General features: G+C 36.2%; 62 protein-coding genes, 1 tRNA gene, 2 pseudogenes and 2 other annotated features (2 of these 67 running past the window's edge). Of the genes and pseudogenes, 11 read left to right on the forward strand and 54 right to left on the reverse strand.

Going from position 1 to position 57,671, the window contains the following annotated elements; all coding sequences use genetic code 11:
* The 4 genes in view from IGI43_RS06640 to sfsA are tightly spaced (at most 38 nt apart) and all read right to left on the reverse strand, a layout consistent with a single transcriptional unit that may run on beyond the window.
* Positions 1–1,094, reverse strand: partial view of a sigma 54-interacting transcriptional regulator gene (locus tag IGI43_RS06640; RefSeq protein WP_438757035.1) — the beginning only. The gene continues 1,621 nt to the left of window position 1, outside the view; the window shows 1,094 of its 2,715 coding nt (coding positions 1–1,094); the start codon lies at positions 1,092–1,094; the stop codon falls past the left edge of the window.
* A gap of 38 nt (positions 1,095–1,132) precedes the next feature.
* On the reverse strand, positions 1,133–2,413 hold the full coding sequence (locus IGI43_RS06645; protein WP_438757036.1) for a DEAD/DEAH box helicase: 1,281 nt from the start codon (positions 2,411–2,413) through the stop codon (positions 1,133–1,135).
* Between the two features lie 16 nt (positions 2,414–2,429).
* Positions 2,430–3,440, reverse strand: a complete 1,011-nt coding sequence (locus IGI43_RS06650; protein WP_438757037.1) for a Gfo/Idh/MocA family protein — start codon at positions 3,438–3,440, stop codon at positions 2,430–2,432.
* 8 nt (positions 3,441–3,448) lie between these two features.
* Positions 3,449–4,186, reverse strand: a complete 738-nt coding sequence (gene sfsA, locus IGI43_RS06655; protein ID WP_438758824.1) for a DNA/RNA nuclease SfsA — start codon at positions 4,184–4,186, stop codon at positions 3,449–3,451.
* Between the two features lie 220 nt (positions 4,187–4,406).
* Between sfsA and IGI43_RS06660 the strand changes: the two genes are divergently transcribed.
* Positions 4,407–4,805, forward strand: a complete 399-nt coding sequence (locus IGI43_RS06660; protein ID WP_438757038.1) for a DUF4828 domain-containing protein — start codon at positions 4,407–4,409, stop codon at positions 4,803–4,805.
* A 47-nt stretch (positions 4,806–4,852) separates the two neighbouring features.
* Here the strand turns inward: IGI43_RS06660 and hisE are convergent, their stop codons facing one another.
* From hisE to hisZ, 9 genes are read right to left on the reverse strand one after another with little or no spacing between them, the layout of a single operon-like run.
* The gene (hisE, locus tag IGI43_RS06665) at positions 4,853–5,164 is read right to left on the reverse strand and encodes a phosphoribosyl-ATP diphosphatase (protein WP_438757039.1); all 312 of its coding nucleotides are present in this window, start codon (positions 5,162–5,164) and stop codon (positions 4,853–4,855) included.
* 22 nt (positions 5,165–5,186) lie between these two features.
* Positions 5,187–5,492, reverse strand: coding sequence for a phosphoribosyl-AMP cyclohydrolase (hisI, locus tag IGI43_RS06670; RefSeq protein WP_438757040.1), 306 nt, complete (start codon positions 5,490–5,492; stop codon positions 5,187–5,189).
* Positions 5,489–6,244 (reverse strand): imidazole glycerol phosphate synthase subunit HisF, encoded by a 756-nt coding sequence (gene hisF / locus IGI43_RS06675; RefSeq protein WP_438757041.1) that lies wholly within the window; start codon positions 6,242–6,244, stop codon positions 5,489–5,491. The genes hisI and hisF overlap by 4 nt, the downstream gene beginning before the upstream one ends.
* A complete protein-coding gene (gene hisA / locus IGI43_RS06680) occupies positions 6,234–6,959 on the reverse strand; it encodes a 1-(5-phosphoribosyl)-5-[(5-phosphoribosylamino)methylideneamino]imidazole-4-carboxamide isomerase (protein WP_438757042.1) in 726 nt (241 codons plus the stop codon). Before hisA ends, hisF begins: the two co-directional genes overlap by 11 nt.
* Positions 6,937–7,563, reverse strand: coding sequence for an imidazole glycerol phosphate synthase subunit HisH (hisH, locus tag IGI43_RS06685; protein WP_438757043.1), 627 nt, complete (start codon positions 7,561–7,563; stop codon positions 6,937–6,939). The genes hisA and hisH overlap by 23 nt, the downstream gene beginning before the upstream one ends.
* Positions 7,564–8,148, reverse strand: a complete 585-nt coding sequence (gene hisB, locus IGI43_RS06690) for an imidazoleglycerol-phosphate dehydratase HisB (protein ID WP_438757044.1) — start codon at positions 8,146–8,148, stop codon at positions 7,564–7,566. It lies immediately after the preceding gene.
* Positions 8,149–8,184: 36 nt separating this feature from the next.
* The gene (hisD, locus tag IGI43_RS06695) at positions 8,185–9,465 is read right to left on the reverse strand and encodes a histidinol dehydrogenase (protein ID WP_438757045.1); all 1,281 of its coding nucleotides are present in this window, start codon (positions 9,463–9,465) and stop codon (positions 8,185–8,187) included.
* Complete coding sequence (gene hisG / locus IGI43_RS06700; protein ID WP_438757046.1) at positions 9,462–10,103, reverse strand: ATP phosphoribosyltransferase; 642 nt, start codon at positions 10,101–10,103, stop codon at positions 9,462–9,464. The genes hisD and hisG overlap by 4 nt, the downstream gene beginning before the upstream one ends.
* Positions 10,100–11,290, reverse strand: a complete 1,191-nt coding sequence (gene hisZ, locus IGI43_RS06705; protein ID WP_438757047.1) for an ATP phosphoribosyltransferase regulatory subunit — start codon at positions 11,288–11,290, stop codon at positions 10,100–10,102. The genes hisG and hisZ overlap by 4 nt, the downstream gene beginning before the upstream one ends.
* Positions 11,291–11,436: 146 nt before the next feature.
* Positions 11,437–11,714 (reverse strand) — a binding site (T-box leader).
* Positions 11,715–12,103: 389 nt separating this feature from the next.
* On the opposite strand from hisZ, the gene IGI43_RS06710 reads away from it, so the two are divergent.
* Positions 12,104–12,616 carry an NUDIX hydrolase gene (locus IGI43_RS06710; RefSeq protein WP_438757048.1) on the forward strand — a complete coding sequence of 171 codons (513 nt, stop codon included), beginning with the start codon at positions 12,104–12,106 and terminating at the stop codon, positions 12,614–12,616.
* A gap of 123 nt (positions 12,617–12,739) precedes the next feature.
* Positions 12,740–13,486: a TraX family protein gene (locus IGI43_RS06715; protein ID WP_438757050.1), complete on the forward strand. Its 747-nt coding sequence runs from the start codon at positions 12,740–12,742 to the stop codon at positions 13,484–13,486.
* 88 nt (positions 13,487–13,574) lie between these two features.
* On the opposite strand, the gene IGI43_RS06720 is transcribed toward IGI43_RS06715, so the two are convergent.
* From IGI43_RS06720 to IGI43_RS06740, 5 genes are all read right to left on the reverse strand, one after another.
* The gene (locus IGI43_RS06720; RefSeq protein WP_438757051.1) at positions 13,575–13,937 is read right to left on the reverse strand and encodes an MmcQ/YjbR family DNA-binding protein; all 363 of its coding nucleotides are present in this window, start codon (positions 13,935–13,937) and stop codon (positions 13,575–13,577) included.
* A 4-nt stretch (positions 13,938–13,941) separates the two neighbouring features.
* On the reverse strand, positions 13,942–14,325 hold the full coding sequence (locus IGI43_RS06725; protein ID WP_438757052.1) for a VOC family protein: 384 nt from the start codon (positions 14,323–14,325) through the stop codon (positions 13,942–13,944).
* A 131-nt stretch (positions 14,326–14,456) separates the two neighbouring features.
* Positions 14,457–15,155 carry a DUF6597 domain-containing transcriptional factor gene (locus IGI43_RS06730; protein ID WP_438757053.1) on the reverse strand — a complete coding sequence of 233 codons (699 nt, stop codon included), beginning with the start codon at positions 15,153–15,155 and terminating at the stop codon, positions 14,457–14,459.
* A 30-nt stretch (positions 15,156–15,185) separates the two neighbouring features.
* Complete coding sequence (gene glpK, locus IGI43_RS06735) at positions 15,186–16,691, reverse strand: glycerol kinase GlpK (RefSeq protein WP_438757054.1); 1,506 nt, start codon at positions 16,689–16,691, stop codon at positions 15,186–15,188.
* A gap of 123 nt (positions 16,692–16,814) precedes the next feature.
* On the reverse strand, positions 16,815–17,210 hold the full coding sequence (locus IGI43_RS06740) for a hypothetical protein (RefSeq protein WP_438757055.1): 396 nt from the start codon (positions 17,208–17,210) through the stop codon (positions 16,815–16,817).
* A 342-nt stretch (positions 17,211–17,552) separates the two neighbouring features.
* On the opposite strand from IGI43_RS06740, the gene IGI43_RS06745 reads away from it, so the two are divergent.
* Together IGI43_RS06745 and zwf are read left to right on the forward strand one after the other, a co-directional pair.
* The gene (locus tag IGI43_RS06745; RefSeq protein ID WP_438757056.1) at positions 17,553–18,200 is read left to right on the forward strand and encodes a metal-dependent transcriptional regulator; all 648 of its coding nucleotides are present in this window, start codon (positions 17,553–17,555) and stop codon (positions 18,198–18,200) included.
* Positions 18,201–18,262: 62 nt separating this feature from the next.
* On the forward strand, positions 18,263–19,783 hold the full coding sequence (zwf, locus tag IGI43_RS06750; RefSeq protein ID WP_438757057.1) for a glucose-6-phosphate dehydrogenase: 1,521 nt from the start codon (positions 18,263–18,265) through the stop codon (positions 19,781–19,783).
* 60 nt (positions 19,784–19,843) lie between these two features.
* On the opposite strand, the gene ileS is transcribed toward zwf, so the two are convergent.
* The 17 genes from ileS to IGI43_RS06835 form a co-directional block, all read right to left on the reverse strand.
* Positions 19,844–22,633, reverse strand: a complete 2,790-nt coding sequence (gene ileS / locus IGI43_RS06755; RefSeq protein WP_438757058.1) for an isoleucine--tRNA ligase — start codon at positions 22,631–22,633, stop codon at positions 19,844–19,846.
* Positions 22,634–23,003: 370 nt separating this feature from the next.
* Entirely contained in the window at positions 23,004–23,708 is a 705-nt protein-coding gene (locus tag IGI43_RS06760) for a DivIVA domain-containing protein (protein WP_438757059.1), read from the reverse strand.
* A 19-nt stretch (positions 23,709–23,727) separates the two neighbouring features.
* Positions 23,728–24,510: an RNA-binding protein gene (locus IGI43_RS06765; RefSeq protein ID WP_438757060.1), complete on the reverse strand. Its 783-nt coding sequence runs from the start codon at positions 24,508–24,510 to the stop codon at positions 23,728–23,730.
* A gap of 22 nt (positions 24,511–24,532) precedes the next feature.
* On the reverse strand, positions 24,533–24,805 hold the full coding sequence (locus tag IGI43_RS06770) for a YggT family protein (RefSeq protein ID WP_438757061.1): 273 nt from the start codon (positions 24,803–24,805) through the stop codon (positions 24,533–24,535).
* Between the two features lie 10 nt (positions 24,806–24,815).
* Positions 24,816–25,421, reverse strand: coding sequence for a cell division protein SepF (locus IGI43_RS06775; RefSeq protein WP_438757062.1), 606 nt, complete (start codon positions 25,419–25,421; stop codon positions 24,816–24,818).
* A 13-nt stretch (positions 25,422–25,434) separates the two neighbouring features.
* Positions 25,435–26,112 (reverse strand): YggS family pyridoxal phosphate-dependent enzyme, encoded by a 678-nt coding sequence (locus IGI43_RS06780; protein WP_438757063.1) that lies wholly within the window; start codon positions 26,110–26,112, stop codon positions 25,435–25,437.
* A gap of 15 nt (positions 26,113–26,127) precedes the next feature.
* A complete protein-coding gene (gene ftsZ / locus IGI43_RS06785; RefSeq protein ID WP_438757064.1) occupies positions 26,128–27,378 on the reverse strand; it encodes a cell division protein FtsZ in 1,251 nt (416 codons plus the stop codon).
* A 26-nt stretch (positions 27,379–27,404) separates the two neighbouring features.
* Positions 27,405–28,727, reverse strand: coding sequence for a cell division protein FtsA (gene ftsA / locus IGI43_RS06790; protein WP_438757065.1), 1,323 nt, complete (start codon positions 28,725–28,727; stop codon positions 27,405–27,407).
* A gap of 162 nt (positions 28,728–28,889) precedes the next feature.
* Positions 28,890–29,885, reverse strand: coding sequence for a cell division protein FtsQ/DivIB (locus IGI43_RS06795; protein WP_438757066.1), 996 nt, complete (start codon positions 29,883–29,885; stop codon positions 28,890–28,892).
* Positions 29,886–29,945: 60 nt separating this feature from the next.
* The gene (gene murG, locus IGI43_RS06800) at positions 29,946–31,037 is read right to left on the reverse strand and encodes an undecaprenyldiphospho-muramoylpentapeptide beta-N-acetylglucosaminyltransferase (RefSeq protein WP_438757067.1); all 1,092 of its coding nucleotides are present in this window, start codon (positions 31,035–31,037) and stop codon (positions 29,946–29,948) included.
* Between the two features lie 7 nt (positions 31,038–31,044).
* The gene (murD, locus tag IGI43_RS06805) at positions 31,045–32,415 is read right to left on the reverse strand and encodes a UDP-N-acetylmuramoyl-L-alanine--D-glutamate ligase (protein ID WP_438757068.1); all 1,371 of its coding nucleotides are present in this window, start codon (positions 32,413–32,415) and stop codon (positions 31,045–31,047) included.
* Between the two features lie 276 nt (positions 32,416–32,691).
* A complete protein-coding gene (mraY, locus tag IGI43_RS06810; RefSeq protein ID WP_438757070.1) occupies positions 32,692–33,657 on the reverse strand; it encodes a phospho-N-acetylmuramoyl-pentapeptide-transferase in 966 nt (321 codons plus the stop codon).
* 58 nt (positions 33,658–33,715) lie between these two features.
* Entirely contained in the window at positions 33,716–35,596 is a 1,881-nt protein-coding gene (locus IGI43_RS06815) for a peptidoglycan D,D-transpeptidase FtsI family protein (protein ID WP_438757072.1), read from the reverse strand.
* 34 nt (positions 35,597–35,630) lie between these two features.
* Positions 35,631–36,032: a cell division protein FtsL gene (gene ftsL / locus IGI43_RS06820; RefSeq protein WP_438757074.1), complete on the reverse strand. Its 402-nt coding sequence runs from the start codon at positions 36,030–36,032 to the stop codon at positions 35,631–35,633.
* 16 nt (positions 36,033–36,048) lie between these two features.
* Positions 36,049–37,008 (reverse strand): 16S rRNA (cytosine(1402)-N(4))-methyltransferase RsmH, encoded by a 960-nt coding sequence (rsmH, locus tag IGI43_RS06825; RefSeq protein WP_438757075.1) that lies wholly within the window; start codon positions 37,006–37,008, stop codon positions 36,049–36,051.
* Positions 37,009–37,021: 13 nt separating this feature from the next.
* Complete coding sequence (gene mraZ / locus IGI43_RS06830; protein ID WP_438757076.1) at positions 37,022–37,453, reverse strand: division/cell wall cluster transcriptional repressor MraZ; 432 nt, start codon at positions 37,451–37,453, stop codon at positions 37,022–37,024.
* Positions 37,454–37,734: 281 nt separating this feature from the next.
* The gene (locus tag IGI43_RS06835) at positions 37,735–38,106 is read right to left on the reverse strand and encodes a DUF3397 domain-containing protein (protein ID WP_438757077.1); all 372 of its coding nucleotides are present in this window, start codon (positions 38,104–38,106) and stop codon (positions 37,735–37,737) included.
* A gap of 183 nt (positions 38,107–38,289) precedes the next feature.
* Here IGI43_RS06835 and IGI43_RS06840 point away from each other — a divergent pair, with 183 nt between their 5' ends.
* Both IGI43_RS06840 and IGI43_RS06845 read left to right on the forward strand, forming a co-directional pair.
* On the forward strand, positions 38,290–39,246 hold the full coding sequence (locus tag IGI43_RS06840) for a magnesium transporter CorA family protein (protein ID WP_438757078.1): 957 nt from the start codon (positions 38,290–38,292) through the stop codon (positions 39,244–39,246).
* 71 nt (positions 39,247–39,317) lie between these two features.
* Positions 39,318–39,431, forward strand: a complete 114-nt coding sequence (locus IGI43_RS06845; protein ID WP_071868151.1) for a DUF4044 domain-containing protein — start codon at positions 39,318–39,320, stop codon at positions 39,429–39,431.
* Between the two features lie 142 nt (positions 39,432–39,573).
* On the opposite strand, the gene recN is transcribed toward IGI43_RS06845, so the two are convergent.
* From recN to IGI43_RS06895, 10 genes are all read right to left on the reverse strand, one after another.
* The gene (gene recN, locus IGI43_RS06850) at positions 39,574–41,265 is read right to left on the reverse strand and encodes a DNA repair protein RecN (RefSeq protein ID WP_438757079.1); all 1,692 of its coding nucleotides are present in this window, start codon (positions 41,263–41,265) and stop codon (positions 39,574–39,576) included.
* A gap of 17 nt (positions 41,266–41,282) precedes the next feature.
* A complete protein-coding gene (locus IGI43_RS06855) occupies positions 41,283–41,732 on the reverse strand; it encodes an arginine repressor (RefSeq protein WP_438757080.1) in 450 nt (149 codons plus the stop codon).
* A gap of 192 nt (positions 41,733–41,924) precedes the next feature.
* Positions 41,925–42,740, reverse strand: a complete 816-nt coding sequence (locus IGI43_RS06860) for a TlyA family RNA methyltransferase (RefSeq protein WP_438757081.1) — start codon at positions 42,738–42,740, stop codon at positions 41,925–41,927.
* Positions 42,741–42,753: 13 nt separating this feature from the next.
* Positions 42,754–43,644 carry a polyprenyl synthetase family protein gene (locus IGI43_RS06865; protein ID WP_438757082.1) on the reverse strand — a complete coding sequence of 297 codons (891 nt, stop codon included), beginning with the start codon at positions 43,642–43,644 and terminating at the stop codon, positions 42,754–42,756.
* On the reverse strand, positions 43,644–43,883 hold the full coding sequence (locus IGI43_RS06870; RefSeq protein WP_438757083.1) for an exodeoxyribonuclease VII small subunit: 240 nt from the start codon (positions 43,881–43,883) through the stop codon (positions 43,644–43,646). The genes IGI43_RS06865 and IGI43_RS06870 overlap by 1 nt, the downstream gene beginning before the upstream one ends.
* Positions 43,884–43,887: 4 nt before the next feature.
* Entirely contained in the window at positions 43,888–45,231 is a 1,344-nt protein-coding gene (gene xseA, locus IGI43_RS06875) for an exodeoxyribonuclease VII large subunit (RefSeq protein WP_438757084.1), read from the reverse strand.
* Between the two features lie 9 nt (positions 45,232–45,240).
* Positions 45,241–46,086: a bifunctional methylenetetrahydrofolate dehydrogenase/methenyltetrahydrofolate cyclohydrolase gene (locus IGI43_RS06880; RefSeq protein ID WP_438757085.1), complete on the reverse strand. Its 846-nt coding sequence runs from the start codon at positions 46,084–46,086 to the stop codon at positions 45,241–45,243.
* A gap of 111 nt (positions 46,087–46,197) precedes the next feature.
* Positions 46,198–46,647 (reverse strand): transcription antitermination factor NusB, encoded by a 450-nt coding sequence (nusB, locus tag IGI43_RS06885; RefSeq protein ID WP_438757086.1) that lies wholly within the window; start codon positions 46,645–46,647, stop codon positions 46,198–46,200.
* Positions 46,640–47,065, reverse strand: coding sequence for an Asp23/Gls24 family envelope stress response protein (locus IGI43_RS06890; protein ID WP_438757087.1), 426 nt, complete (start codon positions 47,063–47,065; stop codon positions 46,640–46,642). The genes nusB and IGI43_RS06890 overlap by 8 nt, the downstream gene beginning before the upstream one ends.
* A gap of 436 nt (positions 47,066–47,501) precedes the next feature.
* Positions 47,502–48,566: a M24 family metallopeptidase gene (locus IGI43_RS06895; RefSeq protein WP_438757088.1), complete on the reverse strand. Its 1,065-nt coding sequence runs from the start codon at positions 48,564–48,566 to the stop codon at positions 47,502–47,504.
* Positions 48,567–48,738: 172 nt separating this feature from the next.
* Between IGI43_RS06895 and IGI43_RS06900 the strand changes: the two genes are divergently transcribed.
* The gene (locus IGI43_RS06900) at positions 48,739–49,548 is read left to right on the forward strand and encodes a metallophosphoesterase (RefSeq protein ID WP_438757089.1); all 810 of its coding nucleotides are present in this window, start codon (positions 48,739–48,741) and stop codon (positions 49,546–49,548) included.
* A gap of 268 nt (positions 49,549–49,816) precedes the next feature.
* Here the strand turns inward: IGI43_RS06900 and IGI43_RS06905 are convergent, their stop codons facing one another.
* The 4 genes and pseudogenes from IGI43_RS06905 to IGI43_RS06920 all read right to left on the reverse strand — a co-directional run bounded on the left by IGI43_RS06905 (position 49,817) and on the right by IGI43_RS06920 (position 52,677).
* On the reverse strand, positions 49,817–50,281 hold the full coding sequence (locus tag IGI43_RS06905) for a DUF2798 domain-containing protein (protein ID WP_438757090.1): 465 nt from the start codon (positions 50,279–50,281) through the stop codon (positions 49,817–49,819).
* A 44-nt stretch (positions 50,282–50,325) separates the two neighbouring features.
* Positions 50,326–50,864, reverse strand: a pseudogene (locus IGI43_RS06910) (transposase); the annotation flags it as partial.
* Between the two features lie 527 nt (positions 50,865–51,391).
* Positions 51,392–52,129 carry an ABC transporter permease gene (locus IGI43_RS06915; RefSeq protein WP_438757091.1) on the reverse strand — a complete coding sequence of 246 codons (738 nt, stop codon included), beginning with the start codon at positions 52,127–52,129 and terminating at the stop codon, positions 51,392–51,394.
* Between the two features lie 263 nt (positions 52,130–52,392).
* Positions 52,393–52,677, reverse strand: a complete 285-nt coding sequence (locus IGI43_RS06920) for a hypothetical protein (RefSeq protein ID WP_438757092.1) — start codon at positions 52,675–52,677, stop codon at positions 52,393–52,395.
* A 325-nt stretch (positions 52,678–53,002) separates the two neighbouring features.
* On the opposite strand from IGI43_RS06920, the gene IGI43_RS06925 reads away from it, so the two are divergent.
* Positions 53,003–53,674 carry a hypothetical protein gene (locus IGI43_RS06925; RefSeq protein WP_438757093.1) on the forward strand — a complete coding sequence of 224 codons (672 nt, stop codon included), beginning with the start codon at positions 53,003–53,005 and terminating at the stop codon, positions 53,672–53,674.
* 22 nt (positions 53,675–53,696) lie between these two features.
* Entirely contained in the window at positions 53,697–54,074 is a 378-nt protein-coding gene (locus tag IGI43_RS06930) for a hypothetical protein (protein ID WP_438757094.1), read from the forward strand.
* Positions 54,075–54,674: 600 nt separating this feature from the next.
* Here the strand turns inward: IGI43_RS06930 and IGI43_RS06935 are convergent.
* The 4 genes and pseudogenes from IGI43_RS06935 to rplU form a co-directional block, all read right to left on the reverse strand.
* Positions 54,675–54,794 (reverse strand): annotated as a pseudogene (locus tag IGI43_RS06935) (DUF3788 family protein); the annotation flags it as partial.
* A 349-nt stretch (positions 54,795–55,143) separates the two neighbouring features.
* A complete protein-coding gene (rpmA, locus tag IGI43_RS06940; protein WP_438758825.1) occupies positions 55,144–55,431 on the reverse strand; it encodes a 50S ribosomal protein L27 in 288 nt (95 codons plus the stop codon).
* A 16-nt stretch (positions 55,432–55,447) separates the two neighbouring features.
* Entirely contained in the window at positions 55,448–55,786 is a 339-nt protein-coding gene (locus tag IGI43_RS06945) for a ribosomal-processing cysteine protease Prp (protein WP_438757095.1), read from the reverse strand.
* A gap of 33 nt (positions 55,787–55,819) precedes the next feature.
* The gene (rplU, locus tag IGI43_RS06950) at positions 55,820–56,128 is read right to left on the reverse strand and encodes a 50S ribosomal protein L21 (protein WP_438757096.1); all 309 of its coding nucleotides are present in this window, start codon (positions 56,126–56,128) and stop codon (positions 55,820–55,822) included.
* A gap of 19 nt (positions 56,129–56,147) precedes the next feature.
* Positions 56,148–56,227 (reverse strand) — a sequence feature (ribosomal protein L21 leader region).
* A 172-nt stretch (positions 56,228–56,399) separates the two neighbouring features.
* Between rplU and IGI43_RS06955 the strand changes: the two genes are divergently transcribed.
* Positions 56,400–56,473 (forward strand) — tRNA-Arg (locus IGI43_RS06955).
* A 59-nt stretch (positions 56,474–56,532) separates the two neighbouring features.
* Here the strand turns inward: IGI43_RS06955 and IGI43_RS06960 are convergent.
* Positions 56,533–57,671 carry the 3' portion of an ABC transporter ATP-binding protein gene (locus IGI43_RS06960; RefSeq protein ID WP_438758826.1) on the reverse strand. Its footprint extends 751 nt past the window's final position, so 1,139 of the gene's 1,890 nt are visible here — the last part of the coding sequence; its start codon lies off the right edge, out of view; it ends in the stop codon at positions 56,533–56,535.

Genomic DNA, 57,671 nt, shown 5'->3' on the forward strand with positions numbered 1-57,671 from the left:
AAGCTCAAATAATTACTTTTACTATCAACAAATCGATCTAAACGATCAGAAACTTCTTTGATTTTTAATAACCCTTTTTGTACTTGCAAAGGCAAATCTCGTTTTTGGATGACTAAACTAGACTCGTCATGTGTGCGGTAATGGAGAAAAGATTTAGCGCATACAAGTTTTAAATCCCGTTTCACTTGTCCGATATTTCCCTCTGCATCGTATAACATAAATGCAAGGATCGCTTCTCTTTTAATATCGATTCGTTGATTTAAACGGTTTGCTTCTTGCTTGATAAATAAAGAAATGATGTCATAACGTTCGTCTAGTGAACGGGCATCTAATGATGGTAAGGTAATTGCCATTGGAATCCTGCGATTGAATGTTGTTAAGAAACTTTCAGATGATTCTGTCGTCGCTCCAATAATTTGAACGGATGCTTCATAGGTCTGCCCGCTTTCCCCCAATGGTCGATAGATCCCTTTATCAATGAATGTGAAAAGCATTTCTTGACCTTCTGGCGGTAAACGATGAATTTCATCAAGGAAAAGAATCCCTCCATCAGCCTTTGACATCAACCCTGGACTATCTTCATTTGCACCGGTATACGCTCCTTTTTTGACCCCAAAAATATGCCCAAAAAGCAATTGAGGGTTCTGAGCATAATCAGCACAGTTAAAAGAAACAAAAGGAGCATCTGCTGCTAAAGTCTTAGAATCAACTGCAAAATGATACATACATTCAGCAAATAGTGATTTCCCAGTTCCAGTCTCCCCGAAAATAATGGTATGTAAGCCTCGTGGCGGATATAAAATAGCCGCTTTTGCTTGTTGGATACTAACCTTTAATGAATCATTGGCTCCGACCAAGTTATCAAATGTTACCTCACTGGAGCTATCCACATGTACTTTGTCTTCTTCTGTCACAACTGAATAGATAACTGGACGGCCATCACTTTTAAGGATCTTGTGTTCTTTGAACAATTCACTTAAATAACGACTGGCATTACTACGATCGATTGCCAGCTCACTTGCGACATCTGCCGCCGTCATTCCTTGATTCTTTGATTCTAAAACTGCTAAAATCTCGTCTTTTCTAGATCTCATGGATAGCCTCCTTAAATCATGACGTTCTTACATTTTTATTACTCTGTTTTAGACGATTTCCGCCTAGCCCCTTTATTTTTAGTCTTTTTGGGACGATTTTTTGGTTTTGCTGTCTTTTTAGCTGATGGTTGTTTTGTTATCGGTTCTTTTTTAGCTGTCGGACTTGAAGATGTCGTTTTTTCTTCAGTTAAACTTTTTTCTTTTCTGGTCAAGTGGATCGCACCATCGTATAGAAAAATTTCTTGAAAAGATCGATCTATTTTCTTCATTAATCGTTGATAGTCTCTCTTAGTGGCATCATTGACAAATGTAATGACCGAACCTGACGCACCCATTCGGCCAACGCGCCCTGCTCGATGAATATAACTTTCTTCTGATAATGGAACTTCAGCATTCACAACGAAGGGAATTGCTTCAAAATCTAATCCTCTTGCAGCAATATCTGTTGTTAAAAGCATAACTGCTCTTTTTTTAGAGAATTGATCAATGGCTAATTTGCGTAAAGTTTTATTCTGATCTGAGGCTAATCCGACCACATTCAATTTTTCATAAATTAATTTTTCTTCTACTGAACCTAAATCAACGACTTGATTAAAGAAAACCATCGCCCGAAAATTTGGTGTATAAGCTAAACTTCTTAAATACTCACTTTTTTTTCTAGGGGACAGAGCCATGTAATAATGCTGTACAACGCCACCAGACTGATCTTCATCCGTTACATCGATTATTGTCAACTGATCGATTAATTTTTGCGCTTCTTCTACTACTCGATCGGCCGTTGCTGAATAAAAAACTAATTGAAAATCTGTTGGTGCACTTGCTAGGATCTGCTTCGTTAAATTTAATTCTTTTTCATGAAACAGTTGATCGACTTCGTCCATGACAATAGTCTGTAATAAATGGCTTTTTATTTTCTTTGTTTTGATCAATTCTAATACACGACCTGGTGTTCCTACCAAAATTTCTGGTTTCTTTTTTAATTTTTCGATTTGACGACCGACGTTTGCGCCCCCAATCAAGCTTTGGGTCTTCAATTCAAGTAATGCTGACCAATCCCGAACAACTTGGCTGATTTGAACTGCTAATTCTTGTGAAGGTGCCAAAATCAATAACTGACTGCCCTGATTTTTTTCTATATTTAAAAGTAATGGTAATACATAAGCCAACGTTTTACCTGAACCTGTTGGCGAGATACCTAAAACATTTTCTTTTTCCTTTAAAGGCTGAAAACTTTTTTGCTGAATCATTGATGGCTCGCTAAAACCAGAAGCTTGCCAATGTTTTTGCCAAGCTTCTGGTAAATGGTTGATTATTGTCATAATAGTCCTTTCCTCATTAAACCTGTTTATCTTTATCCGCATCAAAAATGATACCGGCACTTTTTCTTAATGTTGTTACAACTTTATTTACATTACGGGATAATTCTACCCATTCTTCGTAACGTAAACCATTAGTTGGGTCATTAGGATTTTCAAGTACATCTGCAAAATCATTGGCTTCTTCGATCATTGGATTTTCTTCCGTTGTAAGTTCAATGATATCAAGTTCTTGATGATTGCGATCATGAAATTCTGCTTTGGAAATTGCATTTACACTATCTAGAATCAACGTTCCACCATCAAAATAAATTTCAGAATCTAAGAAAGAATCCGCGTTTTTTCCAGTCTGTAATGTTACATCAAATAAATCATATCTTAAGATCGCCGTACCAATTCCGTCTACGTCTGTTGGGATTTTTCTTGCAAAATAATGGCTTTCATTTGGCATACCAAACCAACCCACGGCTGCATAAATTAAATACACACCTAGATCTGCCATAGCGCCTCCTGAAAAATGTGGTGAAAAGATATTTGGCTCTTGACCATCAAGTACTTGATCATAACGAGATGAATATTTCATATACGTAAAGTTTGCACCAATAATTTGATTTTTCAAAGGCAATAAATCGCGAATTTTTTTAAAGCTTTTCTCATGAATATTACGGGCTGCTTCAAAAAAGAATACTTTTTGCTGATCTGCTAACGTAATGATTTCTGCCATTTCTTCTGGTGTAGAGAAGGCAGGTTTTTCAACAATAATATTTTTTCCTGCTAAAATCCCTTCTTTCGCTTGTTCAAAATGAAGTGAATTAGGCGAAGCGATATAAACAGTGTCCATATGTTCAATACCAAAAAATGTAGGTAAATCAGTTGCATATTCAACATCACCATATTCTTTACCAAATTTTTGAGCTGTTTCTACTTTTCGTGAATAGACCGCCGTTAAATCATAGCGATTTGTTTCCAATGCTGCCTTGACAAATTGATGACTAATCCAGTTTGTTCCAATTATACCTAAGTGAATCATATTTACCCTCACCTTTCTGAATTTGGCTCTTTAAACGTTTTTGTGACATCAAATGGTATCTGATGTTTTATCGCTATTGTATCAGGGGTAACAGAACAATTGTAGGCAATGACGCTTAATCCTTGTTTTTGCCCTGATAAAATCATTTGTGCTAAAGCTGGTTGCATCACTGTGTGGATCGTTGCTAGTTCAACTTTTTCAAATTGAACAATAAATAACACGTAGCTTTGATAGCCTTCTTTCATCGCACTAATCAACTCTGTCACGTGCTTCAATCCACGCAGTGTTGGGGCGTCAGGAAATGCACCTATTGCATGATTTTCTAAAGTCATTCCTTTTACTTCAACAAAAGCTTGGGTGCCGCTATCCGTTTCCACTAGTATATCAAATTGAGATCGTGCAAAACGTTTTTCTCTTTTTACCGAAAGTATTTCACCTTTTAAGCCCGGTAAAATAATCGTACCCTTTTGGATTGCTTGAGCCGCTAATGTATTTGGAATTTGACTATCGATGTTAAACCAAGCACTCCCTTTTTTGACAGCAATTAGATCATACGCTGTCTTTCTCTTTGGAGAAGGTTGATACGACAACGCAACCTCAACTTCTGGATATAATAGTTCTTTACATCGCCCAGTATTCTTTACGTGAACCGTTACCATTTCACCTGTTTCTTTCAGGCGACACGTTGCAATAAAACGATTAGGTCTATCAATAAAATGTGCTATCTGCACGTTCGGATATGTAATCATTGTAACACCCTTTCATCAAAACAATACCATATTTTGGTTTAAAAAGCATCGTCAAACTTTTTAAACAATACTCTATTTCCATAACAGAAAAATCAAGTGGAACATACACTTAGCCAAAAAATAGTTTTAAGTTCATTAAATTTTTTTATAGGATGAGATTTTCGAATAGTTTGTTTTTTAATTTCGTGCTATCATTGAATTAGAGGAGAATGATAGTATGAAAAAACATTGGTCATTATTTTTGGGTGCATCACTCATTACAGGAATTGCTGGATCATTATTTTTGAAAAAGAAACAGGAAAAGCAGCAGCCTGATATCGACATTCCTAATTTATATAAACGTTATTTAGGTAGTTGGTGGTTCGTGAATAAGCTAAAAGCCACACAACATACTTTAAAAATCGAAGATGATTTACAAATTATTATTGACGGTAAAAATTTAAGCTATATGTTAGTCGAATTGACCAGCAAACGATTAGTAGCTCAAGATGAATATGGGTATCATTTGATCGTTCAATGTCTGAATGGCAAACCTGCTTCTTTATATGATGAAGCAGATGATGCTACTTACGTTTTAGAAGCAACAGATTCTTTAGACTGTCCAACTGAAAATTAAAAGAAGCGATCCCCCGATTTCTATAAAGGGATCGCTTTTTTTGTTTTTTACAGCTCATCAATTTTTTTACGTCCTGTTATTTTACTGAGTTTTCCTTCTCGTTTCTTTAATTCAGTCTCAATTGCTTCTAAAGAAATATCTTTTTCTACTAGCAAAACCAACATATGATAAATCAGATCAGAAGTTTCACTAATCAGTTCTGTTTGATCATTTTTAGCTGCAATAATTACTTCTGTAGCCTCTTCTCCGACTTTTTTTAAAATTTTGTCTAAGCCTTGGTCAAACAAGTAAGTGGTATAAGAACCTTCTTTGGGTTCTTCTTTACGAGCCAATAGTTCTTCATACAGTTTTTCGATCATTCCTTTACCTCCTTTGTATCAATCAAATAATTACATTAAAAAAACAACTATGTTCACCAGTGTGACATGCGTGTCCTGTTTGTTCGACTGTGATTAAGAGTGTATCTTTGTCACAATCAGTGACAATTCTTTTAACTTTTTGACTATTACCACTCGTTTCGCCTTTATTCCATAATTGTTGACGAGAACGGGAATAAAACCAGGTAGTACCTGTTTTAAGTGTTTTTTCATAACTTTGCTCGTTCATATAAGCAAGCATCAAAACTTCATTCGTTTTGTCTTCTATAATAATTGCTGGCAGTAATCCTTTTGTAAAATCGGGTTTCATTGACGTACCTCCATTCCTTTGAGTGCTAATGCTTTTTTCAGATCTGGGATTTTTACTTCTCCATAATGGAAAATACTTGCAGCCAAAGCTGCGCTTACCTTTGTCTGCTCAAAGACTTCTACAATATCAGCTGCACTTCCGCAACCTCCTGATGCTATTACAGGAACATTTACGGCTGTGCTTATTGCTTGATTTAAGGCAAGATCATAACCATTTTTTGTGCCATCCGCGTCCATGCTGGTCAGCAAAATCTCTCCTGCTCCTAAAGATACAGCTTTTTCAGCCCAATCTATCGCATCTAATCCAGTATCTTCACGCCCACCTTTAACAAAAACATGCCAAGAGTCACCCGTTCGCTTCGCATCGATTGCAATAACTATACACTGTGAACCAAATTTTTCAGCACCTTCTCTGATCAATTCTGGTTGTTTTATCGCAGCAGAATTAAGGGAGATTTTATCAGCACCTGCTTGTAGCATTTTTTTTATGTCTGAAACTGTCCGAATACCTCCACCTACTGTCAAAGGAATGAATACTTCTGACGCTGTTCGTTCGACGACTTCGATCATCGTCTCACGATCGTCACTTGTAGCGGTGATATCTAAGAAAACCAGCTCATCAGCACCTTGTTCATTGTACGCTCGTGCTATTTCTACTGGATCTCCAACATCTTGTAGATCAATAAAATTAATCCCTTTGACAACTCGTCCGTCGGTTACATCTAAACATGGAATAATACGTTTAGTCAGCATTTTTTTCTACCTCCAACATGTCTGCTAAAGTGATTGCACCATTATAAAAAGCTTTCCCTACGATTGCACCATATAAACCTAAATCAGCTAATTTTACTAAGTCAGATTTAGTGCTGACGCCGCCAGAAGCAATAATTTGAACATCTGGTACAACGGCTAATAATCTTACGTAATCTTCAAATGTTGGACCAGTCAAGGTTCCATCTTTGGCGATATCTGTATAAATAATTGTCTTGACTCCAATCAATGCCATTTCCTTAGCCATTTGTAAATAGTCTGTTTCACTAACATCCAACCAGCCGCTAATAGCCACTTTCCCATTCTTAGCATCAATACCAACAGCAATTTTCTCCCCATGTTTTCGGACTGCTTCTTTGACTAATTCTGGATTTCTCAAAGCTGCTGAACCGATAATGATCCGATCGATTCCAAGCGCCACATACTCATCTATTTGCTCCAATGTGCGAATGCCTCCGCCAACTTCGATTTTTAAGCCAGTCGACTGTTTCATCTGCTCGATCAACTCTGCATTGGACGCTTCTCCCATCAACGCGCCATCTAAATCAACGACGTGCATCATCTGAATACCGGCCTCTTTAAATTCCTTTGCTTGTGCCACTGGATCATTGTTGACAATCGTTTTTTGCAGAAAGTCACCTTGAATCAATCGAACTGCTTTTCCTTCTCTAATATCAATCGCTGGTAAAACGTGCATGCTCCACCGCCTCCTTAAATCCTCTTAATAGTTTCAAACCGGTTTCACTACTTTTTTCAGGATGAAACTGCGTTCCGTAAATAGTTCCTTTTGAGATCATTGCGGGTATTTTAATAGAATACTGTGCAAGCGCATCAATCACATCAGGTGCACAATCCACATAATAAGAATGGACAAAATAGACATACTCTCCATCTATAGCCTTCGTTAGTGGTGTTTCATTTGTTACGAGTAGTTGGTTCCAGCCCATATGAGGAACGGGTAAATCAGGATCATCCGGTAATTTTTCACAAATCCCTTCAATTAAGCCTAAACCTTCTGTAAAGCCATTTTCCATACTCCCTTCTAAAAGTAATTGCATCCCTAGACAAACCCCTAAAATGGGCGTCCCTTTTTGAGCTATTTCTTGGATGACCTTGACTAAGCCACGTTTATTTAATTCTTTCATCGCTAAGGAAAAAGCCCCTACACCTGGTAGAATAACTCCATCTGCCGCTCGAATTTCCGTAGGATCAGCCGAAATTTTATTTGTTAAACCTACATAATCTAATGCCTTTTGGACATTGCGAGTATTTCCAGTATCATAATCAATGATAATAATCATCTACAGAATTCCTTTCGTGGAATTGACCCCTTGAATCAATGGATTTTCAGTAATAGCTTCTCTCAGCGCTCGTCCCGTTGCTTTAAACAATGCTTCTATTTTATGATGGGTATTTTTCCCATGTAAAATCTTTAAATGAAGATTCATTTGTGCGTTAAACGCAAATGCTTGAAAAAATTCTTCTGTCAATTCTGTGTCAAAATCACCAAGCTTGGGATTATCAAATGCTGCATCAAAAACTAAATAAGATCGACCACTTAAATCAAGTGAAGCCATCCCCAAAGATTCGTCCATTGGCACAAAACTAGTCCCATATCGATTGATTCCGACTTTATCCCCTAAAGCTTCTCGAATACATTGACCTAACACGATTCCAACATCTTCCACCGTATGATGACTGTCTACTTGTAAATCACCCTCAACTTTTACTTCCAACGAAATACGACTGTGACGCGCAAATAAAATCAGCATATGATCAAAAAAACCAACTCCTGTTTCAATCGTGACTGGCTCTTGTCGATCTAAATCAATGCTTAATTCAATGATTGTTTCTGCCGTTTTTCTTTTTAAAGTGGCTGTTCTCATTATTTTCCCTCCTGTAAAAAAATCTATTTTATAACACTAGTCAAAACGACATTCAACTGCTCTAGCATGTGCTTCTAGTCCTTCTTTTCTTGCTAAAAGAGCGATCGACTCTTTCGCATCTGCCAAGGCTTCTTTTGTATAATAGGTTACTTGACTATACTTCACAAAATCATAAACGCCCAATGGTGAATAAAATTTTGCCGTGCCACTTGTCGGCAATACATGATTCGTTCCTGAAAAATAATCTCCTACAGGTTCTGACGCATACTCGCCCAAAAAAATCGATCCAGCGTTTTTTATTTCATGTAGATAACTGATTGGATTAGCCATTTGTACTTCTAAATGCTCTGGAGCAATCTCATTCATGATTGTAAACATTGCGTCAACTGTTGAGGCGATGATGATCAGTCCATGGTTTTCAATGGCTTTTTCTGCGATTTCTTTACGCGGTAAAGTTTGTAATTGTTGATAAATTTCTTTTTCGACTTGCTCTGCAAGTTTAGCTGAAGTGGTCACTAATATCACTCTAGCAAGTGTATCATGTTCAGCTTGAGACAATAGATCAGCTGCGATATAAGTCGGATCAGCTGCATCATCTGCTAAAATCCCAATCTCAGAAGGCCCTGCGATCATATCGATCCCTACTGAACCAAATACTTGTTTTTTAGCTGTTGCCACATAAATATTTCCTGGTCCCACAATCTTGTCTACTTTTGGCACAGTTTCAGTGCCATAGGCAAGTGCTGCAATGCCTTGCGCTCCACCTATCTGAAAAATTTTATCCACTCCTGCAATTTTTGCAGCTGCCAATATTACATCTGGTATACCATTGATAGAAGGTGGTGTGACCATAACAATTTCTCTAACACCAGCGATTTTTGCCGGCAGAACATTCATCAAGACAGAAGAGGGATAGGCTGCTGTCCCACCTGGTACATAAACACCCACACGAGCCAATGGTAACACCAGCTGTCCACGTAACACACCTAATTTTTCCGTATCCATAAAATCATATTGTTTTTGTTTTTCATGATAACTGACAATGTTTTCCTTTGCTTTCTCTAAAGCTTTGATGACTTCTTTTTCTACGCGTTGGTATCCTAAATCGATTGTTTCTTTCGAGAGTGATAACTCGTGTAATTTAACTTGATCGAATTTTTCAGAATAGTCTTTTAACGCTTGATCCCCATTTTCGATCACTTGTTGAATAATCTTACGAACTTGTTCTTCTACTTGCTGATTGTCTTCTTGGGTCACTTGAGCACTAGCTTCTATAGCTTTTAAGATCTCAGACGTTTCTCCTGTCAACCATTTCATGTGTCTTCTCCCCTTTCAATCACAGACTCTAATTCATCAAACAGTTGAAATATTGCTTGACGTTTTCTTTTTAACCTCGCTTTATTTACAATTACTCGCGCTGAAATGGAACAAATATCTTCAAAAATTTCTAAACCATTTTCTTTCAAAGTTGTTCCTGTTTCCACAATATCGACAATTGCATCCGCCAACCCTAAAACAGGAGCAATTTCCACAGATCCTTCAATTTTGATAATTTCTACATCTTCACCTTTTTTACGAAAATGTTCTGATGCAACGGTTGGGTACTTTGTTGCAATTCGTTTTCTTTTATAATCATCTGGCTGATAATTTTCTGTGGAAGCAACCGAAAATTTACATACGCCAATCTTCAGATCAAGCATTTCATAATAGCCAAAAGGATGCTCAATCAGTACGTCTTTTCCTACGATTCCAAGGTCAGCCACACCATGCCGCACATACGTTGTCACATCAGCAGCCTTTACCAAAAGAAATGTAAACCGATGATCCGGACTAGTAAAAATCAGTTTTCGCTGCTTATCCTGCATAAATGAAACATCAATGCCCGCTTGTTCAAATAGTGCTAATGTTTGTTTTTCTAAGCGTCCTTTCGTCAATGCAATGGTCAATTGAGTCATGTTTTATCCCCTACCTTTATCACACGTCTTTTATCTTGTGTTACCTCGATAATCTGCTGATAATGCCATTTTTCTGCATACGCCAAGGCTTCTCCCACTGTTTCAAATAAGGACAATTGATAATCAGCATTCTCTTTTACAAGCGATTCTGCTTTTGCCAAGTCCGCTAAGGTACTATGAACCAGTGTCGAGGGCTGATCTAAATAAGCGAGTTTATTGAGCTGATATTGTAAAGTCACCAGCGTATCTAAATTGATTCCTAATCCCACAGCTGGAATCATTGGATGACCAAATTGTTCCACCAAATGATCATATCGTCCACCTCGTAAAAAAATATCTGGAACTAAATCGGCATAGCCACTGAATAAAACACCTGTATAATAATCCATCAGAGCTACTAAGCCTAAGTCTACCGTCAAAGAAACATCTTGATGGTATGTCTTTATGCTATTTATTAGCGTCTCTAATTCATCAATAATTTTCATGATATGCGCGTCATTTGGCAATAATGCTTTTGCCTGTGGTAATACTTCATCCGCTTCACCAAATAGCCTTGGAATCGCACAAATAAAATCATCTAATTCACTTGGATATTTCGCTACAAATCGTTTGAGATCCGTCAAGCTTTTATTATTAAAATAGAGTTGTAGTTCTACTTTTTCTGCGTTAGTTAGTCCTAGTGATGACACAATGAGTCGGAAAATTTGTGCATGTCCTAATTCAAAATGAAAGTTAGGTATATTCAGTGCATCTAAAATTTCAACCGCACACGTGATACATTCGACTTCTGCTTTTAAAGAAGAGTAACCGATCAATTCAATTCCAGCTTGAGTCAGTTCATTTTGTTCTCCTAACATATCATCGTTTGAGCGAAAGACTTTTCCACTATAAGATAATTTAAGTGGCGGTTGAATTCCCGTTGTTGCAATCACACGGCCGATTGGCATCGTCATATCAGGACGTAATACAAGCAACCGTCCCTGTTTATCAAAAAAACGATACAATTCTTTTTCATTTTTGTCTTCACTGTAAAAAACATCTTCAAACTCTATAACTGGCGTATCGATTCGTTGATAGCCTCTTTTATTGACAATAGAATTGACTTGCTTTTCTAACTGATAGGCACCATTTGCTTCTCTAAATAACTTATCTTTTGTTCCTGATGGTAAACTCCGATTCCATTTCATTAGGTTCCCTCCTTGGGTTTTACTAACAACATCACAATTTGACACATTTTGTACTTTTACTCACTATCTTTCAAAGAAGGAGCGTAATGCAATCCGTTCCGTTCTAATTAAAAAAAGAATAAAAAACGTCCCCTTGGCAAATAAGCCAAGAGGACGAGAAATTTTTTCACGTGGTCCCACCTCAGATTTACTTTTACTTCGCAGTAAAAGCCTCTGTTAGTTAGATAAACTAAGGAGTGATAACGGGCTCTCCGATTTTTCCTACTACTATTTAGAATACGAACATAAACTTCGTTACACTAAAGATCGTATTTCAGAAAAACAACTTACAGGCGTGTTCAATGACGACTCATTATTTCCTTGCAGCTACCGGAAACTCTCTAAAATAAATCAGTTCATTTACTATTCTGATCATCGTTCTTTCATTTAATTCTCATATATTTCTAAATAACTTATCATGAAATAGACATTTAGTCAATAGTTTTCATAGGAAATTTGATACATCTATCTGATTACTTACTACTTTTCTCTTGGAAACACTCGTGGCTGACGTATTGTTAGATTTTGACTCTGCACTATTGTTCATCGTGCATCCACCCATCAACAGCAAAAATATCCCATAAAATAATAGTATCTTTTTCTCCTTTATTATTTAGTTGACCAACCTATGCAAGCTCAGCGTAACTCCGCACTAAAGAGAATAGATGCAAATTTAATTCCGTTTGATAAGATAATGTAAAATATGTTACAATCCAACTTCTGTCATTTCCATTTTTTTCATGTCAACTATTATATTAAAGGGGGTAATTTTAGATGGAATACATGGATATTTATACTTCAACAAAAAAGAAAACTGGAAAAAAACAGCTGCGTGACAGTCCATTTTCTAATAATCACTATCGCTTTGTCGTCACAGTACTCATCTTTAATCGTTCTGATGAATTACTGATACAAAAACGACAATCTACCAAAAAATCATGGGCAAACTGGTGGGATTATACTGCTAGTGGTGCTGTTATACAAGGAGAAGAATTATACCAAGCGGCTGAACGTGAACTGCAAGAAGAGACTGGGATACTCATCGATTTAAGCGATATACCTAGTCGTTTGACTGTCTCATTCGAAGAAGGTTGGGATGAGATTTATGTTGTTTCAAAAGATATAAAACTGGAAGAATTGCATTTACAAAAAGAAGAAGTCAGTGAAATGAAATGGATAACTGAAGAAGAATATTTTAACCTGCTAGCTCAAAATGAATTCATTCCATATATTTACGCAAAATCGGTTTTTGATTTTTATCGTAGCAAAAGTGAATATCTCGATTAACTAATCACCTTACCACTTACTCTCACTTTTGTAAGGCATTTGTTCGTTGAATCCCACGCCAAAAAGCGTTATTTTTTTTATACTGTAAAAAGTGACAAAAATAACACTTACTAGGAGAATGAAATGAACGGAAATCTATTAAAATTAATGATGATGGGCTTGATGCTACTTGATCATCTTGTTCCATTGTTACCACCACAATTTAGGGTACCAATTCACATGGTAACACGCTGTGTTGCTGTATTCTTTGCTTTTATGGCAGTTGAAGGGGTCCATTATACAAAAAATCGAAAAAACTATCTGCTTCGTCTTTACGGCTGGGCCACAATCATGTTTATCGGTAATACATTGCTCAACACACTGATCATCAAAGATCCGATGTATTTTTCATACAACAATATTTTTCTAACGCTTGCTGTTGGTGTGACTATTTTATTGCTGATTGATTTTTCAAAAAATGTGAAAAAACCTTTCTTTAAAATTTCAACAATTATTCTAGCAATCATTTTGATATTAGCCGTTTTACTTGGTTTGATACCTACTGAAGGAGGATTTGTTGTTATTCCATTTATGTTGTTGAGTTATTTCTTCAGAGACAATGCTAAAAAGCGAGACATTTCCTATCTGATTTTTGCTATTTTTTTGCTTATAATGCCTATTCTTGGATTATCTAACTATTCTTTCGAAGCAATCAAATTGCAACTTGAGGGTAACCCTGAGTTTTTATTTATTACGGTACTTCCTTTTATCCATTTATATAATGGTAAAAGAGGAAGTGCTAATCCATTCTTTAAATATTTATTTTATGTATTTTATCCAGCACATTTGTGGATCATCACCTTGCTTAATTTTTATCTACACCAAGGTTAATTCGAGAAAAATGAAGTTGGGACAGAAGCGTTTATTTCAGAAAGAGTTGCTTCTGTTCCCACCGTTTATTCGGATTCCTTGAGGCTAATCAACTATACTTCATTTGTATTTTTTTCGGTAATTTTTTTAATACTAGTTCATACGATCTTTTTAAGAAAACAGCTAACTGTTCGTCTGTAAATGATGAATTTTCTAATAAAAAAGAATTCCAATGTGTTTTATTTGCATAATAGCCTGGAACTACGTCCGAATATTGCTCGCGTAATAATTCATTTTCTTCTGGATCCCCTTTGACTGTCATCACCAAATCACCCGTTTTATTTGTTCCAAGCATACAAAAACATTTCTTTTCGACCCCAAAATAATCGCAATCCCAATCTTCCCGATATTCAACTGTTGCTCCTGGCCATTTTTTTGCTTCATTTTTTAAATACTGGACTTTATCGTTCATCCCTTTATCCTTTCTGCTCATTACAAAATAAACTCAACAAATTCCCATCTGGATCTTTGATGATTGCATAATACTGTCCCCAAAATGCGTGCCACGGTTCTCGAAAAATCTCATAGCCAAAGCCTTTCATTTTTTCACATACTTGATCGATTTCTACAGGAGAATCACATAGAAAAGCCAATTCAATTTTATCACCGTCACTTTTTGGTAGATAGCCATAAATTCCTTCAATCATTTTTTTTGTATTTAATGAAATGCGTATTCCTTCATTATTTAGCTCTACATACGCAGCATTTTTTTCTCCTGCAGCTTTAAATCCTAAACGTTCGTAGAACAAAATTGCTTGGTCCATCGACTCAACAATGATTCCGATCATATCCAATTTCATCGTGATGCCCTCCATTCTTTTTCTCTATTATACTCAGCTGTTCAATTCTTGTCTTGTAAAATTCCGACATGCCGACGAATTGCTTGAGGTGTTAATCCCGTCATTTTTTTTAATTTCCGAGTATAATGAGCTTAGTCAAAAAATCCATATTTTAAGGCTAAATCCAGATGATTGACCGTTGGCTGACTGATCAGTTCCCAGTAGCGTAGGACATCGAATGCTTCATAGGGAGAAAGACCCGTTTCTTCTCTAAATAGTCGTTGTAAACTTCGCTCAGATAAAGAATTGTTACTTGTGTATTCGGCATATGTAGCCACATGATGATGATTTTCAATAAACGTTTGAATGGGTACTGAAACTTTTTTAGAAGACAAACGATTCAAACGTTCTAAAAAATAGTTATTTGCACTCTCAATAAATGCACTAAGAGAATTTTTCCCAGAAAGTTTATCCATCAAATCAACGGCCATTCTTTTTTCTAGTAACGTTAAGTCAAACGACTGATCCTTCAACCCTTTAAACGATTGATCAAAAAAAGGATACATACCACCCAAATAATATCGGATTCCAAAATAAATCGTCGGCTGTTTTGAATAAGAATAAAAAAACCGTGTACTCGGACCGTAAATATCAATTCTCAAAATAGCTAATTCAGGACTTAATTGAATGATTACATCTGAGCATAAATCTGGAATAATTCTGCTGGGTGCAGCTGAGGGTGCTACGTAACTATACCAAAAAGATTGTATATATGAACGCAAACGTAAATCAGGAGCAAATTCTTGGTAATTAGTTTCACAGTCTTGCCAAACTTTGGGTCGATAGTCCATTCTCTTCCTCCTTACTTCACTTATTGAGAGTCAGTCTGTACTTTTAAAAGCCATCGTGGCGTATACTGCTCTTTTCCAGCCGCTATATAATGCATGTCTCTTTTCATCGCTGATTTGAGGCTCAAAGTGCTTTCCGTGATGTATAAATGCTTTTATCTCAGACAAGTCTTTCCAAAAACCAACGGCTAAGCCAGCTAAATAGGCTACACCTAAAGCTGTTGTTTCAGAAAAGTCTGCTGCTTCAACTGGTTTATTGATGATATCAGCTTGAAATTGCATCAACAGATCATTTTTTGACGCGCCACCATCTGCTCTTAATAATTTGATATCAATTTTAGAATCATTTTCCATCGTTTTGATCACATCTGCAGTTTGATAGGCAATCGATTCTAGTGTCGCGCGAATCAGATGTTCCTTTGTTGTTCCTCTTGTTAAACCAAAGACTGCGCCCCTAGCATCTTGATCCCAATACGGCGCTCCAAGACCAGTAAATGCTGGTACTACATAAACACCATCCGAATCGACGACTTGGTTTGCTAGACCTTCTGACTCTTCTGCGTTTTCGATTAGTTTTAACCCATCTCGCAACCACTGAACAGCTGATCCAGCGACAAAAATACTGCCTTCTAAAGCATAATTGATTTTACCATCTAGGCCATAACCAATTGTTGTCAATAACCCGTTCTCAGACAAAATAGCTTGTTCTCCTGTGTTCATTACAATGAATGCGCCTGTGCCATACGTATTTTTGACCATTCCTTTTTCAAAAGCAGCCTGACCAAAAAGCGCAGCTTGCTGATCACCTGCCATTGCCGCAATCGGAATATTCTCTCCGTAAAAATGATAGTCTTCAGTAAATCCATATATCTCTGCATTTGAGCAAACTTCTGGCAACATTATTCGAGGAATAGCCAAAACATCTAAAATTTCCTGATCCCAATCCAATGAATGGATATTAAACAACATCGTCCGACTGGCATTGGTGTAGTCTGTCTTATGAACTTTGCCACCAGTTAATTTCCATAACAACCAGGTATCGATCGTACCGAACAATAATTGCCCCGTTTGGGCTTTTTCTTTAGCACCCGCAACATGTTCCAGCAACCATTTGACCTTAGTTGCAGAAAAATAAGAATCGATGATCAGCCCCGTTCGTTTTTGAATAAAATCTTGATGACCTTTTTCCTTCAGTTCATTGGCTATTTCATTTGTTTGCTTTGATTGCCAAACGATGGCACGATGAATTGGTTCGCCTGTATATTTATCCCAAACAACCGTTGTTTCACGCTGATTTGTAATCCCAATTGCTTTGATTTGAATTGGCTTTAGTTTTGACTCGATCAGTACATCTGCGATAACAGATTGGACAGAACTCCAAATCTCGTTCGCATCGTGTTCCACCCAGCCGGGATTTGGAAAATATTGGGTAAATTCTTTTTGTGCTTTAGCAATTTCTTGGCCTTCATGATTAAAAATAATCGCTCTTGAACTCGTTGTTCCTTGATCTATTGATAAAATATAGTGGGTTTGTTTCACGTCTTGTTCGCTCCTTGAAAATGATACTTTTATTATAATGCAAAGTACTATCAAAAGTCTTCTTCTGAACTTAAATAAAAAGCATACTAAGACGTCTAGCGTCACAGCATGCTTTTGATAGATTTATAACATTATTTTGTTCGCATTATATCTTAACTCTGACAAATATAAATTGGTTGTCTTTGAATAAATCAATTTGTAGAGAAGGATGAATCTAAGGAGTAGCGGGTAAAAAGTTGCTGGATCAAAATCGAACATCAGAAAAATCCCATTAATGACTGTGATAGCCAGTAAAACTTTACTTAAATGATACCCCCAAATACTTCCTCTAATCAATAATACACCGACACTGATAGAAAAGAGTACACTAAGTAAACTGAACCACATAAATATACCTAAAATAGCATAAATATCGTCAAAACCAAATTTCACACTCAATTTCAGTAAATTAAATAGTCCCATCAGTGGCACGACAATTAAAAAACAACCAAAACCTTTCCATATTCCTGGTACTTTCATTCTAAAACCCCTTTATTTTTTCTTACTTATTAGTTTAAAGATTATTTAAAAAATAAGCAATAGTTATTTTGTTGTATTTAAGCTAAAAAGCCTTTTTTAGCGATTTAGAAATTCTAATTTTATTTTAACAATTTATTTTAGACTAACATAGATTTCCTGATTTTATCATACGTTTTAAAGTCATACTTCCCAGAAAACGTTATCAATTGTACGTTTGTTTGCCTAATTCAAGTTCAGAAAATAAAACAGCCATTTTTTTTAAGATTAACAAATTATTAAATGGTCAAAAAAACAATTTTCTGATAAACTTATCTTGATGGCTTCTTTGAAAGGATGAACTATATGACCCCGAATCGTGAAGACTACCTAAAACTGATTTTTGAATTAGGTGGCGATGAAAATAAAATCAACAATAAACAAATCGTTTCTGGCTTAGATGTCTCCGCTGCATCTGTCAGCGAGATGATTTCAAAGTTGGTAAAAGAAAAACTGGTTGAACATTCACCTTATCAAGGCGTTCAGCTAACAGAAGTAGGGTTAAAAAAAGCAAGTACACTCATTCGCAAACATCGATTATGGGAAGTATTTTTAGTTGAACATTTAAACTACTCATGGAATGAAGTTCATGATGAAGCTGAAGTTTTAGAACACGTTACCTCTCAAACATTAGCAAATCGATTGTCTGACTATTTGAATAAACCCAACTTTTGTCCTCATGGTGGGGTTATACCTGATGATGATCAACCTGTACATGAAGAAAAACGCCAAACCTTAACTGACTATCCTGTTGGAACTAAGATTCGTATTGCTCGTGTACTAGATGAAAAAGAATTACTAGATTATCTAGTCTCGATCGATCTGCAAATCCATGAAGAATACACTATTGATGAAATTGCCGCTTATGAAGGACCAATCAGTATCAGTAGTGAAAACAAAAAGTTAGCAATCAGCTATAAAGCAGCAAGTACGATTTTTGTTGATATCTTATAAGAAATGAAAAGGCAGGTACAAATATTTTGTTCCAGCCTCCACTAAGAAAGCGGGGAAATGAAATGAACGAAAAGATCGCTCTATTTACTATATTTGGCGGTACTGGTGATTTAGCAAAAAGAAAACTTTATCCTTCTTTGTTCCGTTTATATCGCAAGGGAAATTTGGCTGAACACTTTGCGGTGATCGGTACTGCAAGAAGAGAATGGTCTGATGATCATTATCGTGAGATTGTCCGTGAGACGATCCAAGATTTAAATCCAACAGCTGAAGAAGCTGAAGCATTTTCAAGCCACTTCTATTATCAGTCTCATAATGTCAATGACTCTGAGCACTATGATACCCTAAAAAAATTATCCGATACTTTAAACGATAAATACGAATTAGGTGGTAACCATATTTATTACTTAGCCATGGCGCCACAATTTTTCGGTACGATCGTACAACACTTAAAATCACAGGAGATATTAACAGACACAGGTTTCGATCGCTTAGTCATCGAGAAACCATTTGGTTCGGATTATAAGTCAGCCTATCAATTAAATGAAGAAATCCGTGCCGTTTTTCCTGAAAAAGATATTTTTAGAATCGATCACTACTTAGGAAAAGAAATGATTCAAAATATTTCTGCTATTCGCTTTGCGAATAACATTTTCGAATCACAATGGAATAACCGTTACATCGATAATGTTCAGATCACATTTGCTGAAAGCCTTGGTGTTGAAGACCGTGGTGGTTATTATGAACATAGCGGTGCATTAAAAGACATGGTCCAAAATCACATCTTACAAGTTGTGGCATTATTAGCGATGGAGCCACCTGTTGCTTTTTCAGAAGCTGAAATTCGTGCAGAAAAAGTTAAAGCTTTACAAGCTATCCGTCTTTATTCGGAAAAAGAAGCATTAGAAAATTTCGTGCGCGGGCAATATGGTGCAGGGAAATTAGATGATCAAGAATTTATTGGTTACCGTGAAGAACCTAATGTCGATGAACTATCTCAAACCGAAACTTTTGTTGCTGGTAAATTCTTAATCGATAATTTCCGCTGGTCAGGTGTTCCATTTTACATTCGTACTGGCAAACGTTTAACAGAAAAAGGAACACGTATCAATATCGTCTTCAAACAAGTACCAGTCAATGTCTTTAAAGATGATATCGATAAATGTGGTGAAAAAACAGATTTGCCGCCAAATGTCCTAACCATTTACATCCAACCAACAGAAGGTTTCTCTATGACATTAAACGGTAAAGAAATCGGGCAAAGCTTTACAACAACGCCTGTAAAATTAGACTACCGTCATAGCGCAGAAACAACAGGAAATAGTCCAGAAGCCTATGAAAAACTATTATTAGATAGTTTGAATGGTGATGGTACAAACTTCTCGCATTGGGATGAAGTGGCTCAATCATGGCGTATTGTTGATATTATTCGTCACGCTTGGGATAAGACATCTGTTGACTTTCCTAATTATGCAGCCGGCTCAATGGGTCCTGATGCTGCCTTTGAATTACTCGCTCAAGATAATTTCACTTGGGATTGGCAGCCAGATATTTGGTATCGGGAACGTGGAAAATTAGAATAGTATTTTTAATCATACGTATAAAAAGGTCTCCGGAATTTTTCCAGAGACCTTTTTTCTTTACTATTCTTCAAACCCCTCAGCCACTGCATCAGGATAATTTTCTTCAACAATTTTGGCACAACGTCCACATAAGTGTGGTAATTTTTCATCTTTACCAACATCAGTGCGGACTGCCCGACAACGGTCACATGTTTCGCCGGCTGCTTTTTCTACAAGGATAGACATATCATCAAATTTTTCAACATTTTCAGGAACGACAGCAGTTAAAGCAGCTATCTCAAAGTCAGAAACAATCAATAATTGTGCGATATCAGCATCCACAGCTTTTAGCAATGCATGAATTTGTTCATTAGGATAAACCGTTACTTTAGCTTCCAATGACTTCCCGATCAATTTAGAATTACGCGCTTCCTCTAGAGCTTTTAACACATTATCTCTAAAGTCCATAAACGCTGCCCAAGTGTCTAATAACTCTTGTTGATTAGCAAATTCTTCATAACCTGGAAATTCAGATAATTGGACATAGTCCTCATCTTCTTTTAAGAAGCTCCAGATTTCTTCAGATGTATGCGGAATGATTGGAGTCAATAGTTTTGTTAATGCAACGGCAATTTGGTAGAACACAGTTTGCATGCAACGTCGTTGATAGTCATTTTCTGCCTCAATGTAAACAACATCTTTAGCAAAATCTAGATAGAATGAGGATAAATCAACGGTTAAGAAATTCATCACTGAGCGATAAATTTGCATGAAATTGTATTTCTCATAACCCTTTTCACGAATTTCTTGAATCACTTGATTTAAGCGAACGACCATATATTTATCTACAGAACGCAACTCTTCATAAGCAACTGTATGTTCTTTAGGCTCAAAATCACTTGTATTTGCTAATAAGAAACGCATCGTATTACGGATTTTACGGTAAACTTCAGAAACTTGATTTAAGATATCCATTGAAACACGTACATCTGCTTCATAATCCACACTACTTACCCACAAACGTAAAATATCTGCACCCATTTGTTTGATCACTTTATCCGGTAAAATTGTGTTCCCCAATGATTTACTCATTTTACGGCCTTCACCATCCAATGTAAATCCTTGAGATAAAACTGCTTTATAAGGCGCCACACCATTGATGGCTACACTTGTCGTAATACTTGAATTAAACCAGCCTCGGTACTGATCAGAGCCTTCTAGATACATATCAGCTGGGAAAGTCAGTTCTGGGCGCTCACGTAAAACAGCTTCATGAGATGAACCAGAATCAAACCAAACATCCATAATGTCATTTTCTTTTGTAAACGCACCATTAGGAGAGCCTGGATGTGTAAATCCTTCTGGTAATAACTCTTTTGCCTCACGTTTGAACCAGATGTTTGATCCATGTTCAGCAAATAAATTTGCGACATGTTCAATTGTTTCTGGTGTAATGATTGCTTCACCATTTTCAGCATAGAAAATAGGTAATGGTACACCCCAAGCGCGTTGACGAGAAATAACCCAATCACCACGGTCACGAATCATATTGTAAAGGCGTGTTTTTCCCCAAGGAAGAATCCAATCAACTTTTTCAACTTCATCTAAGATATTTTGGCGGAAATCATCGATTGATGCAAACCACTGTGGTGTTGCACGATAAATGACCGGTTTCTTTGTACGCCAATCGTGTGGATAACTATGTGTAAAGAAGTCCAATTTTAATAACGCATCTTTTTCATCCAATAAAGCAGTGATCATTGGGTTCGCTTTATCATAGAAGACACCTTCAAAGCCAGGCGCTTCATCCGTAAATACACCACGATTATCCACAGGTGAAAGAACATCTAAATTATATTTTTTACCTACGATATAGTCATCTTCACCATGTCCTGGCGCCGTATGAACAAGCCCAGTACCAGCATCTAATGTTACATGATCTCCTAACATAACTAAAGATGTACGATCATAAAATGGATGTTGTGCTGTCATGTATTCCATATCTTTACCAGAAATCGTCTCAAGAACTTCAACTTCATCCCAGCCGATCGCTTCTTTAACTGTGTCTAAAAGGTCTTTAGCAACAACGTATTTTTTACCATAAGCTTTGACAACAACATATTGGTAAATAGGATTTACAGAAATGCCCAAGTTTGCAGGAAATGTCCACGGAGTTGTCGTCCAGATTACAAATGATGTATCCGTATCTAAAATTCCTTTGCCATCAACTACTTTAAAAGCTACATAAATAGACGCAGATTTAACATCTTTATATTCAATCTCAGCTTCCGCCAATGAGGACTCACTTGATGGAGACCAGTAAATTGGTTTTAAACCTTTATAGATATAACCTTTTTCAGCCATTTTTCCAAACACACGAATTTCAGCTGCTTCATAAGTCGGATCTAGCGTAACATATGGATTTTCCCAATCTCCAGCAACACCTAAACGTTTGAAATCCGCACGTTGTGTATCAACTTGTGAACGTGCATATTCTTCACATTTTTCACGATATTCAGCTAAAGTCATTTCTTTTCTTTTGATCCCTTTATTTGTCAGTACTTGCTCGATAGGCAAGCCATGTGTATCCCAGCCTGGAACATAAGGTGAACGGAATCCTGACATGGATTTTGAACGGATAATGATATCTTTACTGATTTTGTTTAATGAATGACCCAAATGGATATTTCCATTCGCATATGGTGGTCCATCATGAAGAACAAAAGTTGGTTTTCCTTCGTTTAATTCTTGACGTTTTTCATAGATTTTTTGCTCTTCCCAATCCTTTTGCCATTCTACCTCACGATTTGGTAAATTCCCACGCATTGGAAAAGCTGTTTTTCCCAACTGTAATGTTTCTTTCATTTTCATTATTATTTCCTCGCTTTCTTTTGTTGCTGTTGATTATCAACTATTGATTGTGGATAAATTAATTATTGTGAAGCGTAAGTCCTGTTCATCATCTACTTAGGCCAAGCCAATCGTAGTGATTCACAGCCAAACAAAAAGTACCTTCATCCCAAGGGACGAAAGTACTCGCGTTACCACCCAAATTTAAAATAATTGATTCACTCAATTATTTCCTCTGTTAATTGATAACGAAATCACTCGTCAAGTTTTACTACATTCAAACTTGAGTAAAATAGAGGATCTTTTCAATACCAGGGTCTGTCAAACTTTCACTATCGTTGACTCGCTAAAAGAATGGTAATTGACTTTTCTGTTCTATTTATTTACAAAATTATTTAGGATCTTTATTTAATAAATCAAGCATTGCTTTTGGATCGATTGCAGCTTGCTCAAGAGTTGATTCCTCAACTGCCGCAACTGGCTCTGTATCAACTTCATCACTTTTATCAAGTTCTTGTGCTAATACTTCTTTGATCACTGTATGTGAATCACTTACATAACTTGAGAATGGTTTTAGTAATTCATTCCATTCTTCACTCTTTACTTGCTCTAATTGCGCTTCTAGCATCAAGCTTAAACGTTGATGGAAAACGCGGGTTTTCTTCTTAAGATCATCTGTTTCTGCAGCTAATTGACGTGCACGATCTGTCGCATCTGTTAGAATTTCTTTTGCTTTTTCTTCTGCAGATGTTATAAGATTACTTGAACGTTTTTCAGCAGAGGAAATCATCTCGTTCGCTGTATTTTCTGCAGAAGTAACGATTACTTCTGATTCTTTATTCGCACTAGTTTTTACTTTATCTGCCGTGTCTTGTGCTACAATAATTGACTGATTCAACGCATCTTTTAGTTCATTAAAATATTGTAATTTTTCTTCAGCATGTTTTAATGATTTTTCAAGTTCACGTGTTTTTTGAAGAGAATCTTCATAGTCTTTCGTTACTTGATCTAAGAAATCATCGACATCGTCTTGGTTGTACCCTCTCATTTTTGTAGAGAAGTTCTTATTTTGAATATCTAATGGAGTTAATGCCATATTCCTTCACCTCTTTGGATTATTTTCGTAGTACTCCCAGTAACAAACGAAACTTGTCCTTTTTCGTCTTCCCCTCTAACTCCTGAATTTGGATTCGGCCAAAACCTCTAATAGATACAATATCCAACAAATCTACTAGAAAATCTGGTCTTGTATTCTCCGTCCAATTCACTTTGACTTTTCCAGATTCGATTAACTGTTTTGATCTTTGTCTAGATATATTATATACGCTAGAGATCAAATTATCCAGACGTAACGAACTTATTGTAGTTCGTTCGTGTGTCCAGTCATCTTTTGGAAGAATCATCTCTGTATATTTTCTTTTTTCTAGTCTTACTGAGACTTTCCCGATTTTTTCTACCTGATTCAAAACAAAGCTCGCTATCTCTTTTGCAACAAATACTTGCCACCGATCGTTATCTGAAATAATATCGCCAAAATATTCTCTCTTGATCCCCGTATTGACTAAGGTACCCAATACCTTACCGTGAGATAACGTAGAAAATTTTACAGGATAAACGATTTCTAGTAACTCTATTTCAAAATCTTCTTGTTTTGGTTCATAGTAATCAGGAAAAATCAGACAGCGTCTTCGTTCGGCTTGTTCATACCCACCATAAAATTGAAATTCAAGTTCACTATTTTGACGAATCAACGTCTCTAAAATGTACGCCTGTCTAGGATCTAAAAAGTCCGATAAGTATGGAGCGTACTGACTTTCAACTTGTTCTAACCAGTCACCAACAGAATCAATAAAAGGATGCTCATCTTTTCGAAAATGTTGATACACATTTGCGTTCATAGATAAATCATCCTTTCTTTTATTAATACATGATTGACTCTAAAATTCGTCCTAATCCGCTCGCAGCTAAATTTAACACGATGATTGCAATCATCACATTAAAACCAATCATCCCAATGTTCAAATTCAATCGATCAAATAAGCTTAAGTAAGGTTCTGAAATTCTTGAAATCAAACGGCCAAACATTGAATCATATGCTCCTGGAAACCAAGATAATAATGCATATATGATTAAAACGCCGGAATAAATTCGAACACCTGTATATAGTATATATATGAATAAAGCGATACTCATTACCTCCTAACTAAAAATCAAACATTTGTTTCTTAGCTAACGATTGTGCAGTAGCACTATCGATTTCAATGTTTGATGGCGTGCAAAGAAAAATTTCATCGCCTACACGTTGAATGTCTCCATCTAACGCATAAACAGTTCCTGTAAGAAAGTCTACAATTCTTCTTGCTTGACTTTCTTCCACTAAATGAAAATTAATCAACACAGCGTCACTTGCAATAATATGTTTTGCGATATTCATTGCCTCGGAATAAACACGTGGTTCAATTATTGTAATTTTACCTGGTTTACTCGAGCTATGTGTGTCTTGTGAACGTTTAGAATTTGAGTTATTAGAACTACGCATGGAGACAACCTTTTTCTCATTAAATGCTGTTTCCTGACGGCTTTCTTTCTTATCTTGATGCGCTTCTGTTGAACGATAACGAGCAGAAGGTTTTTCGGTCAAAGGCTCAGCTGCAGTCGGTCTTTGTACCTGCGCTTGTGTTTGTCGAACCGTCTGTCTTGGTGGTTCATTAACTACCTTTTGCTCTTCGTATTCATCATAATTATCATATTCATCTTCACTAGATAATCCAAAAAAGCTGGATAACGCATTTTTACTAAAAATTGACATAGATTCCCCTCCTTTACGCACCTCTGAAAATTGCTGTTCCGATTCGTACAAAAGTTGCACCTTCTTCAATAGCGATTGGGAAATCATTACTCATTCCCATACTAAGATCTGTACATGGTGCATATGAAAGATGCAGATTATTTATTGCAGATTGTAGTTTTTTTAACTTAGAAAAAACATCCCGAAGAACTTGTTCAGACGCATCCAACGGCGCCATAGTCATTAAGCCTATGATTTTTATTTTATCAAATGATGCTAATTGATGAATAAAATCAATTACTTCTTCTGATTTAAGTCCGTGCTTGCTTTCCTCACCAGTTATATTCACCTCAACGAAACAAGAAATTTGCTTCACTGAGCGCTTCTGAATTTCCTCTGCTAATTTAAAACTATCCAAAGCATGAAAATAATCAATCTCATTTATTATTGATTTTACCTTCCTACGCTGTAAATTACCAATCAAATGCCACTTAATAGACGGAAAATCTTCAAGTGCCATTTTTTTCTCCAGTAATTTGTCAACTCGGTTCTCAGCCATATTCTCAATACCAAGTTCAGCAAGTTTCTTGGCAGTGTCTTTTTCCACGGATTTAGTCACAGCAATCATTGTTACATCATTGTCTGACCGAGCTGCTTTTTGACATGCTAGCTGAATTTCTTGATTTATTTTTTCTAAATTATCAACTAGCATGAGTAAAAGTCGCTCCTATCTTTTTCTGCGGAAAAATGGTGGTGTATTTAATTCATCGTCATTATTTTGTGATGGTTCTTCACGATGAAATGTTTCAAATTCTTTTTTCTCAACATTCTCAAATGTTGTATCTTCGACTTTTGGCCGTACATTTTGTTCACGACGGATATCCCAATCACCAAAAGCACTGGTCTCTTCTTGAGGTTGAGGTTGTGATGGTTTTGATTGTTCCATATCCAAGACTGGTGTTTGTTGCACTGTTTGGATTTGAGTAGGTCTACTCTGACGTTGAGATTTACGATCTTTTTTAGAAGGATCGATTCCTGTTGCAATAACTGTTACACGAATTTCATCGCCTAAATCTTCATTGATTGAAGTACCTAAAATAATATTTACATCACCTGTCGCAGCACTTGTTACGATATCAGAAGCATCTTGAGCTTCAAATAAAGTCATGTCCAAGCCACCTGTGATATTTAACAACACTTGTTCAGCACCATCAATAGATGTTTCTAGTAATGGCGAAGAAATCGCTTTTTTAGTGGCTTCGATCACACGATCTTCACCGCTCGCAACACCGATTCCCATTAAAGCAGTTCCTTGGTTTTCCATAACCGTTTTCACATCAGCAAAGTCCAAGTTGACATAGCCTGGAGCTGTGATCAAATCTGAAATACCTTGCACACCTTGACGTAAAACATTATCTGCTTCGCGGAATGCCTCAAGCATTGGTGTCTTCTTATCAACTACTTCTAATAAACGGTTGTTTGAAATGATTAGTAATGTATCGACATTCTCTTTTAAAAGAGCAATTCCTTCTGCTGCGTAGCGTCCACGTTTGGGTCCTTCAAAGCTAAATGGTCTTGTAACCACTCCAACTGTTAAAGCGCCTAATTCTTTTGCAATTTTAGCAACTACAGGAGCCGCTCCAGTTCCTGTTCCGCCACCCATACCAGCAGTTATAAAAATCATATCTGCACCTTGCAAGGCATCTGAAATCACTTGTTCACTTTCTTCTGCTGATTTTTGGCCAACTTCTGGTTGAGATCCAGCACCTAAACCGCGTGTATACTTAGGTCCAAGTTGAATCACAGTTTCTGCTTTTGAGTTTTTAAGGGCTTGTACATCTGTGTTTGCAGCGATGAATTCAACGCCTTTGACGTTTTCATCGATCATGCGGTTTACAGCATTTCCACCGCCGCCGCCTACACCGATAACTTTGATGACTGCGCCATTGTTAATATTATTATCTAAAGAAAATTCCATAGTATCGTTTCCTCCTGTTTTAATAGTTAGTCAAAAATGTTTGAGAAGAAGTCCTTGATCTTACCAGTTACTTTTTCACCTGATTCATGAATTTCAGAATCATCGTAATCTTCTTGAGGTGCATCTGCATAATTATCATATTGTACTTCTTTTTGAACAGCGATTGGCTGTGATGGTCTAATTTTTTCACCTGGAATCGCGCCTTTAGCAATATGATAAATGTCATTCAGTTGAGCTGAATATTCTACAATACTAATCACATTCGTAAATACTGGATTGCGTAATCCCATATGATTAGGTACGTATAATTTCACACTTGAATCAAAAATTTCCTGTGCTAAATCAACCACACCAGGAAGACTTGCGCCACCACCTGTCAAGATTACGCCACCTGGTAGTTCCAATGCATCGATTTCGTCCAATACTTCTTTTGATTTTTTAAAGATTTGTTCTACTCTAGCTTCGATTACTTCTGAAAGGTAACGTTCATCAACTTTCACTGGTTCAGATTTACCAATGACATCAACTGGAAATTCTTCACTCACAGATGTTCTTTCTGGATAAGCATCGCCATAATTGATTTTCAATGCTTCAGCATTATTGAATGATGTGTTCAGTACGATGGAAACATCTTTCGTAACAAACTCCCCACCTTCTTGATTTACATGAGTAAATTTCAATTGTTTATCATGCATCACAGAAGTCGTTGTTTGTCCGCCACCCATATCAATGACAATCGTTCCAAAATCTTTCTCACCGTCTGATAAAACTGTCTCAGTCAAAGCTAAAGGCATAATCACTAATTCATTGACAGTTAGCCCTGCTTTTTCAACACATTTTCTTGTATTATGAATAATTGTTTTCGGACCTGTAAACACTACTCCGAACATTTCTAAACGAACGCCAATCATTCCTCTAGGATCTTTGATCCCTTCAAACCCATCTACTGTAAATTCTTGAGGTAGGATTGCTACGATTTGACGTTCAGGAGGAGTTGAACGAACCAAGGCTGCAGATGCAACATTTCTTACATCTTCATCAGTGATTTCTTTTGACTCACTACTTACAGCGATCATTCCTTGGCAATTTTCCACTTCAAGTAAGTTTGCTGGTAACCCCACATTCACACTTTTAATTTGAATTCCCGCTTTTTCTTCTGCTTGTCTTACTGCTCTTTGAATCGCATTTACTGTTTTATCTATATCGACAATAATCCCTCGATTTAATCCATCAGATTTTGCGTTTCCTACGCCAATGATATTCATTTGACCTTCGATAAACTCAGCAACTACAACTTTTACTGATGTTGTACCAATATCAAGGCCTACATACATTCCTGTCTTTGCCATGAATGGGGTTCCTCCTCCTATTAATTCCAATATGTAAGCGGGCAAAAAATACCCGATTAAATATATATTTTTTTATGAATACTCACTTCTTTCAATTTTACCATAAACATAGGCTTTTTAGAAAGTAGATTCTACTATTTTATTCTTTTATTTTTTTTAAGTTTATTCTAGTACTTGTGAAGATTCTTCTACATTTTCTTCAGTCTCTTCATTATTAAAAGGATATGAGAAAATACCGACTTCCATATCGATGATCCCAGGTTTCTCCATTTGACTCGCTACCTTGCTGTAATACGCCATTTTCTCATCTAATTGAGAGATATTTACGATGACTTCATTGGCATCTTTCATATTGATATTGATCAATTCTTTGTTTGCATTAGATGGCGCATAACGAATCTCTGAGATATTTTGCTTCAAGTCTTCTGGCAGTTTATTATAAGAATTCATTAAATTTTTAATGGTAGACTGATCTTTAAAGTTTTGGAAAACAGGCATACCACTTTCAGGTGCTTTCATTTCCTCAGGTAATATTTTTCCGTTTTCTAAAATAGGATGAAACATATTATTTGTGGATTCTAATGCAACGACTTTATATTCCTCAATTTTTATATTAAATGAATTGATTCCACTCAATGAGATAGTCGCTTTTTTTACCCGCGGTAATTGACGCTCGATTTTTTTTTCGTAAATTTTTCTGTCGCCAAATTGCTCCCACAAACTCTTGCCTTTTTCCAATTTAGATTGGGCAATGATTTTCTGACTATCAATCGATTTACTGCCTGATACACCGATATTGCCTAACTTGCTAAGTGGAGAAACAAAATAAAGTACAATCAAAATTGCAATCAAAAAGACGGAAACAATCAATGTCAATCTGCGAAATAATCGCTTATTTCGTACTTTTTTTATTTTTGGTAAGCGGTCTGCAAAAGATTCGTAAGTTTGCTTTTGTTTCTCTTCTGTTTCAAGCTCCTCTGGAGGAATTTCATTCATTTCAGTTTCTTCATCTTCAACAGATTCTTTTTGGTCTTCCTTTTCATCAGAAACAACAGAAGGGTCCCATACAGGCTTGCCGCCTTGCGTTTTTAAATATTCTAGATTTTCTTTTTGCCACGGGGTCAGATTTTGCTCATCTATTTGTTCAGAAGTATCCAAATGTTGGTCTTCTTGACCCCCTGAGTCATCTTTTTTCTTACTAATCTTCTACACCTCCTATCAAGTTATCTCTTTTACCACTTTGTACAGTCGTTCACCAGCATCAGGTATGCCTTCTTTTTTTGAAGCCTCAGCCATCGATTGATGACGAATCTCATCTAATAAAATCGCATCAATTTCAGTGACTAGATTCAGACCTGTAAGTTCTTTGTCGGCAATCATTTCAACTGCTCCTGATTTAACTAAGCTTTGTGCATTTTTTGTTTGATGATCATTTGTGACATATGGGCTTGGTATTAAAATTGCAGGCAGTCCTAGCGCTGTAAATTCTGCGATAGAAGTTGCTCCAGCTCGACCAACCATTAAATCTGCTGCTGCTAAAACTTCTGCCATTTTATCAATATAAGGCTGAATACTTATGTTTGTCAATTTCTTTTCGGAAAGCTTTAATGTTTCTTGTAATTCTTCATAATATCGCTCACCAGATGCATAAAGAATTTGGTAATCCCGTTGCTCAAATAGTGGGAACGCCTCAATAAACGCTTGGTTGATTTTTAGTGCCCCTCGACTACCGCCAAAGATGACGACAGTTTTTTTGTTAGGATCTAGTCCATATTCTTTTAAAATATCTGTTTTTTTGATCATCACGACTTCTTGCGCTCGTGGATTTCCCGTCAAGATTACCTTGTCTTTAGGAAAATACTCAGCAACATCGGGAAAACAAATAGCTACCTTTGACGCATATCTGCTTAAAAACTTATTTGTCATTCCTGGTATGCTATTTTGCTCGTGTATGATTGTTGGAATCTTCAACTGCTTTGCCGCATAGACCACTGAACCAGACACATACCCTCCTGTTCCAATGACAACATCTGGTTGAAAGTCTTTAATAATTTTTTTTGCTTTCCCTATACTACTTAGAAAAAGATAGACTGTTTTAATATTTTGAGGATTAAGCGAGCGACGAAATCCTTGGATTTTGATCGTCTTAAAAGGAATATTATATTTTGGAACAATTTTGCTTTCTAAACCTATTTGAGTTCCTACATACATGAATTCGGTACTAGGGTCTACTTGTTTTACATAGTTGATAAAGGCCAAAGCAGGATATATATGTCCACCTGTTCCGCCGCCGGTTATTAATATTTTCATCATTATCTCACTTTTCTATGTCTTTTAGCTGGTGCATTGCTTGGATAAACGCCTCTCCACGCAATTCAAAATTAGGATATTGGTCCCAACTTGCACACGCAGGCGATAATAGAATAGTATCATCTTTTTCGGAAAAAGCATAGGCTTCACGGACAGCAGTTTGGACATTTTCTGTCAATTGTATTGTTTTAATTCCAGCTTCGACTGCTGCTTTGCGCAGTTTATCTTTTGTTTCACCAAAAAGAATGATTGCTTTGATTCCTTTTAGTGAGGGAATCAGCTCATCAAAATCATTTCCTCGATCCAAACCGCCAGCTAATAAAACAAGTGAGGAATGATCAAAACCACTTAAAGCCATTTTAGTTGCTAGGATATTCGTTGCTTTTGAATCGTTGTAAAATTTTCGCCCTGCCAGTTCTCCTACATATTGCGTACGGTGTGGCACCCCTGTAAAGACCATCAACGTTTTTCTGATCACACTATTTGGTATATTTTTTAATTTAGCAACACAAATTGCTGCTAAGGCATTCTCAATATTATGACTGCCTGGTACACCTAACTCATTCGCTAACATAATATATTCATCTCTATAGTAGATTTCTCCATCTATAAGATAGGCTCCAGCAACTTTTTCCTCAGTTGAAAATGGAATAATCGTAGCTTTCGTTGTCTTGCTTAATTCTTGCAACTCCTGTTGGTTCCAATTTAGCACAAGAGAGTCACTTTCCTGCATATTTTCTTGTATTGCCCATTTAGCTTTTACATACTCTTCTCTTGATCCATGGTAATCTAAATGTGCTTCGTAAATATTTGTGATTACAGCGATTTGCGGATGAAATGTTTGAATTCCCATCAATTGGAAACTAGATAATTCCATGATGATATCATCTGCAGCATTTGCGACCTCAGCTACTTCACTTGCTGGAAATCCAATATTTCCGGCTAAACGAGCAGTTCCATTTTTGCGTTGTGCATTCAATAGCAATCCTATCATTGTAGTTGTCGTTGTTTTTCCATTCGTTCCAGTGATTCCGATAATCGGGCACTCCGCAATTTGATACGCTAGCTCCACTTCGGTAAGAACAGGTAAATTCATGCTTAAAGCTTTCTCTACTAGAGGATTCGTATAAGGAATGCCAGGATTCTTTACAATTAAAGAAAAATCTTCGTCTAAAAGTTCGATCGGATGTCCACCTGTAACAACACGAATACCCAAGGTTAATAAATCTTGGGCTTCAGGGTTTTGATCAAATTGTTTAAAGTCATTGACAGTTACTAATGCACCTAATTCATGCAGCAACTTCGCAGCACTAACGCCACTCTTAGCAAGCCCAAGAACAAGGACTTTTTTGTTTTCATACTCTGTAATTTTTTTCATTATAATTTCCCCTTATCTTAGAAATGCTGAAAGAAGCGGTCAGTCTTGTAGAAAATTAGCAATCTAAGAGTGGAATGCTTTTGATTCCATTCGTAGATTATCTATTTTCCTAAAGACTGCTTCTTGATGCTAGACACAATAGAAATGCTGAAAGAAGCGGTTAGTCTTGTAGAAAATTAGCAATCTAAGAGTGGAATGCTTTTGATTCCATTCGTAGATTATCTATTTTCTCAAGTTCTACTTCTTGGTACAAACGTTATTCCTGTCAAAGACACTCTATAAAACAATCCATAAAGTGATTGCTGAACAGACAGCTCCAGTCAACCAAAAAACAATATCGATCTTCCACTCAGACCAGCCACACATTTCAAAGTGATGATGAATTGGTGACATTTTAAAAATTCGTTTACCGAATAGTTTAAATGAAGCAACTTGCAAGATAACACTAAGTGTTTCACATACATAAACAAGACCGATCAACAATAACGTCCACTCTTGACGTAATATAATAGAAATTGCTGCTAGCAAACCACCTAACGCAAGTGAACCAACATCTCCCATAAAAATTTTAGCAGGTTTTCTATTGTAAGGGAAAAATCCTAATAGACCACCGATTACACTTAAACATACGATAACAACATCAAACTGCTGCTGTTTCCAAGCAATGATTGCATATGTAGCAAACGAAATCGTACCTAATCCTGCAACTAAGCCATCAATACCGTCAGTCAAATTCACTGCATTTGAAAATCCGACCAACCAAAAAATAACAAATATGCCATAAAAAACACCTAAAGGCACTGATACAGCACCAAATAAATCTAGTGTATCTGGTAAGCCTTCTGAGCGATAAACAAAATAAAAGACTAACCCGCCAATGATTTGACCAATCAATTTTTGACGGGAATTTAATCCCATATTTCTTTTCTTGAATACTTTGATAAAATCATCTAAAAATCCTAATAAACCATAAAGAACCAAGATGAATAAAATAATCAGTAAAGACGGAGTGAGTTCTTGTTTCCATAATCCCACTAATAATGAGGTGATAAAACTTGCAACTAGAAAAACCAAGCCACCCATCGTTGGTGTTCCTGTTTTTACATTGTGCCAAGTTGGGCCATCTTCACGCGTTGTTTGACCTTGTTTTTTCATTTGAAAATACCCGATAAATATCGGCATCACTGCCACCGTTATAGCAAAACTAAATACTATGGGAATAAAAATTTGTGTCCACTCCATGATATCTCTCCTAATTATTCAACTCGTATTGATTTACTTTTCCATTTATATTTGATCCTTATTTTGCAGGTTCCACTACTTCATTTGAATCACTATCCATTGAGTCCATTACCACTTTCATCAACGGATTAGCAATTTTAGCAAGTGCCTCTCTTGTATAGGTCTGAGGTTTTTTCATTGTAAGATATAAAATATACTCTGGTTTTTCTGCTGGAACCATCTCGACAACTGAATATGTATAGTCTGTTAAACCAGCCATATACCCATTTTCTCCAGTAATTTGAGCCGTTCCTGTTTTAGCTGCTACATGATACCCAGGTACTTTGTACACATCATAAGCAATACCGTAATTCGGATCTTCAACTGTATCAATCATGTATGTTCTGATATCACTTGCCGCTTGCGGTGTTATGATAGGTTGCCCTACTTTTTCTGTTTGCGTTACTTTTTCTTCTCCAGTATTTTTATCTACGATTTTGCTAATATATTGAGGTTTTGTCATTGAACCATCGTTGGCAATTGCAGTATACGCCTGCATCATTTGGAAATTAGTGACCGAAATAGCTTGTCCAAACGAGGACATTGCTAGATCGACCCAGTTATCTTCTGGCAGTTCTCCAGCTGATTCTCCTGCCAATCCTGAGTTTGTGGATTTTCCAAAACCAAATTTTTCTAAATAACTTTTCCAGACTTGTCCAGTAGGATCCATTGCTTGTTCTAAAGTCAGCATCCCAACGTTACTAGACCAAGAAATTGCTTGACGAAATGTTAAAGGTCCTACCGCCCCAAAGTCATGATCATTCACTGTTCGGTCATCCAGCTTATAACCACCCACTGGATAATTGAACGTTGTATTAGGACTAAATTTTCCTTCTTGCATCGCAGCTGCCGCTGTAAAAAGTTTCATAGTAGAACCTGGCTCAAATTTATCTTCCACTAAAATATTACGCCAAACAGTATCTTTTCCTAATCCTTCTTTAGTTTCAGGATTGTAGGATGGGCGCTGTGACATTGCAAGTATTTCACCAGTGTCTGCTTTCATCAACATTGCAGTCATATCTTCTGGCTTGTATTCTTCAACCACAGGATCAAGCAGAGATTCCAACTGACTTTGTATTCGACTATCTATTGTTGTGTAGATATCTTTCCCATCAACAGCTTTCTTCTCATTCGCCACTGTTCCAGGTAAGGGATTTCCGTATACATCTTTTTCGTAGTCGATCTTACCGTCTTGACCTTTTAGTATGTCGTTATATGATTCTTCTAAGCCCATCTTTCCGACTAAGCCTTTTGAATCATCCTTAGCATCAGCAGAGTCAGTATACCCGATAAAATGAGAAGCAAAGACCCCATTGGGATAAATTCTAGCAGGGTGACCTTCGAAATAGAGTCCAGAAACTTTATTTTGCTTTAATTCATCTTCAATTTTTTGTCTAGTTTCTAAAGAGATGTTTTTCCCTTTAGTACCAAATTCAACTTGAAATTTCACAGTGCCGTCTTCATTTACACCGCTATTTAAATATTTTAAAACTTCATCTTTCGTCAGTTCCGTATTTCTATCTAAAATTTCTGCTAACGTTTGAAAATCTTTTTTCTGCGCATAAAGTTTTTTATTTTCTTCACCTAGATAAGTCTCTGACAAAATAGCATACACAGAATAAGAGGTAGCATCTTCTGCGATCACGTCTCCGTTACGGTCCAAAATCGCACCTCTTTTAGCTTTGACCACACTACTGCCTTGATACAGATCCGCTGTCTTTTCTGGTAATGAAACGCCCGCAACTTTTCCCACAGCTACAATATAGGTTAATCTAAAGGCAAATAAAAAGAACAATCCAATACTCGTAGCAAATAAAATAATGCCTACTTTTTTACGATTGTTCATTGGATTTAAGTTCTTCTTTTTGACAAAATTCTTTATTTTATTTTTTTTGCTCATCTATTTCACTTTCCTTATATTTCCTTGTATTTTATTACTTCACTTTCTTAATATTTTCAATATTATCAGAAAGGCCTTTATTCTTTGCAACGTCCTTGATTCGATCTGCTTTTGATAATTCATTTTTTTGTTGCTCTAATTTTAAAGCTGATTCTTCTTTTGCTTGAATCGTTGCTTGCGTCTCAGTAATTTGATTGGTCATTTGTGTAATAGATGTACGTACTTGAATGGTGAGAATTGCTATTCCAATAATCGCTACTAATAATAAGAAGCCAATTGCCTTTTCTAAAAGTGAGATATTTCTCAACTTCCTTTTCGGAGATTGGGGTAGGTCAACATTTCTTTGAACTTTAGGTTCATTTTCAGGAGCAATGACTGGTTCATCCATTATCGGAACATCATATTGGAATTCTTCCATTTTTTTTAACTCAGCCATGTCAATACCCCTTTCTTTATAAGTTTAATTTAACTTTTTCGGCAATTCGTAATTTAGCACTTCGCGAGCGATTATTTTCAGCCAACTCAGTCTCACCTGGTAAAATCGGCTTTCTAGTTATTACTTTTAATTCGGGTTGAAATTCTTCTGGAACTACAGGTAGTCCAGGTGGTAGATCCTGCATTGTGCTATATTCTTTAAACATGCTCTTTACAATTCGATCTTCTAATGAGTGAAAAGTAATCACGCTGATCCGACCGTTTTTGTTCAATAAAGCAATGGCTTGTTCTAAAGATTCTTCTACAACTCCCAGTTCATCATTTACTGCAATTCGAATTGCTTGAAAAATTCGTTTTGCTGGATGTCCACCTTTGCGTCTAGCTGGTGCTGGAATTGCTGATTTTATAATTTCTACTAATTCACCAGTTGTTTCGATCGGCGCTTTGGCACGGACCCGTTCGATTTCTCTAGCAACTTGTTTAGAGAACTTTTCTTCGCCGTAACGGAAGAAAATCTTCACTAATTCATGATAGCTATAGTCATTGACAACTTGGTATGCTGATAGTTGTGCGTCTTGATCCATCCGCATGTCTAACGGTGCATCCTGATGGTAACTAAATCCACGCTCCGCTTCATCCAACTGAGGAGAAGAAACACCTAAGTCGTATAAAATACCATCAACATAATAAATCTCCTGATTGGCTAACTCTTCTTTTAAATGTCTAAAATTCGACTTGATAAAGGTCACCATACCGCGATCAACATATTTTTTTAATCGTTTTGCTGCAAAATCCAATGCTTTTTGATCTTGATCGAACGCATACAAATGTCCTTGTTCGCTTAATTGTGAAAGCAAATACTCACTATGACCTGCGCCGCCCAATGTGCAATCGACATAGATGCCGTCTTCTTTCACATGTAAGCCGTCAACTGTCTCTTTTCGCAAAACAGTATAATGCTGAAAATCCTCTGTCATAATGCTCCTCTTTCTAAAAACCAAAATCAATCATTGTTTCTGCAATTTCATCAAAATTCTCTTCAGCTTCTGTTGAAAATTCTTGCCAGCGAGCTTCATCCCAAATCTCAATTCGATTTGATACACCGATGATCACACAGGCTTTTTCCAAACTACCATGCGTTCTTAACGCAGCAGGGATATTGATCCTACCTTGTTTATCGATCTCGCATTCTGTAGCAGCCGAATAAAAAAAGCGGACAAATGTGCGGGCATCTTTCTTAGCAAGAGGCATTTCTTTCAATTTCTCTTCTAGTTGTTCCCATTCGCACATTGGATAACCAAATAAACAGCCATCCATCCCCCTAGTTACCACAAACTTCTCACCTAATTGGTCCCGAAATTTAGCTGGTACAATGAGTCGGCCTTTGGCATCTATATTATGTTGAAATTCACCCATAAACATAGCCAATTCCTCCCATTTTTCCACTTGATAGGAATAGTCTACCACATCCCACCACTTTCTACCACAAAAAACCGTAAATCTTCTACCATTTAATCGTTATTTAAATAGTTTGTAATATTTCAGTTTTTAAGATTTTTCTAAAGAAAGCGGTATCAAAACCTGTATATCAGATTTATATATATATTCTCCGTCTTATTTATATATTCGATTTATCATAAAAATATTACAAATAAAAACGGTGGGGAGAAGTGGGATAGTAATCTGCCTCCACCATTTTTGTTTTATGAAAAATAATGAACGATATTCAACAAAATAAGAACAGCATATAAAACTAGGCTCAAAAGAAAGACCAAGCGCCAAAACATTTTAAAATATCTGCCATAAAGGATTTCGCCATTATAATACGCTTGAAAAACAGCTACACAAATACCTAATAATAAAATAGAAATGATCATATAAGGTACAATTGATTGTCCATAACTATCTTTTGATAATTCATTCAATCCTATAAATAAAAATGGAATTGACATATCCGGTGCTTTTAATTTAAAACGCTCTGTTAAAGAGAACGTCGAAATAATAAAGTTACACGCAAATAAGACAATTACTGGAAAAACATACCAAAAAAGCATAATGACTGAAAAAGACACCATTTACTAACAATTCCTTTCGTAACACACTGTATTAACTATACTTTATTTTCTTTACACACATGTTTCATTTCGTTTAAAAGTTCGTGCCTAAATAATACTAAAATAAAAGAACTTTCTTTCACAAAACACACCAACTCTATTATAATAGAACTAGACTAGTTTCATAAAAAAAGAGGTGACATTTTGATTAATTATTTAACAATAGAAAATGGTCAATTGATTTCTTCTCGGTCTGATACAGATGACACGATCTGGCTTGCTGTAGAAAAACCAACTGAAGAAGAGATCAACCAATTAGTCACGACCTATAAACTTCCTAAAGATTATATCACAGGTGTACTGGATGATAATGAAAATTCTCGTTTCGAGGGATTACATCAAAATACTTTGGAAGGACCCGCTTTGATGCTGCTTCAATATCCTCATGCAACGATCAGTCCTAGCGGTTATACCCAATTAGATACATTTCCTTTCGCGATCATTTTGACAACTTGCGGAAAAGTAATTACGGTTATCAATAATTCAGCTGATTTTTTAAAGCAGACACTTGCTACTCCCGTACCTGATAATAATTTGCCCATTCAAGAAACCTTGATTCTGTATTTATCATGGCAAATTTCAACTTATTATAATCGTTTTTTGAAAGAACTGATTCAGCAAACAAATAAACTGGAAGGCGAATTAAAAGTTTCAACCGAAAACAAGCAACTTTACCAAATGATGGATATCCAAAAAAGCTTGGTCTATTTTGAATTTGCGATAAATTCTAACTTAGAAGTTTTAAATACGCTTTATAACGCCCGAATATTTACAGAGCCAAGAGCACATTTGCCCCATCTCCATGATATTTTGGTGGAAACAAAACAAGCAGCAACGACTACAAGCATTCAATTAAAACTGGTGGATAAAGTTAGCGATACTTTTTCAGCAATCGTTTCAAATAATCTGAATAATGTAATGAAAATTTTAACTTCTTTAACAATCGTCTTGACAATTCCTACAATCGTTGGTGGAATATTTGGTATGAATGTGAAATTGCCCTTTGCCAATCGCGGAGATGCCTTTTTTTGGATCTTCATCATTACGACAGCAACTTGTATTTTTGTGATTCGACGGCTAAAAAAAAGAAACCTTTTGTAAAATTTCTAGTTGCTGATTTTAGTAAAACGATGTAAACTAGAGAAAGTAAAGAATAAGGATGTGTATAATCAATGAACGATAAAAAGACAAGTACTTTTTCTAAAGTCACTAAAGTCGTTGTTTGGTTGATGCTGATTGCCATTGCTGGTTCAACAATCTTGACTGCCATAATGAGTTTACGATAATCAACTAAATAAACAATGAATGAGAAGAAAATTCGATGTCTACCATCATTTTCTTCTCATTTTTTTGATAGAGTTTAACGGGTGTGGACAAAAGGAACAATCACTTTTTGTTCCACACCCTAAATACTTTTGTTCTAGCCACTTAACTTCTACGTTCATTTCCAGCCATATTCAATAATTCTTTTGCATGTTCAGTCGTTAGTTTCGTAATTTCACTGCCTGAAAGCATCCGGGCAATCTCGGCTACTCGTTCATCTTTTTTCAATCTTCTGACCTTTGTTTCTGTACGTTCGCCAATAATTTCTTTTTCAATAAAATATTGATAGTCGGCTACAGCAGCGACTTGTGGAAGATGCGTAATACATAGCACTTGTGAATTTTCAGAAATTTGGTAGATTTTATCTGCGATCGCTTGAGCAACACGGCCACTAACACCTGTATCGACCTCATCAAAAACAATACTTGTGATTCCTTGAGACTTAGAAAAGATTGTTTTTAATGCCAACATCACACGGGAAAGTTCTCCACCAGACGCGACTCTCACTAAAGGTTTTAATGGCTCTCCAGGATTTGTCGTTATATAAAATTCGACTTGATCTAGTCCTTCCTCAGTAAATTGTTCTTCTGACAATTCTGTGAAGCGGATATCAAATACTGTACGCTCCATATATAATTCTTTTAATTCTTTTAAAATATTTTTTTCTAATTTTTTTGCGATTTTCTTTCTGCTTTCTCGTAACTTTAAACCACTCTCAATTACTTGTTTTTTCTTTTCAACTAGTAATGATTCTAACTCACCCGTCCGACCTTCTAAAAAATCAGCATCTGCTAATTCTCGCGTGATTTCTTGATAATAATCTAGGATCGTTTCTATTGACTCACCATATTTTCTTTTCATCTGTCTGATGAGTTCCAGTCGAGTTTCTACTTCGTTTAACCGATTTTCGTCTAATTCCAGACTATCGATGTGGCGAGACAGATCACCGCTCGCTTCTTGCAAAAGATAATAACTATTTTGAACAGCTTCTGATATTGCTTTATACTCAAGATCAAGCGTCTCTATCGATAACAATTCATTCATTGCATAACCGATTTTATCTAGACTGCTATCACCATCTCCATTGACTGCTTCATAACTTGCTGTCAAAGCATCTGCGATTTTCTGGTAATTCCCAAGTTTATTTCGTTCTTCGATCAATTGTTCTTCTTCACCTAAAACAAGTTCAGCTGCAGCTATTTCATCGCTTTGAAACTGCAACATATCCATACGTTGAGCGAATTCTTTTTCATTTTTTTGTCTGTTTCTGACTTTCTTTTCGATCATACGATACTCCGAGTAAAGCCCCTCATATTGCTCTTTTATCTTTAGCAACTCTTTGCCGCCAAAATCGTCAAGCATGCCTAAATGTTTTTCACTCTGCATCAATTCCTGGTGTTCATTCTGGCCGTGAATATCAACTAGAAATTCACCAATTTTGCGTAAATTTGCGATATTGATGATTCGACCATTCACTCGGCAAACATTCTTACCTGAAGTTGAAATATCCCGTTGAATCACAATCGAATCCTCATCTTTTTCGATTCCTAATTCTTCCAAAAGATTCACTAGCTCTTGGTTTTTCGGCATTGTAAAGAGACCTTCCAATGTACATTTAGAAGCGCCTTGACGAATATAGTCACTTGATCCGCGTCCGCCTGTCAATAATCCCATTGCATCAATAATAATTGATTTCCCAGCACCGGTTTCACCGGTTAAAACGGTCATTCCCATTTGAAATTCTAATTGCAATGAGGATATGATCGCAAAATTCTTTACAGAAAGTTCTTGCAACATTTCTATTCACCTCGATTTTATAAATATCGGAAAAATTCATTTTTTAAAAATTCAGCGTCTTTTTCAGTTCGTGCGATGATCAACACGCCATCGTCATCGTTAAGTGTTGCAAAGACAATTTCTTTATAGTGCTTTTCGATTAAATTAGATGCTGCTGCAGCATTCCCTGGTATAGTACGCAAAATAACGTGCTTTTCCATTTGATCAACTGAAACAAATGCATCTTTCATTAATTTTTCAAGTTTTACAGAAGTATCTTCTTTTGTTTCTGCAGGAACACTGTAACGATAACCACCATCTATAGATGGTACTTTGATTAGTTTCATTTCTTTAATATCACGAGAAATCGTTGCTTGAGTCACTTCTATGCCTTTTTCTTCTAAGTAAGTGACAAAGTCTTCTTGTTTTTGGATATTTTTATCAGCTAATAAACGAGTAATCAGACGATGCCGATCTTTTTTTCTCATAACTATTTACTCCTTTTCATAATGATCCACCTTATAAATCTTAGCCTTTCATTTCCATTTTATCATAGCGTATTTTTATTCATTTTGAAAGCATAAAAAATAAGGCTGAAACAAAACGTCTAACGCTTTATCTCAGTCTTATGAATCAAGTCTTGTATTTGACAAAAAAATCGATCTATCTGTGTTTAGTCACTAGCCTTTTAACTTTTTATGAGCCGCTTCAACAACAGCCGTGATCTCCGCCGATAGCTCTTTAGGCTCTAATGTCTTTTCAGAAGTTAAATAGGCCAAAAATTCGATATTTCCTTCTCCACCAGTGATGGGTGAATAATCCAATCCGCTGACTGAATATCCATTTTCTTGTGCAAATGAAAGAATATCATTTAAAACCATTTTATGGGTTTCAGGTTCACGGACAATACCTTTTTTGCCAACCAACTCCTTACCCGCTTCAAATTGAGGCTTGATCAACGCAATGACTTTACCACCTGGTTTCAAGATGTTGTGCAGTGGAGGTAAAATCAATTTTAGAGAGATAAAGGATACATCGATCGTTGCGATATCTGGAGTTCCTGCTTGAAAATCTTCTGGTGTGCTGTAGCGGAAATTCGTTCGTTCCATGACAACTACTCGTTCGTCTTGACGGATTTTCCATGCGAGTTGATTATAACCAACATCTAGCGCATAGCTCAAACGAGCGCCATTTTGCAACGCTACATCGGTAAATCCGCCAGTAGATGAACCAATGTCCAACATGGTTTTATCTGTCACATCTAATTCAAATACGTCTAACGCTTTTTCAAGTTTTAAACCACCGCGAGAAACGTATCGTAAGGTTTGACCTTTTACTTGTAAAGGCGTTTCAATCAAAATTTTCTCACCGGGTTTATCTAATCGTTCATTTTTATCGTTATAAACGAGTCCTGCCATTACTGCACGTTTGGCCTTTTCTCTTGTTTCAAATAATCCTTGAGTAAACGCTAAAATATCTACGCGCTCTTTCTTCATAAATGCCTTCTTTCTAGCCTAAACGCAATTGTTCTAACAATTCATGTAATAATTCTGATTGAAATTCTGAGCTTGTTTGTTTTATTTTCTCTAATGTATCATTTCCTATTGCTAATTGTTCCTCCAGCGCCTTTTTAGCTCCATCTAATCCAAGTAAGATCGGATAAGTACTTTTGTTTAGCGCTTCATCTCGGCCAACTTGCTTACCCAACTCTTCTTCTGAGCTTGTTGCATCCAACAAGTCATCTTTGATCTGAAAAGCTAAACCTAAATGTTGCGCAAAAACACCTAATAAGTCAACAACTTCTTTTGGCTGATTGGCTAAAATACCACCAGCTAACAGAGCAAATTCGATTAAATCCCCTGTTTTCTTTTCATGAACATTCGCTAATTCAGATAGTGACAATGCTCGTTTTTCACCTTGCAAATCGCCAGCCTGTCCAGCCACCATCCCCTGTGTACCAGCAGCTTTACTTAACAGTTGGATCAACAATATTTTTTGATTTGACTCAAGTTGACTGATTGCGATCAATTGAAAAGCAGCTGTGAGTAATCCATCACCTGCTAAAATCGCATACGCTTCACCAAAGACTTTGTGATTCGTTGGTTTACCACGGCGCAAATCATCATCGTCCATCGCTGGTAAATCATCATGGATCAATGAATAGGTATGAACCATTTCTAAAGCAGCCCCGACTTGATAATCATGTACTTCCACTTCTTTATTAAATGAACGAATCGTAGCTAAAACTAAAAGTGGACGAAACCTTTTTCCTCCTGCATGAATTGAATACAACATCGCTTCTTTTAATTTCTCATTTGCAGTGTATTCATTGATAAAATTTTCCATTTCTTTTTCAATAAGCGGTAAACTCAACTTACGAAATTCAGTGAAATCTTCCATCAATTGTCCTCGCTTTCTTCAAAAGTCACTTCTTCGTTAGTTTCTGTCATAACTTTTGTCAGAGTTTTTTCAGCTTTTTCCAATGTATCTTGGCACTGTTTACTTAAGACCATCCCTTGTTGAAACACAGCTAAGGCTTCTTCTAAAGGAACATCTCCACGCTCTAACCGTTGAACGATCTCTTCTAATTCAATTAGTGATTCTTCAAATGTTTTTTCGACTGCTTTTTCTTTAGCCATTTTGTTACTCCTTTTCAGTGGACGTTATTTTTTCAATCACCGTATCTACCACACCATCCACATAATGGATTTGAATTTTTTCTTTTGGTTGTAGTTCATTGACAGACTTGATGACTTGTTGTTTTTTCGTCGTATAACTATAGCCTCGACCCATGATTTTTAATGGGCTCAACAAATCCAGCTGTTGGACAGCAGAAGTAAATTGTTTTTCTTTATCTTTCATGTATTGTCCCATTCTATCATGAAGTGATTTGTTCAAAAACGTTAGTTGCTGCTGACTTTCTCTGATTTGTCCGATTGGTGTTTGTTGTTTAAATTGAGCAATAATTTCTTGTGCTGTTCGTTGTTTTTGATGATAAACAGTTTCCATCGATTGCATCAAGCGTTGCGTGATTCGGTCTAATTTAATGGTTTGTCCTTCATACAAACGGTCTGGTTGCTTGAATACATATGAATTTTTCAACCGTTGATACCGTTCATTTTTTTGCTGTAATTGATAAAGAAAACTTTGCTCTAAGCGCGTTTGCCGATCTTTGATTTTTAGTAATTCTTCATTCAATACTGGAACGGCCAGTTCTGCTGCTGCAGTTGGTGTTGCCGCTCTCACATCAGCTACCATATCGGAAATCGTTATATCTGTCTCGTGACCCACTGAAGAAATAACTGGTGTATTTGCCTGATAAATCGCTCTGGCTACTCGTTCTTCATTAAACGGCCACAAGTCCTCGATCGAACCACCACCACGACCAATAATCATTGTATCAAAGTTCCCTAATTCTTCGATGCGTTGAATATTACGAACAATATCATCTGCCGCCTGATCTCCTTGCACTAACGTAGGAAATAAAACGAGTTGTGCAATCGGATATCTGCGTTTTACTGTCGTAATAATATCGCGGATAACAGCCCCGCTCGGACTTGTTACAACGGCAATTCGTTTAGGGTATCTAGGCAGATTTTTTTTAGGTCCTTCAAATAATCCTTCTTTTCCTAATTTCTCACGTAACTCTGCCAACGCTTGATATAAAGCGCCCACACCATCCGGCTCCATATGCTCGACATAAATTTGATAGGAACCACCACTTTCATATAATGAAACTCGACCAACTAAAAGGACTTTCATTCCTTCTTTTGGTTGAAACTTCAGTTTTTGAAAAGCAGATTTGAACATTATTGCTGAAATCTTCGCACCATCGTCTTTTAAACTAAAGTACTGGTGAGCATTTGGACGTAAACGAAAGTTGGAAATTTCACCAGTCAAATAAACCCGTTCCAAATATGGATCAGCATCAAATTTACGTTTTAAATATTTTGTTAAAGCTGTAACTGTTAAATATTGCTGTTCCATCTTCTCACCTTACTTTTGTTTTTTACAAGCTTCTACTGTTTGATACATCAACATCGTGATCGTCATCGGCCCAACACCTTTTGGCACTGGCGTGATATAACTTGCAAGAGGAGCGACTTCATCGAATTTTACATCGCCGATCAACTTTCCATGCGCATCTCGATTCATACCAACATCGATGACGACGGCACCAGGTTTAACAAAGTCTTTCGTCACAAAGTGCCCACGGCCTATCGCAACAACTAAAATATCCGCCTCCCGAGCAACAGAGGGTAAATCAACAGTTCTTGAGTGAGCGATTGTAACCGTAGCATTTTTCATCATCATAAGTTGTGCCATTGGCTTCCCAACAATATTACTTCGGCCGATCACCACTGCTCGTTTGCCTTCTAAATCAATGTCATACGCTTCAAACATTTTCATGATGCCGTATGGCGTACAAGGAATCATCGTCGGTTCACCAATAAACAGATGCCCCATATTCATTGGATGAAAACCATCGACATCTTTTTTAGGATCGACGGCTAATAATACTTTTTCTTCATCAATGTGCTTTGGCAATGGTAACTGAACTAGTATTCCATGGTATTCTGGGTCTTTGTTGTATTGGTCGATCACGTCAAGGAGATCTATTTCTGAAATAGTCTCAGGAAGACGTTCAATTTTTGAATGAATGCCGATTTTGGCTGCTGCGATGTCTTTATTCTTTACATACGTTTGACTGGCTTGATTTTCGCCAACTAATAAAACAACTAAACCTGGACGCATGCCTTTTTTTTCAAGTTCTTGCACTTCTTCTTTGATTTGTGCCTGCATTTTATCTGCTAATTCGCGGCCGTTGATTATCTCTCCCATTAAGCTCACTCCTCGTTTTGTCTATATTCTTTCATTTTAGCATAATTTGGCTAGTCTTAAAACTCTATGATTTTTTATATTTTCTAAAATGAAAAAAGATTCAAAGTATCTCTACTTTGAATCAATCTCTTTCATCACATTCGCTAAAACACCGTTGACGAACTTTCTTGAACGGTCATCACTATATTTTTTTGCAAGTTCTATTGCTTCATCCAAAGCAACTGTGTTAGGAACATCCCCAACATAAAGCATTTCGAAAATAGCCATACGTAAAATGATCAAATCCATTTTAGCAATACGTGTAATTGACCAGTTATTTCCTAAATGTTTTTTTATGATCTCATCTAGTTCTGCTTTTCGGTCACAAACACCACCAACCAATAAATCTAAGTATGTCGGGACAAATTCTTCTCCATCATCACTAATGATTTCTTGATTATCTAATTCCAATGCGTATGAAATCGCATCTTGTTTTGTTAAATCAACATTAAAGTCTAAAGGAAATAACGCTTGAAGCGCTTTTTCACGGATCTCATGACGAGTGAAACTTGGCTTACTCATTTTCTCCCTCATCTTCCGGGAATAATTCATCAAAATCTGGTTCAGGCAGCTTCTCAGGCACTACTGCTACCACATGAATATTGACTTCCACTAAATCGATATCTGTCATAAACAGCACTTGCTGTTTCACACGATCTTGCATATCTAAGGCTACTTTAGGTACTGAAATACCGTAATTTAAGTAACAATAAATATCAACTTTAAGACCTTCTTCTTCCGCTCTTAAATAAACTCCCTTACCGTGAGCTGCACGACCAAGAAATTCTGTTACATTATTGGCAAATGTTCCACGCATGCCGTACACACCATCTATTTTAGATGCTGCAATACCAATAATGACTTCAATCACTTCTGGTGCGATAACAATCTCACCTAAAGAATCTTTAGTATTGATTACTAGATTTTTTTCTTCAGTCATTTTAATCCTCCTTATAATAAAAGCGTAGCGGACTCGTTCAGCTCTGGTACGAAAATAGGACTGAGTTTTTTTACCTCATTCATATTTTATCTTTTTTCCGAAAAGCTAGTCCACGAAGCTAGATAATACAAACATAAGCGCAAACTCCTCTTGTTCGATCAGAAAAACTGACTGACCTCTTGTTATCTCATTCAGTTTCCTCTTTCACCAAGGAGCTAGCTGTGTAACTAGATAGTTATAGACTGGAAACTTTTATAATTACTGAATTCCCAACTCATTTCTCTATCTATGTTTACATTCCACCTTAGTTTATCATTAATCCGTTCGTTTCGCTACCAAAAAATCTATGAGAAAATGAGTCAAAAGTAGTTTAATCCTAGAAATTAGTCTGCAACTAGGATACACACCATTTTTTTCATTATTTTCACAAATATTCTTATAATATGATCAATTCTTTGGGCGAATGTGTTAAAACTCGATTTCCTTCGTTCGTAATCAATAAATCATCTTCTATTCTAACACCACCAAGACCTGCAAGATAAATCCCTGGTTCATCCGTGATCACATTTCCAGCTACAAATTGTTTATCTGCTCTGAACGAAACATTCGGACCTTCATGAATTTCTAAGCCAATTCCATGACCCGTACTATGTCCAAATGCCTCACCATATCCGTAAGATGCAATATGATCACGAGCAATCCCATCCAATTGAATCCCAGTCAGTCCTGGTCTTGCTTCATCTAGTACTTTTAATTGCGCTTCTAAAACGATTTGATAAATCTCTTTCAGTTTACTATCTGGTTCGCCGATTGCAAATGTTCGAGTCATATCAGAAACATATCCTTGATAATAACAGCCAAAATCCAACGTGATCAAATCACCTTTTTCAATGACTTTTTCACTAGCAACACCATGCGGCATTGCAGAGCGCACACCACTTGCTACGATTGTTTCAAAAGATACACCTGAAGCGCCTAAAGAACGCATATAAAAATCTAATTGATTGGCAATTTCAATTTCTGTCATACCAGGTTTAATGACTGTCAGAATATGCTTGAATCCAAGATCAGCGATACTGCAGGCTTTTTCAATGATTGCAATTTCTTCTTCGTCTTTGACTTCACGCAATTCTTCAATCAGACCTGCTACTGGTATTAGATCACATGGTGTGATTTCTTCCAAAAGACTATATTCCGCAAAGCTCATAGCCGCTTCTTCAAACGCGATATTCGCCAATTGTTCTTTTTCTGCAATCGCTACAACTTCATCGTAAATCGGCCCAGAATTTTGAATAATTTCAAAGTCTTGAGCTTGTTCTGCTGCTTGTTCTGTATAGCGAAAATCAGTGACAAAAAAAGCTTTGTCTAACGTAATCACTGCCAATCCTGTTGTTCCAGTAAAATTTGTTAGATAACGCAAATTATATGGACTTGTGATAAGAAAACTCGAAAGATCATTTTTTTTCATTAATGCTCTTAATTTATTGACTCTTGCTATCATTGTTTCATCCTTCTTTCCTAATAAGTTCTTTCCTATTATATCAAATAATGATTTTGAAAAACACCGAAGAGCAGTAACCTCTAATTTATTCTAAAGTTTTTATACTACTAGATTTATTTTACCATTTTTTAATTTCTTTTCGTTATAGTAAGCTTTGAAAGAGAGGTCAACTATGAAAAAACGATATTTTGTCTACTTATTTCTATTCGCTATTATCGGCATGCCCCTTTATGCCTTTTTTATAGAGCCAAAAATGATCATCACACACCGCTACACAGTTGGCAGCAATGACGGACAAAAGGCGGTCAAAGTTGTACAACTTTCAGACATTCATATTCAGAAAAAATACCCAGTTGCACAATTAGAAAAAATCGTTACAAAAGTCAATAACGAAAACCCTGATATTATCTTATTTACAGGTGATTTATTTGATAACTACGCAACATACGGGCCAGTTGAAGAAGTTATTACAGCACTTAAGCGTTTAAAAGCGCCATTAGGAAAATATGCTGTCTGGGGGAATCATGACTACGGCGGCGGAGCAGCTCATATTTATCCTGAGGTTTTAGATGCATCAGACTTTCACTTACTTGAAAACAGCAGTGTTACTATTCCACTCTCTAATGAAAAATCGATCTACATAGGTGGTTTGGATGACTCTGTTTTAGGGAATTCATCAATTGAGGATACATTGGCTAACAGACAAAGTGACTATACTATTTTATTAAGCCATGAACCAGATAAAGCAGATGATGTACTCAATCAAAATATTCAGCTAATACTGTCTGGTCACAGTCACGGAGGCCAAGTAAAGCTTCCCTTTTTTAGGATCAAGAATGTGATGGCAGAAAAATATTTTGAAGGTTTTTATCATTTAGAAAACGACACAACGTTGTATGTCAATACAGGATTAGGTACAACAAAAATTCCAGCACGTTTTGGAGTACCACCAGAAATCGCTGTTTTTGATCTGTATGTTTAAAGTAGAGATTGCTTTTGTTCCCATCGTTTATTCGGATTCTTTAAGGCTACTCAAACATTGATATTCTTCGCTTTTTATCCATATGTATCCTAGCTGTCTAAGTTTCAAACGTAACCAATCTCGGTCCTAATAGTCAAGATTCTATTGATTATACCAACTTTTTATCTTTTTTTAATGATGGCCCTTTTTTTGAATCGATAGTTATCAAATAAATACAAAAAACGAGTGAGTTCAAAGCATTCACTCGTTTTGATTTGTTAATTATTTTTTAGTTAGTTTCCTTTAACCAACTTTTTTGTCGGCTCATACTTAGAATCATTCGACAAATCGGACCTACAAGTAATAATTGAAGTGGCAATGCCAGAATCAGATTTTTAGTAAAAGCTTCAATGTAATAATTCAAAAAATTATCTGTAAAACCAAATTGCATGAAAACACCGTACATTGACATAAAAAAGACCATTCCTAAAACCATACAGCTGGAAACAGCAATGATCATATTGATTTTTTTCTCTTTATTGATAGGTAAAGCAAAAGCAAGCTTCTTGGCTGGTGATGAGACGATCAAAATATCAAATATAAACGCTACAATAAATCCTGGGACTAATCCAATTAATAAATTACTCAATGAAAATTGGCCATGTAGTAAAAGATTATAAGCGCTCATTGAAATAACCATAGAAAAACAGACAATCGTTGTGAAAAATATTCCTTCTTTTTTATTTTGTGGCATGCAATACACTCCTCTTTTTTAATAACAGAGTTTATGCTACCATATTAAAAAATTTTTCGTAAGTAAAATATTTTTAATCCTTTTCTAATGGCATTATTTAGGACAAAATATGTATCTGATGGTTTAAAAGAGAGTCCGGGACAATAGTCCTTCAAAAAAAGAAAAAAAGTTCAATTTTGATGATTATTGTCAAAATCAAACTTACTTTTTCTTCTTTCCGTGTCTTCTTCTCCATATAGTTCCCTAATTTTTTTTAATTTAGTGCCATGAGTGCCAAGCTAACGTCAATCTTCGCTCCTTTTTTCCCACGTAAATGGAGACGATAGAACGTTAATTGAGCCTTTAGATGGCCAAATACTGGTTCGACATTGATTTTCCGTTTTCGGTAAATCGAACCTATTTTTTCCTCTAAAAGCTTCTTTTTACATTCTACTTTGGAGTAATGCCAGGAATTGTTCACTTGAATTTGACGCTTTTGATTGCTCTTGGCTTTCGTGTATTGACTCCGAATAGTACATTCCCGACAGTCCTCACATTCATAGACTTTGAAATCTCAGACAAATCCTCCTTTATCTTTTCTACGACGTATTGTTCAGTCCTTCGAATTGCTTCTACTATGACCTCTGTCGGCTTCTCACTATTCGTTGTTACTACGGAAATTTTCGCTAGTGAGACCTCGATGGGTAAGAATGCAGTCCTTTTACTCATGTCACTGCTCTATTTACTACAAAAGATCTGACAGCAGTAGACTTTACTTTGTTTTGCGAGCTTATCCATTCTATCCAACATTTTATGAAGTTTCTATTCATCAGTGCAATTATTTGAAGCGATCTTCCTTCAGATTTCCCGTCACTGAGGACACTCTTGCTGTTGACTAACAGTTTCTACTGCCAATCCTGTGGTGGACGTTCACCACCAAGTCTATCATCCATGCCAAGTACACAATTAAAAATGGGACTGATCTAAAAGTAAGTCACTTATAATTTGTTCGCTATTATTTTATTTATTGTAAATCTGCGCGATAAATCATTAGTATCTCTAATTTGATTTTTAAACTAATGTAACTTTTAGTTAAGCCACATCTCTTCGAATTTACAATTCAAATTAATCTCAGTCTTTAGCTGTTTTTACCAAAAAATTAATTACCAGTAAGATCACGGAGAAGAGAATCATATACATAATTTCACTTGAAGCGGCCGAAATACCTCTACCATAGAGAACAGCTTCTCCAGCCTTCAAAAACCATGTTGTCGGCATAAAATTTCCAATTTTTTGGACTGCTTCTGGCATAATCTCAAGTGGCCACAAGCAACCACCAAGCATCAGCATTGGAAGATTGATCAATGACGCAATTGTGCCTGCCATTAATGCATTCTTTGAAAATCGGCTGATCGTAACACCAATCGAGATACAAACCAGTGCGAAAGCACAGCATACAAGCAGTATCTGATACCTCTCAGCCGATGTTGATCCATATTCAATATTTATTATTCTTGGCACAATTGCAAGCAACGAATAAATCTGGATAAATGCCACAATAAAGTAACTAAAAACATGTTGGAACAGGTAAGACGATGTTTTTAAAGGAGAAATAAGCACTCTTTCAAAAACACCTGAAACTTTATCCTCCATAATTAATATAGTTGAGAATACCATTCCAAATCTCAAATAGCCCAAAGACGTAACTGCTCTTTCCACCGTCTTTTCATCATTACTTGTTAATGTCTTATACTCTACACCAAGATGTCCTTTTGCATATTCCTCTAAGCCTTTATAAAATTCAGCTTCATTACCATCCGCAGCCTTAGCAATCTGCTTTCCTGCGGTAATGTAACTATTAATTCTCATAAAAATCGGCTGAAATGAAAAAAACTATGAGCATAATCCCATATATCATAAGAATTTGTCCTATTTTGCTTAACAAGACAGCTACTTATCTCTTTAACCTAGGTCATAGCTATATTATTATTAATTTTTTTAGATACAGATGCTTTATCGTAATAGTTATACTCCATTTTTAAGCATTTATTCACCTCTCTTAATACTAACATGCTATTTCTATTGTCTTTATTTTCCAAGCATTTAAATTCTTCGTCAGATTTCATCATGTACTAATTAGCATGTTCTAATATTTCTTCTCTTTCATATCGTAGGATAGTTCTTTCCATTTCTATTAAATCCATTATAGAAGCTATAGAATTAGCAGTTATTTCTTTTACACTCTGAATCCATTCAATCCTAGCTTTAGCTTTCAAATCAGCATCAACTTTCTTCTTATTACACACTATTGTTACTATAATATTGACTAAAGATACTATTACTCCAGTAATTGTTTCTGGCCCACTCCATCCATTGAACTTTGTCATATTATCAAAAAATACTCTTATTGGAATCAACTTCATCTCTCCTTTTTATCTAATCATACCAATGGTAAGAATAAATAGCTATATAATAATTAAAAACTGAACTACCTTACTATGTCTTATCAAATTTACTAATAAGTAAGTTACTATCAGTAATTTGGACAAAAATATCGTTGCGGTCCTAAAGTAACGAATCGTGACTCTCAACGAGTCCTCTTTTCATTCCCTAGCGTTTCGTTAGGTCGTCGTTTCAAAGTTATGTGAAAAAAATTCCATTTGACAACGATTCCAAAACACCGTATAGTTAATTATACAAGACATTTACATTACAAAATAATTTAAATAGAGGTGTATTTTTATGAAAAAGTTGATTTTTTCGTTGTTTGTTATTGGTTTTGTCGGTAGTAACGGGTTAGTAAATGTTGCTTATGCAGCAGAATTCCAGCCAACTGGGGTTAATCCTACAAATTCTGATAAAGATAATGCTGTATCTGGACTAGGAAATTCTGATTTAATAGTTGTTATGGAAGATGGTGCTATAGTACACGGTGAAGTTGAAATTAATAATTTATTAGATCCAAATGACAAAGTCTTAGTGAATAGCGAGCTAGATCCTAAAGCAGTTACAGTAGATGATTATAAAGAAAATCCTTCTAGCGTGGAAAAAAAGGAGCTTCCTAAGCAATCAATAAATCTTGCTAGATCTGCTACCCCACCAGGTTATTCTATCAAATTAAAAAATAGGGCTTCTTATAGCTCAGCTGCTTTTAGTGCTCGCGGATGGAGATTTGCTGAACGTTTTTATTATCCTGAATCAGGTACTGGTGCCTTTTTAAGATGGGAAACATTTAGAGATTCTGGTGTCGTAGGTGGCATACTCGCAGCTAGAAACACTTATAAATACGGTAAAAATGGAAATTACTATGGTCAAGTAATATACCCTGGAGGATATTCTTACATAGAAGGCTTAACAACTTACTACACCTACAATCCGATTCCAAACACTTGGTTTAGAGTAAGTAATTTTTAAGATTGACAAGGAGGTGGTTTTAATGAAAAGTAAAATTTTGATTGCAGCATTTTTAGCTTCAAGTATTGCAACAGTATTAGGAACTTCTGTTATGCTTGATAAACCTGTAGTTGCTAATAATTTTGAACATTCTTCTATGCACGAGAAAAATAATAAGCAAGATGAAGTTAAAATGAATCCAACAATTTTGCAAGCTGTCAAACGTGCAAAACAAGACCCTGAGTTTTGGGAATCAGAAGACGAATTTGATGACTCTGACACAATACTTGCTGTTGATGGTGGTTTTCTTAAAGGGGAAATGGAAGACGAGGAAAATGGCGTTATCCTTAACAGCGATACTGACCCCAACGCTACTACTTTAGGCGAAGTACGAAAAGCTATTGCAGAATACACAAACTAGTCTGAAAAATGAAAAAGTCCTCCAAACAAAGGAGGGCTATTTTCTTTGCACGAAAAACCGCCCATTAGAGTAGCGGTATTACGATTCTGTTGAACGTATTGGTAGGTGCGTTCTTTTTAGTTTATAGCGGTTAAGGTCGATATAGTTATTTTACAAATACTATCTATTTCTTTTTTTTAGACTTTTAATTTTCGCTTCACTTAATTTTTTTTCTCTGGTCGTACTGTATTATTCTTTTGATTGAATGATATCATCAAAAGCTAATAAATAGTTCTTAGTGATGATACCAATACAAAAATTACTAAGCCAAACCATAAATATGAAAATAGTTTTACAAATGTAACTAACTGAATTTGTTCTTTGTAATTGATTAACCTTTGAAACACGATTGATAAGAGCAACAAAATAAAGTTACTAATCAATGTTTCTACACGATATTTAAACAAGGTTTATTCACCTTTTCTATTCCTGATTTCTATCATAACGTCAGCATCAGATATAGTTACAATTATTCCGAACAAAGCAATTAAAACTCCAATTATAATTAATGTAAATGTAATTATAAAGTTAATGATGTCACTTAAACCTAAAATATTAGCCTTAATAAATCCGAATAAACGGTGGGAGCAGAAGCAACTCCTTCGGAAATAAGTTGAAATTCACAAAAATTTGAAGAGCAATTTTCGTGAGTTTCCTCTTATTTCTCGAAGCTAAACACTTCTATCCCAACCTCAAAGTAACAAAAGAGAAGAATGAAGGTAACCACGTTGGTGTGATATCTTTAAATTTCCAGCTAAGCATCTATTAATAAATCTTTGTCTGTTTTCTCTGTACTCAACCAGGGCAATATTTATTTGAATGAAAGAAGCACAAAAACGATTATGACACGCAAGCCCAGAAATGACTAACTCAATATCTACTCATCTTAGCGACAAACAAAAAAATGCTACTGCAGAAAAGCTAGATAAATTCGCTAATTTTTAGTAGATAGCATTCAAGCGTTTGTCTATCTAATATAAAAAAGCTCTACCCCTTACTATACAAGGGATAGAGCCGATCGGTTCAATTATTATTGAGCTACTGGATAAACAGACACTTGTTTTTTGTCACGGCCTTTACGTTCAAAACGCACTACGCCGTCTACTTTAGCAAATAAAGTATCGTCGCCACCAATACCTACGTTAGCTCCTGGGTAAATTTTAGTTCCGCGTTGACGGTATAAAATTGATCCACCAGTTACTGTTTGGCCATCAGCACTTTTAGCACCTAGGCGTTTAGATTCTGAATCACGACCATTGGAAGTAGAACCTCCACCTTTTTTATGGGCGAAAAACTGTAAATTCATTTTTAGCATTATCTGCACCTCCTATTTTCTAATTAATTGTCGTTACTCGAACAAATTCACTGTTTTCTGCCTCAACAGATTGGAGACCTAATAAAAGATTCTCTAATAATATCTGAGCAATGTTTGCTTGTTCTTGAGTAACATCAGAAATCGTTTCAACATACATATATCCTTGTTCCACTTCATTCATATCTATAATTGGCGTAAATCCCGCTAAGGCTTCAATGCCATTATATGTACTAAAAGCTAGAACAGATACTGCAGCACAAACAATATCCTGACCTGGTTCAGCTGAGTAAGCATGACCACTTATTTCAAAAGAAACGATCTGGCCTGAGCCATTTCGTTTAAAAGAACTTTTAATCATTGATAGGCCTCTTTCCTATGCAACTTAAAAGAATTATGCGTTGATTGCGTTGATTACAACTTTTGTATATGGTTGACGGTGACCTTGTTTGCGGTGAGTGTGTTTTTTAGGTTTGTATTTGAAAGTCACGACTTTCTTTTGTTTGCCGTGTTTTTCTACAGTTCCTTCGACAGTTGCACCTGAGACAGTTGGAGCTCCTACTTTCGTAGATTCGCCACCCACCAAGATAACTTCGTCAAAAACAACTTTTTCGCCAGCTTCTACGTCTAATTTTTCAACGTAAATTGCTTGACCTACCTCAACTTTTACTTGTTTACCACCAGTTTTGATAATTGCGTACATGCTATACAGCACCTCCTTCTTCTAGACTTAGACTCGCCATCCCAAGTGACAACGGTTGTTGTACTTACAAAAACTTGTTCTGTGCGGTTGTAGCTGTGGAGCCCACAATTACAACATTAATATTGTACCAAAATACGAAATGAGAGTCAATAAAAACTTAGCCTTTCTTGCATATAAACCACTTCCTGAAAAAAAATTGTTGTTATTTCTAATTTATGATTGACTTTGTTTTCTATGTTCATTATAATAAATTCTGTTGCGTTATTATTTTGCGCCAATAGCTCAGCTGGATAGAGCACTCGCCTTCTAAGCGAGCGGTCGGGAGTTCGAATCTCTCTTGGCGTATTATTTTAATCGTTTATACTGAAAAACACCAATCATTTAATGTGATTGGTGTTTTTTTCTTATGAAAGTTCTACTTTTCCTGTATATAATTGATGGTAAATTCCTTTTCCTTCTAGCAATTCTTCATGACTGCCGCGTTCTATGATACGCCCATGATCCATCACCATGATTGCATCTGAATTTTGAATGGTTGACAATCGATGTGCGATAACAAATACCGTTCTACCTTTCATTAAACGATCCATCCCAGCTTGTACATGTTTTTCCGTTCTCGTATCGATACTGGATGTTGCTTCGTCCAAGATCATCACTGGCGGATCAGCAATTGCGGCTCTTGCAATTGATAGTAGCTGCCGTTGCCCTTGAGATAAACCTTCACCATCACCCGTGATCACTGTATCATATTTATTGGGTAAATGATTGATAAAATCCTCTGCATTTGCTAATTGAGCCGCTTTGATCACATCATCATCTGATGCATTCAATTTCCCATAGCGAATATTTTCACGAATCGTTCCTGTAAATAAATGAGTGTCCTGCAAAACAATCCCTAATGATTTTCTTAAAGAACTTTTTTTGATCTTTTTCACATTGATCCCATCATAACGGATTTTTCCTTCTTGAATATCATAAAAACGATTGATCAAGTTGGTAATCGTCGTTTTTCCTGCTCCAGTCGCTCCAACAAAGGCAACTTTTTGCCCTGGTTTTGCATAAAGATTAATATCTTTTAAGACTCGATTTTGATTAGTATAACCAAAGGATACTTCTTCAAAGCGTACATCTCCAGTTAATTCTGTATACGTCACTGTACCATCTTTATGTGGATGTTTCCATGCCCATAAGCCTGTTCTAACATCACTTTCAACAAGACGACCTGACTCACGATTCACATGAACTAACGTCACATAACCATCATCAACTTCCGATTTTTCATCGATCAAAGTAAAAATACGATCTGCACCAGCCAAAGCCATGATCACGAAATTGATTTGTTGAGAAACTTGGCTGATAGGCATATTCAATGAACGGCTTAATTGAAGAAAAGAGGCGATCATCCCAATCGTTAGACCCGATACACCATACACTGAAAAAATTCCTCCTACTACCGCTAAAAGTACATATTGAATGTTTAACAAATTCATCATGATCGGCATTAAGCTATTTGCATATTTATTAGCCTGAGTAGCACTTTGAC

This window comes from Enterococcus sp. AZ126 (assembly GCF_051714545.1).
In the GTDB taxonomy this organism is placed as follows: domain Bacteria; phylum Bacillota; class Bacilli; order Lactobacillales; family Enterococcaceae; genus Enterococcus_L.

Bases quoted from the DNA above. Each gene is read 5' to 3' on its own strand.
- IGI43_RS06645 (WP_438757036.1), bottom strand. From the start codon at position 2,413: ATGACAATAATCAACCATTTACCAGAAGCTTGGCAAAAACATTGGCAA.
- IGI43_RS06650 (WP_438757037.1), bottom strand. From the start codon at position 3,440: ATGATTCACTTAGGTATAATTGGAACAAACTGGATTAGTCATCAATTT.
- IGI43_RS06660 (WP_438757038.1), top strand. From the start codon at position 4,407: ATGAAAAAACATTGGTCATTATTTTTGGGTGCATCACTCATTACAGGA.
- hisE (WP_438757039.1), bottom strand. From the start codon at position 5,164: ATGATCGAAAAACTGTATGAAGAACTATTGGCTCGTAAAGAAGAACCC.
- hisI (WP_438757040.1), bottom strand. From the start codon at position 5,492: ATGAAACCCGATTTTACAAAAGGATTACTGCCAGCAATTATTATAGAA.
- hisF (WP_438757041.1), bottom strand. From the start codon at position 6,244: ATGCTGACTAAACGTATTATTCCATGTTTAGATGTAACCGACGGACGA.
- hisA (WP_438757042.1), bottom strand. From the start codon at position 6,959: ATGCACGTTTTACCAGCGATTGATATTAGAGAAGGAAAAGCAGTTCGA.
- hisH (WP_438757043.1), bottom strand. From the start codon at position 7,563: ATGATTATTATCATTGATTATGATACTGGAAATACTCGCAATGTCCAA.
- hisB (WP_438757044.1), bottom strand. From the start codon at position 8,148: ATGAGAACAGCCACTTTAAAAAGAAAAACGGCAGAAACAATCATTGAA.
- hisD (WP_438757045.1), bottom strand. From the start codon at position 9,465: ATGAAATGGTTGACAGGAGAAACGTCTGAGATCTTAAAAGCTATAGAA.
- hisG (WP_438757046.1), bottom strand. From the start codon at position 10,103: ATGACTCAATTGACCATTGCATTGACGAAAGGACGCTTAGAAAAACAA.
- hisZ (WP_438757047.1), bottom strand. From the start codon at position 11,290: ATGAAATGGAATCGGAGTTTACCATCAGGAACAAAAGATAAGTTATTT.
- IGI43_RS06710 (WP_438757048.1), top strand. From the start codon at position 12,104: ATGGAATACATGGATATTTATACTTCAACAAAAAAGAAAACTGGAAAA.
- IGI43_RS06715 (WP_438757050.1), top strand. From the start codon at position 12,740: ATGAACGGAAATCTATTAAAATTAATGATGATGGGCTTGATGCTACTT.
- IGI43_RS06720 (WP_438757051.1), bottom strand. From the start codon at position 13,937: ATGAACGATAAAGTCCAGTATTTAAAAAATGAAGCAAAAAAATGGCCA.
- IGI43_RS06725 (WP_438757052.1), bottom strand. From the start codon at position 14,325: ATGAAATTGGATATGATCGGAATCATTGTTGAGTCGATGGACCAAGCA.
- IGI43_RS06730 (WP_438757053.1), bottom strand. From the start codon at position 15,155: ATGGACTATCGACCCAAAGTTTGGCAAGACTGTGAAACTAATTACCAA.
- IGI43_RS06740 (WP_438757055.1), bottom strand. From the start codon at position 17,210: ATGAAAGTACCAGGAATATGGAAAGGTTTTGGTTGTTTTTTAATTGTC.
- IGI43_RS06745 (WP_438757056.1), top strand. From the start codon at position 17,553: ATGACCCCGAATCGTGAAGACTACCTAAAACTGATTTTTGAATTAGGT.
- zwf (WP_438757057.1), top strand. From the start codon at position 18,263: ATGAACGAAAAGATCGCTCTATTTACTATATTTGGCGGTACTGGTGAT.
- ileS (WP_438757058.1), bottom strand. From the start codon at position 22,633: ATGAAAATGAAAGAAACATTACAGTTGGGAAAAACAGCTTTTCCAATG.
- IGI43_RS06760 (WP_438757059.1), bottom strand. From the start codon at position 23,708: ATGGCATTAACTCCATTAGATATTCAAAATAAGAACTTCTCTACAAAA.
- IGI43_RS06765 (WP_438757060.1), bottom strand. From the start codon at position 24,510: ATGAACGCAAATGTGTATCAACATTTTCGAAAAGATGAGCATCCTTTT.
- IGI43_RS06770 (WP_438757061.1), bottom strand. From the start codon at position 24,805: ATGAGTATCGCTTTATTCATATATATACTATATACAGGTGTTCGAATT.
- IGI43_RS06775 (WP_438757062.1), bottom strand. From the start codon at position 25,421: ATGTCAATTTTTAGTAAAAATGCGTTATCCAGCTTTTTTGGATTATCT.
- IGI43_RS06780 (WP_438757063.1), bottom strand. From the start codon at position 26,112: ATGCTAGTTGATAATTTAGAAAAAATAAATCAAGAAATTCAGCTAGCA.
- ftsZ (WP_438757064.1), bottom strand. From the start codon at position 27,378: ATGGAATTTTCTTTAGATAATAATATTAACAATGGCGCAGTCATCAAA.
- ftsA (WP_438757065.1), bottom strand. From the start codon at position 28,727: ATGGCAAAGACAGGAATGTATGTAGGCCTTGATATTGGTACAACATCA.
- murG (WP_438757067.1), bottom strand. From the start codon at position 31,037: ATGAAAATATTAATAACCGGCGGCGGAACAGGTGGACATATATATCCT.
- murD (WP_438757068.1), bottom strand. From the start codon at position 32,415: ATGAAAAAAATTACAGAGTATGAAAACAAAAAAGTCCTTGTTCTTGGG.
- mraY (WP_438757070.1), bottom strand. From the start codon at position 33,657: ATGGAGTGGACACAAATTTTTATTCCCATAGTATTTAGTTTTGCTATA.
- IGI43_RS06815 (WP_438757072.1), bottom strand. From the start codon at position 35,596: ATGAGCAAAAAAAATAAAATAAAGAATTTTGTCAAAAAGAAGAACTTA.
- ftsL (WP_438757074.1), bottom strand. From the start codon at position 36,032: ATGGCTGAGTTAAAAAAAATGGAAGAATTCCAATATGATGTTCCGATA.
- rsmH (WP_438757075.1), bottom strand. From the start codon at position 37,008: ATGACAGAGGATTTTCAGCATTATACTGTTTTGCGAAAAGAGACAGTT.
- mraZ (WP_438757076.1), bottom strand. From the start codon at position 37,453: ATGTTTATGGGTGAATTTCAACATAATATAGATGCCAAAGGCCGACTC.
- IGI43_RS06835 (WP_438757077.1), bottom strand. From the start codon at position 38,106: ATGGTGTCTTTTTCAGTCATTATGCTTTTTTGGTATGTTTTTCCAGTA.
- IGI43_RS06845 (WP_071868151.1), top strand. From the start codon at position 39,318: ATGAACGATAAAAAGACAAGTACTTTTTCTAAAGTCACTAAAGTCGTT.
- recN (WP_438757079.1), bottom strand. From the start codon at position 41,265: ATGTTGCAAGAACTTTCTGTAAAGAATTTTGCGATCATATCCTCATTG.
- IGI43_RS06855 (WP_438757080.1), bottom strand. From the start codon at position 41,732: ATGAGAAAAAAAGATCGGCATCGTCTGATTACTCGTTTATTAGCTGAT.
- IGI43_RS06860 (WP_438757081.1), bottom strand. From the start codon at position 42,740: ATGAAGAAAGAGCGCGTAGATATTTTAGCGTTTACTCAAGGATTATTT.
- IGI43_RS06865 (WP_438757082.1), bottom strand. From the start codon at position 43,644: ATGGAAGATTTCACTGAATTTCGTAAGTTGAGTTTACCGCTTATTGAA.
- IGI43_RS06870 (WP_438757083.1), bottom strand. From the start codon at position 43,883: ATGGCTAAAGAAAAAGCAGTCGAAAAAACATTTGAAGAATCACTAATT.
- xseA (WP_438757084.1), bottom strand. From the start codon at position 45,231: ATGGAACAGCAATATTTAACAGTTACAGCTTTAACAAAATATTTAAAA.
- IGI43_RS06880 (WP_438757085.1), bottom strand. From the start codon at position 46,086: ATGGGAGAGATAATCAACGGCCGCGAATTAGCAGATAAAATGCAGGCA.
- nusB (WP_438757086.1), bottom strand. From the start codon at position 46,647: ATGAGTAAGCCAAGTTTCACTCGTCATGAGATCCGTGAAAAAGCGCTT.
- IGI43_RS06890 (WP_438757087.1), bottom strand. From the start codon at position 47,065: ATGACTGAAGAAAAAAATCTAGTAATCAATACTAAAGATTCTTTAGGT.
- IGI43_RS06895 (WP_438757088.1), bottom strand. From the start codon at position 48,566: ATGATAGCAAGAGTCAATAAATTAAGAGCATTAATGAAAAAAAATGAT.
- IGI43_RS06900 (WP_438757089.1), top strand. From the start codon at position 48,739: ATGAAAAAACGATATTTTGTCTACTTATTTCTATTCGCTATTATCGGC.
- IGI43_RS06905 (WP_438757090.1), bottom strand. From the start codon at position 50,281: ATGCCACAAAATAAAAAAGAAGGAATATTTTTCACAACGATTGTCTGT.
- IGI43_RS06915 (WP_438757091.1), bottom strand. From the start codon at position 52,129: ATGAGAATTAATAGTTACATTACCGCAGGAAAGCAGATTGCTAAGGCT.
- IGI43_RS06925 (WP_438757093.1), top strand. From the start codon at position 53,003: ATGAAAAAGTTGATTTTTTCGTTGTTTGTTATTGGTTTTGTCGGTAGT.
- IGI43_RS06930 (WP_438757094.1), top strand. From the start codon at position 53,697: ATGAAAAGTAAAATTTTGATTGCAGCATTTTTAGCTTCAAGTATTGCA.
- IGI43_RS06945 (WP_438757095.1), bottom strand. From the start codon at position 55,786: ATGATTAAAAGTTCTTTTAAACGAAATGGCTCAGGCCAGATCGTTTCT.
- rplU (WP_438757096.1), bottom strand. From the start codon at position 56,128: ATGTACGCAATTATCAAAACTGGTGGTAAACAAGTAAAAGTTGAGGTA.